53 protein-coding genes and 1 riboswitch (2 of these 54 only partly in view) are annotated in these 55,568 nt (G+C 73.1%); of the genes, 27 read left to right on the plus strand and 26 right to left on the minus strand.

The window, feature by feature from the left end:
- From ACFQPP_RS10040 to ACFQPP_RS10050, 3 genes are all read left to right on the plus strand, one after another.
- Positions 1-797: the 3' portion of an acyl-CoA carboxylase subunit beta gene (locus ACFQPP_RS10040; RefSeq protein WP_376916444.1), read on the plus strand. Its footprint begins 787 nt before the window's first position; only the last 797 of its 1,584 coding nucleotides appear in the window; the start codon falls outside the window, past its left edge; its stop codon occupies positions 795-797.
- Between the two features lie 76 nt (positions 798-873).
- Entirely contained in the window at positions 874-1,095 is a 222-nt protein-coding gene (locus ACFQPP_RS10045; RefSeq protein ID WP_376916445.1) for a hypothetical protein, read from the plus strand.
- A 22-nt stretch (positions 1,096-1,117) separates the two neighbouring features.
- A complete protein-coding gene (locus ACFQPP_RS10050) occupies positions 1,118-2,077 on the plus strand; it encodes a DNA topoisomerase IB (protein WP_376916446.1) in 960 nt (319 codons plus the stop codon).
- A 50-nt stretch (positions 2,078-2,127) separates the two neighbouring features.
- Here the strand turns inward: ACFQPP_RS10050 and ACFQPP_RS10055 are convergent, their stop codons facing one another.
- The 3 genes from ACFQPP_RS10055 to ACFQPP_RS10065 all read right to left on the minus strand — a co-directional run bounded on the left by ACFQPP_RS10055 (position 2,128) and on the right by ACFQPP_RS10065 (position 5,744).
- A complete protein-coding gene (locus ACFQPP_RS10055; RefSeq protein WP_376916447.1) occupies positions 2,128-2,961 on the minus strand; it encodes a transposase in 834 nt (277 codons plus the stop codon).
- Between the two features lie 73 nt (positions 2,962-3,034).
- Positions 3,035-4,282 (minus strand): class I SAM-dependent RNA methyltransferase, encoded by a 1,248-nt coding sequence (locus tag ACFQPP_RS10060; RefSeq protein ID WP_376916448.1) that lies wholly within the window; start codon positions 4,280-4,282, stop codon positions 3,035-3,037.
- Between the two features lie 40 nt (positions 4,283-4,322).
- Entirely contained in the window at positions 4,323-5,744 is a 1,422-nt protein-coding gene (locus ACFQPP_RS10065) for a dihydrolipoyl dehydrogenase family protein (protein ID WP_376916450.1), read from the minus strand.
- A 65-nt stretch (positions 5,745-5,809) separates the two neighbouring features.
- Between ACFQPP_RS10065 and ACFQPP_RS10070 the strand changes: the two genes are divergently transcribed.
- Positions 5,810-6,445, plus strand: coding sequence for a Maf family protein (locus ACFQPP_RS10070; RefSeq protein WP_376916452.1), 636 nt, complete (start codon positions 5,810-5,812; stop codon positions 6,443-6,445).
- Positions 6,446-6,509: 64 nt separating this feature from the next.
- Here ACFQPP_RS10070 and ACFQPP_RS10075 read toward each other — a convergent pair whose 3' ends face one another.
- The 3 genes from ACFQPP_RS10075 to ACFQPP_RS10085 are packed head-to-tail and all read right to left on the minus strand — an operon-like array spanning position 6,510 to position 10,875.
- Positions 6,510-8,558: an ABC transporter ATP-binding protein gene (locus ACFQPP_RS10075; protein WP_376916453.1), complete on the minus strand. Its 2,049-nt coding sequence runs from the start codon at positions 8,556-8,558 to the stop codon at positions 6,510-6,512.
- A gap of 11 nt (positions 8,559-8,569) precedes the next feature.
- Positions 8,570-10,300: an ABC transporter ATP-binding protein gene (locus tag ACFQPP_RS10080; RefSeq protein ID WP_376916455.1), complete on the minus strand. Its 1,731-nt coding sequence runs from the start codon at positions 10,298-10,300 to the stop codon at positions 8,570-8,572.
- The gene (locus ACFQPP_RS10085; protein ID WP_376916456.1) at positions 10,297-10,875 is read right to left on the minus strand and encodes a TetR/AcrR family transcriptional regulator; all 579 of its coding nucleotides are present in this window, start codon (positions 10,873-10,875) and stop codon (positions 10,297-10,299) included. The genes ACFQPP_RS10080 and ACFQPP_RS10085 overlap by 4 nt, the downstream gene beginning before the upstream one ends.
- Positions 10,876-11,024: 149 nt before the next feature.
- Here ACFQPP_RS10085 and ACFQPP_RS10090 point away from each other — a divergent pair, with 149 nt between their 5' ends.
- A complete protein-coding gene (locus tag ACFQPP_RS10090; protein ID WP_376916457.1) occupies positions 11,025-12,791 on the plus strand; it encodes an acetyl/propionyl/methylcrotonyl-CoA carboxylase subunit alpha in 1,767 nt (588 codons plus the stop codon).
- A 100-nt stretch (positions 12,792-12,891) separates the two neighbouring features.
- On the opposite strand, the gene ACFQPP_RS10095 is transcribed toward ACFQPP_RS10090, so the two are convergent.
- Positions 12,892-13,434: an endonuclease domain-containing protein gene (locus tag ACFQPP_RS10095; RefSeq protein WP_376916458.1), complete on the minus strand. Its 543-nt coding sequence runs from the start codon at positions 13,432-13,434 to the stop codon at positions 12,892-12,894.
- A 317-nt stretch (positions 13,435-13,751) separates the two neighbouring features.
- Between ACFQPP_RS10095 and ACFQPP_RS10100 the strand changes: the two genes are divergently transcribed.
- Positions 13,752-13,907 carry a hypothetical protein gene (locus ACFQPP_RS10100; protein WP_376916459.1) on the plus strand — a complete coding sequence of 52 codons (156 nt, stop codon included), beginning with the start codon at positions 13,752-13,754 and terminating at the stop codon, positions 13,905-13,907.
- 16 nt (positions 13,908-13,923) lie between these two features.
- Here ACFQPP_RS10100 and ACFQPP_RS10105 read toward each other — a convergent pair whose 3' ends face one another.
- Positions 13,924-14,253 carry a hypothetical protein gene (locus ACFQPP_RS10105; protein WP_376916460.1) on the minus strand — a complete coding sequence of 110 codons (330 nt, stop codon included), beginning with the start codon at positions 14,251-14,253 and terminating at the stop codon, positions 13,924-13,926.
- Entirely contained in the window at positions 14,250-14,927 is a 678-nt protein-coding gene (locus tag ACFQPP_RS10110) for a M15 family metallopeptidase (RefSeq protein WP_376916461.1), read from the minus strand. Before ACFQPP_RS10110 ends, ACFQPP_RS10105 begins: the two co-directional genes overlap by 4 nt.
- Positions 14,928-15,014: 87 nt before the next feature.
- On the opposite strand from ACFQPP_RS10110, the gene ACFQPP_RS10115 reads away from it, so the two are divergent.
- The 3 genes from ACFQPP_RS10115 to ACFQPP_RS10125 are packed head-to-tail and all read left to right on the plus strand — an operon-like array spanning position 15,015 to position 17,356.
- Positions 15,015-15,704, plus strand: a complete 690-nt coding sequence (locus ACFQPP_RS10115) for a response regulator transcription factor (protein ID WP_376916462.1) — start codon at positions 15,015-15,017, stop codon at positions 15,702-15,704.
- A complete protein-coding gene (locus tag ACFQPP_RS10120; RefSeq protein WP_376916464.1) occupies positions 15,688-16,785 on the plus strand; it encodes a sensor histidine kinase in 1,098 nt (365 codons plus the stop codon). Before ACFQPP_RS10115 ends, ACFQPP_RS10120 begins: the two co-directional genes overlap by 17 nt.
- Positions 16,786-16,819: 34 nt before the next feature.
- A complete protein-coding gene (locus tag ACFQPP_RS10125) occupies positions 16,820-17,356 on the plus strand; it encodes an MOSC domain-containing protein (protein WP_376916465.1) in 537 nt (178 codons plus the stop codon).
- Positions 17,357-17,366: 10 nt separating this feature from the next.
- Here ACFQPP_RS10125 and ACFQPP_RS10130 read toward each other — a convergent pair whose 3' ends face one another.
- On the minus strand, positions 17,367-18,797 hold the full coding sequence (locus ACFQPP_RS10130; protein WP_376916466.1) for an NAD(P)H-quinone dehydrogenase: 1,431 nt from the start codon (positions 18,795-18,797) through the stop codon (positions 17,367-17,369).
- A gap of 85 nt (positions 18,798-18,882) precedes the next feature.
- Here ACFQPP_RS10130 and ACFQPP_RS10135 point away from each other — a divergent pair, with 85 nt between their 5' ends.
- Positions 18,883-19,716, plus strand: coding sequence for a purine-nucleoside phosphorylase (locus ACFQPP_RS10135; protein WP_376916467.1), 834 nt, complete (start codon positions 18,883-18,885; stop codon positions 19,714-19,716).
- On the plus strand, positions 19,713-21,362 hold the full coding sequence (locus ACFQPP_RS10140; RefSeq protein ID WP_376916468.1) for a phospho-sugar mutase: 1,650 nt from the start codon (positions 19,713-19,715) through the stop codon (positions 21,360-21,362). Before ACFQPP_RS10135 ends, ACFQPP_RS10140 begins: the two co-directional genes overlap by 4 nt.
- 99 nt (positions 21,363-21,461) lie before the next feature.
- On the opposite strand, the gene ACFQPP_RS10145 is transcribed toward ACFQPP_RS10140, so the two are convergent.
- From ACFQPP_RS10145 to ACFQPP_RS10155, 3 genes are read right to left on the minus strand one after another with little or no spacing between them, the layout of a single operon-like run.
- Complete coding sequence (locus ACFQPP_RS10145) at positions 21,462-21,737, minus strand: PTS ascorbate transporter subunit IIB (RefSeq protein ID WP_376916469.1); 276 nt, start codon at positions 21,735-21,737, stop codon at positions 21,462-21,464.
- Complete coding sequence (locus ACFQPP_RS10150; protein WP_376916470.1) at positions 21,734-22,195, minus strand: PTS sugar transporter subunit IIA; 462 nt, start codon at positions 22,193-22,195, stop codon at positions 21,734-21,736. Before ACFQPP_RS10150 ends, ACFQPP_RS10145 begins: the two co-directional genes overlap by 4 nt.
- A complete protein-coding gene (locus tag ACFQPP_RS10155; protein ID WP_376916471.1) occupies positions 22,192-23,295 on the minus strand; it encodes an adenosine deaminase in 1,104 nt (367 codons plus the stop codon). Before ACFQPP_RS10155 ends, ACFQPP_RS10150 begins: the two co-directional genes overlap by 4 nt.
- A 102-nt stretch (positions 23,296-23,397) precedes the next feature.
- Here ACFQPP_RS10155 and ACFQPP_RS10160 point away from each other — a divergent pair, with 102 nt between their 5' ends.
- Positions 23,398-24,330 (plus strand): nucleoside hydrolase, encoded by a 933-nt coding sequence (locus tag ACFQPP_RS10160; protein ID WP_376916472.1) that lies wholly within the window; start codon positions 23,398-23,400, stop codon positions 24,328-24,330.
- On the opposite strand, the gene ACFQPP_RS10165 is transcribed toward ACFQPP_RS10160, so the two are convergent.
- The 9 genes from ACFQPP_RS10165 to ACFQPP_RS10205 form a co-directional block, all read right to left on the minus strand.
- Entirely contained in the window at positions 24,327-24,602 is a 276-nt protein-coding gene (locus ACFQPP_RS10165) for a hypothetical protein (protein WP_376916473.1), read from the minus strand. The two genes, ACFQPP_RS10160 and ACFQPP_RS10165, sit on opposite strands and share 4 nt — an antisense overlap.
- Before the next feature lie 87 nt (positions 24,603-24,689).
- Positions 24,690-25,979, minus strand: a complete 1,290-nt coding sequence (locus ACFQPP_RS10170; protein ID WP_376916474.1) for a thymidine phosphorylase — start codon at positions 25,977-25,979, stop codon at positions 24,690-24,692.
- Positions 25,980-25,993: 14 nt separating this feature from the next.
- Positions 25,994-26,428 carry a cytidine deaminase gene (locus tag ACFQPP_RS10175; protein ID WP_376916475.1) on the minus strand — a complete coding sequence of 145 codons (435 nt, stop codon included), beginning with the start codon at positions 26,426-26,428 and terminating at the stop codon, positions 25,994-25,996.
- Positions 26,425-27,750 (minus strand): ABC transporter permease, encoded by a 1,326-nt coding sequence (locus ACFQPP_RS10180; RefSeq protein WP_376916476.1) that lies wholly within the window; start codon positions 27,748-27,750, stop codon positions 26,425-26,427. Before ACFQPP_RS10180 ends, ACFQPP_RS10175 begins: the two co-directional genes overlap by 4 nt.
- Complete coding sequence (locus tag ACFQPP_RS10185) at positions 27,747-29,126, minus strand: ABC transporter permease (RefSeq protein WP_376916477.1); 1,380 nt, start codon at positions 29,124-29,126, stop codon at positions 27,747-27,749. Before ACFQPP_RS10185 ends, ACFQPP_RS10180 begins: the two co-directional genes overlap by 4 nt.
- Entirely contained in the window at positions 29,123-30,625 is a 1,503-nt protein-coding gene (locus ACFQPP_RS10190; protein ID WP_376916478.1) for an ABC transporter ATP-binding protein, read from the minus strand. The genes ACFQPP_RS10185 and ACFQPP_RS10190 overlap by 4 nt, the downstream gene beginning before the upstream one ends.
- A 123-nt stretch (positions 30,626-30,748) precedes the next feature.
- The gene (locus ACFQPP_RS10195) at positions 30,749-31,840 is read right to left on the minus strand and encodes a BMP family protein (protein ID WP_376916479.1); all 1,092 of its coding nucleotides are present in this window, start codon (positions 31,838-31,840) and stop codon (positions 30,749-30,751) included.
- A gap of 143 nt (positions 31,841-31,983) precedes the next feature.
- A complete protein-coding gene (locus ACFQPP_RS10200) occupies positions 31,984-33,054 on the minus strand; it encodes a BMP family protein (protein WP_376916480.1) in 1,071 nt (356 codons plus the stop codon).
- A gap of 106 nt (positions 33,055-33,160) precedes the next feature.
- A complete protein-coding gene (locus ACFQPP_RS10205; protein ID WP_376916481.1) occupies positions 33,161-34,273 on the minus strand; it encodes a mannose-1-phosphate guanylyltransferase in 1,113 nt (370 codons plus the stop codon).
- A 114-nt stretch (positions 34,274-34,387) separates the two neighbouring features.
- Between ACFQPP_RS10205 and ACFQPP_RS10210 the strand changes: the two genes are divergently transcribed.
- Positions 34,388-35,542: a glycosyltransferase family 4 protein gene (locus ACFQPP_RS10210; RefSeq protein ID WP_376916482.1), complete on the plus strand. Its 1,155-nt coding sequence runs from the start codon at positions 34,388-34,390 to the stop codon at positions 35,540-35,542.
- Positions 35,543-35,569: 27 nt separating this feature from the next.
- Here ACFQPP_RS10210 and ACFQPP_RS10215 read toward each other — a convergent pair whose 3' ends face one another.
- A complete protein-coding gene (locus ACFQPP_RS10215) occupies positions 35,570-36,631 on the minus strand; it encodes a lipoyl synthase (protein ID WP_376916483.1) in 1,062 nt (353 codons plus the stop codon).
- A complete protein-coding gene (lipB, locus tag ACFQPP_RS10220; protein WP_376916484.1) occupies positions 36,628-37,320 on the minus strand; it encodes a lipoyl(octanoyl) transferase LipB in 693 nt (230 codons plus the stop codon). The genes ACFQPP_RS10215 and lipB overlap by 4 nt, the downstream gene beginning before the upstream one ends.
- A 176-nt stretch (positions 37,321-37,496) precedes the next feature.
- Here lipB and sdhC point away from each other — a divergent pair, with 176 nt between their 5' ends.
- From sdhC to ACFQPP_RS10260, 8 genes are all read left to right on the plus strand, one after another.
- Positions 37,497-37,919 carry a succinate dehydrogenase, cytochrome b556 subunit gene (gene sdhC, locus ACFQPP_RS10225; RefSeq protein WP_376916485.1) on the plus strand — a complete coding sequence of 141 codons (423 nt, stop codon included), beginning with the start codon at positions 37,497-37,499 and terminating at the stop codon, positions 37,917-37,919.
- Entirely contained in the window at positions 37,919-38,383 is a 465-nt protein-coding gene (sdhD, locus tag ACFQPP_RS10230) for a succinate dehydrogenase, hydrophobic membrane anchor protein (RefSeq protein WP_376916486.1), read from the plus strand. The genes sdhC and sdhD overlap by 1 nt, the downstream gene beginning before the upstream one ends.
- A gap of 20 nt (positions 38,384-38,403) precedes the next feature.
- Entirely contained in the window at positions 38,404-40,194 is a 1,791-nt protein-coding gene (gene sdhA / locus ACFQPP_RS10235) for a succinate dehydrogenase flavoprotein subunit (protein ID WP_376916487.1), read from the plus strand.
- Positions 40,194-41,153, plus strand: a complete 960-nt coding sequence (locus ACFQPP_RS10240) for a succinate dehydrogenase iron-sulfur subunit (RefSeq protein WP_376916488.1) — start codon at positions 40,194-40,196, stop codon at positions 41,151-41,153. The genes sdhA and ACFQPP_RS10240 overlap by 1 nt, the downstream gene beginning before the upstream one ends.
- Positions 41,154-41,268: 115 nt before the next feature.
- Positions 41,269-42,096, plus strand: coding sequence for a siderophore-interacting protein (locus tag ACFQPP_RS10245; RefSeq protein ID WP_376916489.1), 828 nt, complete (start codon positions 41,269-41,271; stop codon positions 42,094-42,096).
- Between the two features lie 87 nt (positions 42,097-42,183).
- A complete protein-coding gene (locus tag ACFQPP_RS10250) occupies positions 42,184-43,008 on the plus strand; it encodes a TspO/MBR family protein (protein WP_376916490.1) in 825 nt (274 codons plus the stop codon).
- A gap of 52 nt (positions 43,009-43,060) precedes the next feature.
- Complete coding sequence (locus tag ACFQPP_RS10255) at positions 43,061-44,821, plus strand: dynamin family protein (RefSeq protein WP_376916491.1); 1,761 nt, start codon at positions 43,061-43,063, stop codon at positions 44,819-44,821.
- Positions 44,818-46,401 (plus strand): GTPase family protein, encoded by a 1,584-nt coding sequence (locus tag ACFQPP_RS10260; protein WP_376916492.1) that lies wholly within the window; start codon positions 44,818-44,820, stop codon positions 46,399-46,401. The genes ACFQPP_RS10255 and ACFQPP_RS10260 overlap by 4 nt, the downstream gene beginning before the upstream one ends.
- Positions 46,402-46,417: 16 nt before the next feature.
- Here the strand turns inward: ACFQPP_RS10260 and ACFQPP_RS10265 are convergent, their stop codons facing one another.
- On the minus strand, positions 46,418-47,851 hold the full coding sequence (locus ACFQPP_RS10265; protein WP_376916493.1) for a hypothetical protein: 1,434 nt from the start codon (positions 47,849-47,851) through the stop codon (positions 46,418-46,420).
- Between the two features lie 454 nt (positions 47,852-48,305).
- Complete coding sequence (ptsP, locus tag ACFQPP_RS10270) at positions 48,306-49,955, minus strand: phosphoenolpyruvate--protein phosphotransferase (protein ID WP_376916494.1); 1,650 nt, start codon at positions 49,953-49,955, stop codon at positions 48,306-48,308.
- Between the two features lie 45 nt (positions 49,956-50,000).
- Between ptsP and ACFQPP_RS10275 the strand changes: the two genes are divergently transcribed.
- From ACFQPP_RS10275 to ribA, 6 genes are all read left to right on the plus strand, one after another.
- Positions 50,001-51,005 (plus strand): YihY/virulence factor BrkB family protein, encoded by a 1,005-nt coding sequence (locus ACFQPP_RS10275; protein WP_376916495.1) that lies wholly within the window; start codon positions 50,001-50,003, stop codon positions 51,003-51,005.
- Positions 51,006-51,048: 43 nt separating this feature from the next.
- Positions 51,049-51,882, plus strand: a complete 834-nt coding sequence (locus tag ACFQPP_RS10280) for an exodeoxyribonuclease III (protein WP_376916496.1) — start codon at positions 51,049-51,051, stop codon at positions 51,880-51,882.
- 38 nt (positions 51,883-51,920) lie between these two features.
- On the plus strand, positions 51,921-52,916 hold the full coding sequence (gene trpS, locus ACFQPP_RS10285) for a tryptophan--tRNA ligase (protein ID WP_376916497.1): 996 nt from the start codon (positions 51,921-51,923) through the stop codon (positions 52,914-52,916).
- Positions 52,917-52,998: 82 nt separating this feature from the next.
- Positions 52,999-53,120: riboswitch (FMN riboswitch) on the plus strand.
- A 62-nt stretch (positions 53,121-53,182) separates the two neighbouring features.
- Entirely contained in the window at positions 53,183-54,241 is a 1,059-nt protein-coding gene (gene ribD, locus ACFQPP_RS10290) for a bifunctional diaminohydroxyphosphoribosylaminopyrimidine deaminase/5-amino-6-(5-phosphoribosylamino)uracil reductase RibD (RefSeq protein WP_376916498.1), read from the plus strand.
- Positions 54,242-54,245: 4 nt separating this feature from the next.
- Positions 54,246-54,887, plus strand: coding sequence for a riboflavin synthase (locus ACFQPP_RS10295; protein WP_376916499.1), 642 nt, complete (start codon positions 54,246-54,248; stop codon positions 54,885-54,887).
- Positions 54,884-55,568 carry the 5' portion of a GTP cyclohydrolase II gene (gene ribA / locus ACFQPP_RS10300; protein ID WP_376916500.1) on the plus strand. 596 nt of this gene lie beyond the right edge of the window, so 685 of the gene's 1,281 nt are visible here — the first part of the coding sequence; the start codon lies at positions 54,884-54,886; its stop codon lies beyond the right edge, outside the window. The genes ACFQPP_RS10295 and ribA overlap by 4 nt, the downstream gene beginning before the upstream one ends.

Consider the following 55,568-nt stretch of genomic DNA (forward strand, 5'->3'; position numbering starts at 1 on the left):
ACGACCACCAGGCGCACCGCGTCGTCAACGACCTCGACCGCACGCTCGACCGCGTGATCCCCGACTCGCCGAACCAGCCGTACGACGTCATCGACATCATCGAGGTGCTCGTCGACGACCGCGAGTTCCTCGAGGTGCAGCCGCTGTACGCGCCGAACATCGTCATCGGCTTCGGGCGCCTCGAGGGCCGCACCATCGGCATCATCGCCAACCAGCCGAAGCAGATGGCGGGCACGCTCAACATCGAGGCGGGTGAGAAGGCCGCGCGCTTCGTGCGCTTCTGCGACTCGTTCTCGATCCCCATCCTCACGCTCGTCGACGTGCCCGGCTACCTGCCGGGCACCGACCAGGAGTGGACGGGCGTCATCCGCCGCGGCGCGAAGCTCATCTACGCGTACGCCGAGGCCACGGTGCCGATGGTGACCGTCATCACGCGCAAGGCCTACGGCGGCGCGTACATCGTCATGGGCTCGAAGCAGCTCGGCGCCGACATCAACATCGCGTGGCCCACCGCCGAGATCGCCGTCATGGGCGGCCAGGGCGCCGTGAACATCCTCTACCGCTCCGAGATCAAGCAGGCGGAGGAGGAGGGTCGCGACGTCGCGGCCGTGCGCCAGCAGCTCGCGAACGACTACACGTACAACGTCACGAGCCCCTTCCTCGCAGCCGAGCGCGGCGAGCTCGACGGCATCATCGAGCCCTCCGAGACGCGCGTCGCCATCACGAAGGCCTTCCGCGCGCTGCGCACGAAGAAGGTCGCGCGCCCCGAGCGCAAGCACGGCAACATCCCCCTGTGACCGGCGCACCCGTGCGGCCGGTCGCTCGCGACGCAACCCCTCGCGCCCCCCGCGCGACGATGAGGACGATGGACGCATGACCGAGACGTGGAAGCCGGAGCCCGGCGACGCCGACATGGTGGTGCTGCAGGGGTCGCCGACGGCCGAGGAGGCCGCGGCGGTGCGCGCCGTGCTCACCGAGCTCGGCACCGACTGGGCGCAGACCAAGCACCGCAAGGTGCTCGACGCCCCGTCCGGCTGGCTCGCGGGCACGCGGCCGGGCGACGGCTCCATCGCGTCGACCTCGTCGGGCGTCTGAGCGCGAGACGGCGGACGACGCCATGGTGAGGCTGCGACGCGCCCGCCCGACCGAGGACGCCGGCATCCGCAGGCGCCGCGCAGGCACCGGCTGGACGTTCGTGCACGACGACGGCAGCGCGGCGTCGCCCGAGGATCGGGAGCGCGCCTCGGCGCTCGTGCTGCCGCCCGCGTGGACCGACGTGTGGATCGCGGCCGACCCCCGCGCGCACATCCAGGCGACGGGCGTCGACGGCGCGGGCCGCACCCAGTACCGGTACCACGATGCCTGGTCCGAGAAGCGCGACCGCGTGAAGTTCGAGCGGGCGCTCGACCTCGCGGAGGCGCTGCCCGCCGCTCGCCGCCGCATCACGAGCGACCTCGGCACCGACGGGCTCACGCGCGAGCGCGTGCTCGCCGCCGCCATGCGCCTGCTCGACGCCGTCGCGATCCGAGCGGGCGGCGACGCCTACGCCGACGACAACGGCAGCCGAGGCCTCATGACGCTGCTCGTGCGCCATGCGACCGTCGAGGGCGACGCCGTGCGGCTCCGCTTCCCCGCGAAGTCGGGCCAGAAGTTCGACGTGACCGTCGAGGATGCGCCGCTCGCGGCGTGCGTCGGCGAGCTGTCGCGGCGCTCGGGCAGGTCGCGCCTGTTCGCCTGGGACGACGGCGGCACGCGCCGCGCCCTGCGCGACAGCGACCTGAACGCCGCGGTCAAGGAGGCGACGGGCGGCGAGTTCACGGCGAAGGACTTCCGCACGCTGCACGGCACGATCGTCGCCGCCGACTCGCTCGCCCGTGCACGCGACGTCGGCACGCAGCGCGAGCGTGCGAAGGCGGTGCGGCAGGCGGTCGTCGACGTGTCGGAGGCGCTCGGCAACACCCCGTCGGTGGCGAAGGCGTCGTACATCGACCCCGAGGTCTTCGAGCGCTTCGAGTCCGGCGAGGTCGTCGGGCTGCGCGGCTCCCGTGAGCGGGCGCTGCTGGCGCTGCTGCGCTGACGCGTGGCGGCGACGCCGGGTCGCAGCGGTGGCTCGCGGCGCCGCGGTCGTCAGTCGAGGGCGTCGCGCGCCTCCGCGGCGCGACGCTCGCGCTCGGCGACGCGGCGCGCTGCGGCCTCCCGGACGTCGACGGCGGCGCGCTCGTCGGCGCGTGCGGCATCGAGCTCGCGACGGAGGCGCGCGAGATCGCGGTGCAGCTCCGCTGCGCGCTGCTCGAGATGCTCGGCGCGCTCGCGCGCCGTCGTCTCGGCAGCCTCCGCGCGATGCAGCGCGCTCGCGGCGTCGCTCGCCTCCCGCTCGGCCTCGCGCACCGCGCGCTCCACCGCCTTCCGCGCCCGACGCTCCGCGACCTCGTCGCGACTCGCCCGCGGCACGGCGGGCGGAGGCGCGCCACCGGCGAGCGCACCCGTCAGGTCGACGCCCTCGAGCCCGACGGCCTCCAGCGCACGCACGAGCCTGCCGCTCGCGACGGCGCGGCCCGCAGCCTCGTCGAGCATGGCGGCCGTGAGCGTGCGCTCGACGTCCTCGCGCGCCGCAGCGCTCACCTGCACCCTGGCCGTCTCGGCGATGGCCACGGCATCCGCCGCGAGGCGCGAGACGAGCTGCCGCCGCTGCGCGGACAGCACCCGCAGCTCCGCGCCGTCGAGGTCGTCCTGCGCGTCACGAAGGGATGCGGCGAGCTCGAGCATGCGCGCCACCTCGCCGGGTCGCTCGCGAGCGAGCGCATCCACCGTCCACGCGGCGACCGTCGGGCGCCGCAGCGCGCGGATGCCGCGCGCGAGGTCGCGGTCGCCCTCTGCCTTGGCACGCGCATCCCGTGCGGCGGTGAACGCCGCGGGCTGCTCGCGCAGCAGCTCGGCGGCGATGGCGTCGAGATCGGTCACGACCCCATCCTCCCGTCGAGGCCACGACGGCGACAGGGTTCGGGCGCCGGCGCCGACGTGCCGGACCCGAGGCTCAGTCGGCGCGCACGAACCGCGCGACGCACTCGACGTGGTGCGTGTGCGGGAAGAGGTCGAACGCCTCGATCGGGCCGAGGTCGTAGCCGGCATCGACCAGCAGGCGCGCATCGCGCGCGAACGCGACGGGATCGCACGCGACGTAGACGACCTGCCTCGGCGCGAGCTCGACGAGCGACGCGATCGTCTCGCCACCCGCACCCGCGCGCGGCGGGTCGAGCACGACCGTCGCAGCGCGCAGCCGGTCGCGCTCCGCCGCGGATGCCTCCCGCGCGGTGTCGCGCAGGAAGCGATCGACCTTCGCGGTGATCGCGAGCGCCCCCACCCACTCCGACAGGTTCTCGGCCGTGTGATCGGTCGCGACCTCGTCGGACTCGACGCTCGTCATGCGAGCCTGCGGGCCCAGCACGTCGCCGAGCGCCGTCGCCAGCAGGCCGACGCCGCCGTACAGGTCGAGGTTCGCCGCCTTCGGGTCGACGAGCGCCGGGTCGATCGCGCGCCGCACGGCGCCGACGAGCACGCTCGGCGCCTCGCGGTGCACCTGCCAGAAGCCCGAGCGATCGACCTGCAGCTCGCGGTCGCCCACGCGCTCGACGATCGTGTCGGTGCGTCCGCGCACCGGATCGCCCTCGGTCGCGATGACGTCGACCGAGCCGTCGGAGCGCTGCACGTAGTCGACGCGCGTCGCCCCCGGCAGCCGCAGGTCGAGCTGCGCCTGATCCTGGATGCCCTCGGCGGCGAGCGGCAGGCTCGTCACCGGCACGACGGTGTGGCTGCGCGCCGCGAACGGCCCCTGGCGGCCGTCGTCGTCGACCTGCAGCGTCACGCGGGTGCGCCAGCCGCGTCCGCCGCGCACGTCGTCGCCCGGCGCCAGCTGCACCCGCACGGTGCGCTCGATGCGGCCCGTGCGGCGCAGCGCATCCTCGACGACGCGCTGCTTCAGCATGCGCTGCGCCGCGAGGCGCACGTGGCCGAGCTCGGCCCCGCCCGCACGACGCTCCGGCGATCGCTCGATGCCCGCCTCGGGCCACACGTGCGGCACGCGGTCCGGCGACGCCTCGAGCACCTCGAGCGCCTCGGCACGGCCGAACGACTTCTTGAGCTCGGTGACGCGCACGCGCACCGTCTCGCCGGGGAGGGTGTCCGGCACGAAGAGCACGCGGCCCTCGTGCCTGCCGACGAAGACGCCGCCGTGCGCGACGTTGTCGATCGTGAGTGCGAGCTCGTCTCCGCGCTGGATGGGCATCCCCCGATCCTCCCACGCCACCCGCGCCGCGCGCGTGCCGCTAGCCGCGCCGCTGCCTGCGCAGGGTCTCGACGACCCGCAGCCAGATCTCGCTCGCCGTCGGGTACGCGGGCACCGCGTGCCACAGGCGCGCCGTGGGCACGCTCGCCGCGACCGCGACGGTCGCCGCGTGCAGCAGCTCGGCGACGCCGTGACCCACGAGCGTCGCGCCCACGAGCACGTCGCGGTCGGCGTCGACGATCGCCACGACCGTGCCGCCCGCGTCGTCGCGGGCGAGCGCCGTGCCCGCGACCGCGAGGTCGATGGCGACGCGCTCGACGCGGATGCCCGCACCCTCCGCCTCGCGCTGCGTCATGCCGACGGCGGCGACCTCCGGGTCCGTGAACACCACCTGCGTCAACGGGTCGTCCGCGACGCCGACGACGTCGTCGGCGCTGCCGCCCTCCGCGACGCGTGCGACGACCTCGCCCGCGATGCGCGCCTCGTGCTTGCCCATGTGCGTCAGCTGCCACCTGCCCGCGACGTCGCCAGCCGCGTACAGCCAGCCCTCGGCGCCGGCGACCCGCTGCAGCCCGTCGACCTCGATGCCGTCGAGCCCGACCGCCTCGAGGCCGAGGTCGTCGGTCGCGGGGCGCCTGCCGGTCGCGACGAGGATCTCGTCGGTCACGATCTCCTCGCCGTCGATCGTCGTCGTCACGGCTCCGCCGTGCACGTGCCCCGTGCCGGTGTCGCGCGGATCGTCGCGTCGCACCGCCTGCACGTCGACGCCGAGGCGCACGTCGACGCCGGCGGCCCGCAGGCCCTCCTCCACCGCCGCGCCCGCCTCCGGCTCGAGGCGCGACAGCAGCCCGCCGCGCACCGCGAGGGTCACGCGCGCGCCGAGCGCCGCGAGCCACGTGGCCGCCTCGCACGCCACGACCCCGCCGCCGACGACGAGGATCGATCCGGGCACCTCGTGCATCGACGTCGCATCGCGCGAGCCCCACGGCAGCGCATGCTCGAGCCCCTCGATGGGCGGGGCGACCGGCACCGAGCCCGTCGCGATCACGACGGCGTGCCGTGCGACGAGCGTCGTGTCGCCCACGACGACCGTGCGCTCGCCGACGAGCCTGCCCCGACCGCGCACGACCTCGATGCCCGCGCCCTCGGCCCATTGCACCTGACCGCCGTCGTCCCATCCCGACGTGAACGCGTCGCGCCTCGCGAGCACCGCCTCGACGTCGAGCGGCGCCTGCGCGCCGAGCCCCGGCATGTGCTGCGCGAGCGAGCGCACCGATGCCGGCACGAGCAGCGCCTTCGACGGCATGCACGCCCAGTACGAGCACTCCCCGCCCACGAGCTCGGCCTCGACGAGCACCGCCGTGCGACTCGATCCCTCGATCGCGTACTGCGCGGCGTTCTCGCCGACCGGTCCGCCTCCGATCACGATGACGTCGTGCGTGGGCTCGTTCGCTGCTGGCATGCCCTCACGCTACGAGCACGCGGACGCCTCCGCCAGCGCTTGCGCCGCCGCTAGCCTGACGGACGATGCGCTTCCATCTCGCCTCCACCTCCCCCGCCCGCCTCATGCTCATGCGGCAGGCGGGCATCGAGCCCGTCCTCCTCGCGAGCGACGTCGACGAGGACCTCGCCGTGGAGGCGTTCGAGGCCGAGCACGGGCCGGCCACCACGGCGCAGGTGGTGCAGCTGCTCGCTCGCGCGAAGGCCGAGGCCGTGCTGGGCCGCGAGCCCGAGGGGCGGCCGATGGATGGGCTGCTGTTCGGCGGCGACTCGGCGCTCGAGCTCGACGGCGCGACGCTCGGCAAGCCGCACACGCCCGAGCGCGCACGACAGCGGTGGCTCGCGCAGCGCGGCCGCGAGGCCGTTCTGTACTCCGGCCACTGGCTCGTGCGCCTGGAGGAGGGCCGCGTCGTCGGCGCGGCAGGCGCGACCGTCGCGGCCCGGCTGCGCTTCGCCGACCTCGCCGACGACGAGATCGACGCCTACGTCGCGACGGGCGAGCCGCTCGAGGTCGCCGGTGCCTTCACGATCGACTCGCTCGGCTCGGCCTTCGTCGACGAGATCCACGGCGACCCGTCGACCGTCATCGGCATGAGCATCCCCACCGTGCGCCGTCTCGCTCGCGAGCTCGGCGTCGCCTGGCACGACCTCTGGAACCGCTGACCCGCCTTCATGCGCGGACGGCGGCCCGGCCGAGGCCGAGCCGCCGCCTGCGGGGGCGCATGCGTCAGGTCTGCGGCTGCGCCTCGACCGACGCCGCCGACGCCTGCCCCTCGTCGCCCCGCTCGATGTCGAGGTCGACCGCCGCCTGCTGGAACTGCGCGTCGTAGAGCCTGCGGTAGGCACCGTGGTGCTGCAGCAGCTCGTCGTGCGTGCCCTGCTCGACGATGTCGCCGTGCTCCATCACGAGGATGACGTCGGCGTCGCGGATGGTCGACAGGCGGTGCGCGATGACGAACGACGTGCGGTCCTGGCGCAGCGCCGCCATCGCCTGCTGCAGCAGCAGCTCGGTGCGCGTGTCGACCGATGACGTCGCCTCGTCGAGGATGAGCACCGACGGCCTCGCGAGGAACGCGCGCGCGATCGTGACGAGCTGCTTCTCGCCCGCCGAGAGGTTCGAGGCCTCCTCGTCGAGCACGGTGTCGTACCCGTCGGGCAGCGACTGCACGAAGCGGTCGACGAACGTCGCCCGCGCCGCCTCGAGGATGTCCTCCTCCGTCGCGGTGGGGCTGCCGTAGGCGATGTTGTCGCGGATCGTGCCGCCGAAGAGCCACGTGTCCTGCAGCACCATGCCCGTCTGCTCGCGCAGCGCGTCGCGCGTGAGCGTGCGCGTGTCGACGCCGTCGAGCGTGATGCGACCCGCATCGATCTCGTAGAACCGCATGAGCAGGTTCACGAGCGTCGTCTTGCCCGCGCCCGTCGGCCCGACGATCGCGACGGTCTGCCCCGGCTCGACCGACAGCGACAGGTCGCTGATGAGCGGCTGCGCAGGGTCGTACGCGAAGGCGACGTGCTCGAAGGCCACGGCACCCGTCGTCGCCTCGATCGTGCCGCCGTCGGCGTCCGACTCCTCGTCGTCGGCGTCGAGCAGCTCGAAGACGCGCTCGGCGCTCGCGGCGCCGGACTGCACCATCGTGAACGTCTGACCGAGCTGCCCCAGGTTCTGCGAGAACTGCTGCGAGTACTGGATGAAGGCCTGCACGTCGCCGATGCGGATCGACCCGTTCGCGACGAAGAGGCCGCCCGCGACGGCCACGAGCACGTAGCCGATGTTGCCGACGAACGTCATGAGCGGGAAGACGAGCCCCGAGAGGAACTGCGCCTTGAACGACGCCTGGAACACCGCCTCGTTCTCGGCCTGGAACTGCTCGCGCACCTCGCGCTCCTTGCCGAAGACCTTCACGAGCGCGTGACCCGTGAACGACTCCTCGACGAGGCCGTTGAGGCGGCCCGTGCGCCTCCACTGCTCGGCGAACAGCCCCTGGGCGCGGCCCATGACGAGACCCAGGATCACTCCCGTGAGCGGCACCGAGATGAGCGCGATGAGCGCGAGCCACACGTTGATCGTGAGCATCATGATGAGCACGCCGACGATCGTCAGCACGCCTGTCACGATCTGCGACAGCGTCTGGCTCATCGACTGCCCCACGTTGTCGAGGTCGTTCGTGACCCTCGAGAGCAGCTCGCCGCGCTGCATGCCGTCGTAGTAGCGCAGCGGCAGGCGGTGCACCTTGTCCTCCACGTCGGAGCGCAGACGCGCGACGGTGCGCTGCACGACGCGGTTGACGAAGTACCCCTGCACCCACTGGAAGACGCTCGCCATGACGTAGAGCGCGAGCACGAGCATGAGCGTCTGGCTGAGGGCCGTGAAGTCGATGCCCTGGCCGGGCTGCAGGTTCGGCATCGCCGCGACGATGTTGGCGAAGTCGTCCTGCCCCTGGTCGCGCAGGCCCTCGACGATCTGCTCCTGCGTGGCACCGGCGGGCAGCTGCTGCTGCACGAGGCCCTGCACGATGAGGTTCGTCGCCTCGGCGAGCACGCGCGGCGCGACGACGTTGAGCGCGATGCCCGCCGTGCCGACCACGAAGACCACGGCGAGCAGCGCCTTGAACGGCGCGAGCATCCCCAGCAGTCGCTTGAGCGTGGGCAGCAGCGCCTTCGCCTTGCCGGGAGGTGCCTCCCAGTCGTCGGCGCCGCGACGCGCGGCCTCCGCCAGCTCCGCCTCGAGCCGCTCCTCCTCGGTGAGCTCGCGCTCGACCCGGGGCTCCTCCTGCATGCGAGCCATCGTCAGACCTCCACGGCCATCTGCGAGTCGACGATCTCGCGGTACGTGTCGTTGGATGCGAGCAGCTCGTCGTGGGTGCCGAGGCCCACGACCCTGCCGTCGTCGAGCACGACGATGCGGTCGGCCTCGACGATCGTCGAGACGCGCTGCGCGACGACGAGCCTCGTCGTGCCCACGACGTCGGTGGCGAGCGCGGCGCGCAGGCGGGCGTCGGTGCCGAGGTCGAGCGCGCTGAACGAGTCGTCGAACACCAGGATGGGCGGCCGCTTCACGAGCGCCCGTGCGATCGCGAGCCGCTGACGCTGTCCACCGGAGACGTTCGTGCCGCCCTGCGAGATGGGGCTCTCGAGCCCCTTGTCCTTCGCGCGCACGAAGTCGGCGGCCTGCGCCGTCTCGAGCGCTGCCCACAGCTCGTCGTCGGTCGCGTCCTCCTTGCCGTACCGCAGGTTCGACGCGATCGTGCCCGAGAACAGGTACGGCTTCTGCGGCACGAGGCCGATCGAGGCCCACAGCGCCTGCTCGTCGGCGTCGCGCACGTCGAGCCCTCCCACGGACACCGAGCCGGTCGTGACGTCGAACAGGCGAGGGACGAGGTTCACGATCGTCGTCTTGCCCGCACCCGTCGACCCGATGATCGCGACGGTCTCGCCGGGCTCGACCCGGAACGAGACGCCCTCGAGCACCGGCGTCTCGGCGCCGGGGTAGGTGAAGGTGACGTCGTCGAAGACGATGCTGCCGGGCGTCGGCTGGTCGGCGCGCGCCGCGGTCGACGTCGCGACCGACGGCTGGGTCTCGAGCACCTCGGTGATGCGACGGGCACCCACCGCGGCCCTCGGGATCATCATCGTGAGGAACGTCGCCATCATGACGCCGAAGAGGATCTGCATCAGGTACTGCAGGAACGCCATCATCGTGCCGACCTCGAGCGTGCCCTGGTCGACGAGCTGCGCGCCGAACCAGATGACCGCGACGCTCGAGGCGTTGACGATGAGCATCACGAGCGGGAACGTGAGCACGAAGAGGTTGCCCGTGCGCAGCATCGCGTCGGTCACCCCGTCGTTCGCCTGCTGGAAGCGTGCGCGCTCGCGACGCTCCTGCACGAAGGCGCGCACGACGCGGATGCCGGTGAGCTGCTCGCGCATGACCTGGTTGATGCGGTCGATGCGCTCCTGCAGCAGCACGAAGATCGGCACGAGGCGCGAGACGATGACGCCCATCACCAGCACCATGAGCGGCACGATGATCCAGATGAGCCGCGAGAGCTCGGCATCGGCGCGCACGGCCATCACGACGCCTCCGATCGCGAGCATCGGCGCCGACATGAGCATGGTGCAGCCCATGAGCACGAGCATCTGCACCTGCTGCACGTCGTTCGTGTTGCGCGTGATGAGGCTCGCAGCGCCGAAGCGCTGCACGTCGCGCTCGGAGAACGAGGCCACGCGCCCGAAGATGCGGGCACGCAGGTCGCGACCGGCCGTCATGGCCAGTCGTGCCCCGAAGAGGATGGCGAGCGCGTTGGCGATCACCTGGCCGAGGCTCACGAGCAGCATCTCGCCGCCGAGCCTCCAGATCGTGTCGGTGTCGCCCTGCAGCACGCCCTCGTCGATGATGTCCGCGTTGATCGTGGGCAGCATGAGCGAGAGCAGCGCCTGCGTCATCTGGAAGACGACGACGAGGATGAACGCGACCCACGACGTGCGGATCGCGGCCGTGATGAGCCTCCACAGCTTCATGTGCGGCTCTCCTTCCGGTCGGTGCGGGAGATCCCGTGCAGCAGGATCCCGGTGACGTCTGACATGTCCATGGCCGCGCGGTCGCCCCAGCCGGTCGCGGCGGCGAACGTCAGGGTGCGCAGCGCGTCCGCCGCGACGAGCGGGGAGACGGCGAGCTCGTCGTGGTGCTCGGCGAGCAGCGACGCGATGCGGTCGCGCAGCTCGTCGAACCGCGGGTCGTCTCGACGGCCCTCGGCGAGCAGCACGGGGCCGAGCGCGATCGCCATCTGGAAGATGGTCGAGAAGCGCACCGTGAGCACGCCGGCGATCGCTCGGATGGTGGTCTCGAGCGACTCGTCGGCGAGGTCCTCGAGGTCGCGGAGGTCGTAGGCGACCTCGGCCGTGCGGTCGAACAGGGCGCGCAGCAGCGAGTCCTTGTCGCCGAACGATCGGAAGAGGGTGCCCTCGGCGACGCCCGCGGCGTCGGCGAGCTGCCTCGAGGTGATCGCGGCGCCGTGCTCGAGCACGACGGGGACGATCGCGTCGAGGATCTGCAGCTGCCGATCCTCGAGCGTCATGCGGGTGGGGGGCGCCATCGATCGACGATGCTACTGAGTGAGCACTCACTCCGCAACGCGCGCATCCCCCGGGCTCCCGTTCCTGTGGGGATCGGCAACGGATGCCGCCGCCGCGTTGTCGACGTCCGCCGAGAGCGCGCATCCGGGCTCGCGTAGGCTCGGTGCTCATGCCCCCCATCACGAAGGTCCTCGTCGCCAATCGCGGCGAGATCGCCGTCCGAGTCATCCGAGCCGCGAGGGACGCGGGGATCGGCAGCGTCGCCGTCTACGCGGAGCCCGATCGCGACGCGCAGCACGTGCAGCTCGCCGACGAGGCGTACTCGCTGCACGGCTCGACGAGCGCGGAGTCGTACCTCGTGATCGAGAAGATCCTGTCGGTCGCTCGCCGCTCGGGCGCCGACGCCGTGCACCCCGGCTACGGGTTCCTCGCCGAGAACGCCGAGTTCGCACGCGCCGTCATCGACGCGGGCATCACCTGGATCGGCCCGAGCCCCGACGCCATCGAGGCCCTGGGCGACAAGGTCTCGGCGCGCCACATCGCCGAGAAGGTCGGCGCTCCCCTCGCGCCCGGCACGCTCAACCCCGTCGCGACCGCCGACGAGGTCGTCGCCTTCGCCGACGAGGTGGGTCTCCCCGTCGCGATCAAGGCCGCGTTCGGCGGCGGCGGCCGCGGCCTCAAGGTCGCCCGCACCCGCGAGGAGATCCCCGAGCTCTTCGACTCCGCCACGCGCGAGGCCGTCGCGGCGTTCGGTCGCGGCGAGTGCTTCGTCGAGAAGTACCTCGACCGCCCGCGCCACGTCGAGACGCAGTGCCTCGCGGATGCGCACGGCAACGTGGTCGTCGTCTCCACGCGCGACTGCTCGCTGCAGCGTCGTCACCAGAAGCTCGTCGAGGAGGCGCCCGCGCCCTTCCTCTCCGACGAGCAGGTCGCACGGCTCTACGAGTCGTCGAAGGCCATCCTCAAGGAGGTCGGCTACGTCGGCGCAGGCACGTGCGAGTTCCTCGTCGGCCGCGACGGCACGATCTCCTTCCTCGAGGTGAACACGCGACTCCAGGTCGAGCACCCCGTGTCCGAGGAGGTCACGGGCATCGACCTCGTGCGCGAGCAGCTCCGCCTCGCCGAGGGCGGCGTGCTCGACTACCCCGACCCCGAGGTGCGCGGCCACTCGTTCGAGTTCCGCATCAACGGCGAGGACCCGGGCGCCGGCTTCATCCCCGCCCCGGGCCCCGTGCGCGCCTTCTCCCCTGCCACCGGCCCCGGCGTGCGCGTCGACTCCGGCGTCGTCTCCGGCGACGTGATCGGCGGCCAGTTCGACTCGCTGCTCGCGAAGCTCGTCGTCACGGGCGCCACGCGCGCCGAGGCGCTCGACCGCGCGCGCCGCGCCCTCGCCGAGTTCCGCGTCGAGGGCCTGCCGACGGTGCTGCCCTTCCACCGCGTCGTCGTCGACGACCCCGCCTTCGCACCCGAGGGCGACGAGCCCTTCTCGATCTACACCTCGTGGATCGAGACCGAGTTCGCGAACGACATCCCCCGCTGGGGCGGCGAGGCCGGCGAGATCGGCGGGCCCGAGGCCCGACGCGAGGTGGTGGTCGAGGCCGACGGCAAGCGCATCGCCGTGTCGATGCCCGCACGCCTCTTCCCCGAGACCGTCGCGACCAAGGGCCCCGCGCCCAAGCGCACCCGCATCGCCGCCGCAGGCGGGGCCACGGGCGGCACCATCGCATCCCCCATGCAGGCCACCGTCGTGAAGGTCGCCGTCGAGGAGGGCCAGCAGGTCGTCGCCGGCGACCTGCTCGTCGTGCTCGAGGCGATGAAGATGGAGCAGCCCATCCAGGCGCCGCGCGACGGCGTCGTGACGGCGCTCGACGCGACGATCGGCACGACGATCGCGAGCGGCCATCGCCTGCTGGTGATCGCCGACCCGGAGGCCTGACCCTCCCCCACCCTGCGCGTTCGCGTCTCGCAGGCGATCCCGGGTGGTCGAGGGAAGATGCCCCTCTGCGTCCCCGGATCGCCTGCGAAGCGCAAGCCGCTCAGCGTGCACCACGATGGCGGTGGCGGTCGGCGCGCACCATGCGCCGGATGTCGGCGAGCACGCGATCCCAGTCGTGGAGCACCTCGGCGTCGGTGAAGCGCAGCACGTCGTCGCCGCGCAGCTGCAGCTCGCGGTCGAGCCATCGGTCGCGCTGGAACCCCTCCACGAGCGCGTGGTGCTCGCGCCCGTCGATCTCGAGGATGAGGCGCTCGCCGAGGCGGAAGTCTCGGGGTCCGAGGCCTGGCACGCGACGCTGGGTCTCGACGCGGATGCCTGCCTGGCGCAGGCGCCACCGCACGATGCTCTCCCCGCCCGCACCGGCCCCGGGGTCGACGAGACGGGCGAGCATCCGCCCGTGCGCCGTGCCGTCGAGCACGCCGCGGAGCCAGGGCAGCCAGCATCGGCCCTGGTGGGTGGCGCTGTCGAGGACCGCGAGCGCGAGCTCGGCGGGTTGGCGCTCGACGACGTGCTGCAGCGATCCCTCCGAGCGATTCGAGCACCTGCACCACGTCCACGACGCGAAGCCTGCCGTCGCGGGCACGCTCGCACGGCCCGATGCTGGCCGCGTGTGGACGGTCGATCCTGCCGCTGCGCTGTGGAGACCCGCGCCGGGCACCCGTCGCGCATCGCGTCTCGCAGGTGATCCCGGGGGTCGGAGGGAAGATGCCCCTCGGCTGCCCGGATCGCCTGCGAGACGCATCTCCGCAGGGCGACGCGAACGAGGCCCGGTCGAGATCCGCGCCGCCCACGATGCCGTCGTCGGCCCGATCCGCCGCGGGAGGAGGCGTGACCCTCGATCGCGCGCGTCACGCGCGCATCCCCACCGCTCGCGTCGACAGGTCCGAGTAGGCTGGCACCATGCACCTCGTCGCCGAAGCATCGCACCTCGACGCCACCGTGTCGCCGACGGATCCGTTCACCGCGATCATCCTCGTGGCGTGCGGTCTCGGCGCCATCGCGATGGTCGCGCTCGTCGGCGTCGCCCTCGCGACGCTGTTCGGCCGCGCCGACTGAGGCCCGCGCGCACGCGTCACCCCATGGGGAGGACGCGGCGCCACTCGACGTGCCCTCCCGTGGGCACGTGCGCGGCGATGCGCCGCGCGACGGCCTCGTCGTCGACGTCGATGAGGGAGAAGCCGCTCACGACCTCGGTGCGCTCGGGGCACGCGCCGTCGGAGAAGACGGCGTCCTCCTCGCGGCGGCCCTCGCCGCCGGGCGTCGCGCGTCCGCCGCAGCGCGCGCTCTGCAGCGCCTGGCCGCCGACGATCGTGCCGCCGAGCTCGCGCACCCGCTCCTCGAAGGCACCGAGCTCGCCGAGCTCCACGGCCGCGCTGCCCCGGCGCGTCGCGTCCGCCGTCATGGCGCCTGCGTCGGGTCGTCGAGCATCGCGGGGCAGCCGTTCGCGATGGCTCCGGGCCGCAGCTCGAAGTGCCACGACTCGTTGGCGTACGTCTGGCAGAGCCCGAAGGCCCACCCCTCGGCGGCGAGCCACGCCGCCGCATCCCAGCCCCCGACGTCGACGGCGTCGCCCGTGACGTGCGACGAGCGCTCGGGCGTCGACACCCACCGCGCCGCCTCCTCCGCCGACCCGTAGGTCGTCACGGCGTCGTCGAGCATGCGCTGCTGCAGCGCCGCCGACCGCCATCCGGAGTTCACGACGAGCACGATGCCGCGCTCGGCGGCGGCGTCGGATGCGGCGCGCACGGCCGAGCGCAGGTCGGGGTCGAGGTTCGCGATGGCGGGCACGTCGTCCCACGCCGAGACCGGACCGCCCGGCAGCGCACCATCGTCGGCGCCCGGCGTCGGATCGACCACGTGGTCGACGGCGCGCTCGACGACGGCGAGCGCAGGGAGCGGTGGCGACGCGGCGCCGAGCGCCTCGAACGTCGCGACGGGCACCGCGACGCCGGCGACGGCGACGACGGCCGTGGCGAGCAGGGCGCGGCGGCGAGCGCGACTCGCGCGGCGCGCGGTCGCGGTGGCAGCGGCGGTGACGGCGGTGGCGGTGGCGGTGGCGGTGGCGGTGGCGTGCATGCATCCATCCCACGCGCCCGCATGTCGCGAGAGCGTCTCGAGATCCCGATACGCCGGCGATACGCGCCCCTCCGTACGATCGGGGTCATGCGCGTCCTGGTCCTCGAGGACGAGCCCTACCTCGCGGAGGCGATCCGCGACGGCCTACGGCTCGAGGCGATCGCGGCCGACCTCACCGGCGACGGCGACGCCGCCCTCGAGCTGCTCGCCCTCACCGACTACGACGCGGCGGTGCTCGATCGCGACGTGCCGGGACCCACGGGCGACGACGTGGCCCGCAGCATCGTCGCGAGCGGCACGGGCACGCCCATCCTCATGCTCACGGCCGCCGACCGACTGGGCGACAAGGCCTCGGGCTTCGAGCTCGGCGCCGACGACTACCTCACGAAGCCCTTCGCGATGCAGGAGCTGGTGCTGCGGCTGCGGGCCCTCGATCGTCGGCGCACGCGCCCGCGTCCGCCGGTGCGAGAGATCGCGGGACTGCGGCTCGACCCCTTCCGCCGCGAGGTGCACCGCGACGGGCGCCACGTGGCGCTCACGCGCAAGCAGTTCGCAGTGCTCGAGGTGCTCGTCGACGCGGGCGGAGGCGTCGTCAGCGCCGAGACGCTGCTCGAGCGCGCCTGGGACGAGCATGCCGACCCGTTCACGAACGCCGTGCGGATCACGGTCTCGACGCTGCGCAAGCGGCTCGGCGAGCCGTGGCTCGTGCGCACGGTGCCGGGCGTCGGCTACCGCATCGCCGCTCCCGAGGAGGATGCGGATGCCGCCGGCCGGTGAGCGCCGACGGCCCGGCGCGAGCGTGCGGCTGCGGCTGGCCGTCTCGTACGCCGCGGTCGTGGTGGTCGCGGGCGCGCTGCTGCTCGCGGTCGTGTGGGTGTTCCTGCTGCGCTACGTGCCCGCCGGTCCCATCGACGCCGCGGCGGGCTTCGTCCCGAGCCGCGGCGACCTGCTGCGCGCGTTCGTGCCCCCCGCGGCGCTCGCGATGGCCGGGCTCCTCGTCGTGGGGCTCGCGGGCGGCTGGCTGCTGGCAGGCAGGATGCTCGCTCCCCTCGCCCGCATCGGCGACGTCGCACGGCTCGCGGGGCAGGGCTCGCTGACGCACCGCATCCGCCTCGAGGGCCGCGGCGACGAGCTGCGGGAGCTCGCCGACGTGCTCGACGGCATGCTCGATCGACTCGAGGCGCATGTCGCCGAGCAGCAGCGATTCGCGGCGAACGCGTCGCACGAGCTGCGCACGCCGCTCGCCACGACGCGGGCGCTGCTCGACGTCGCACGCAGCACGCCGCCCGGCGACGTGCCCGCGCTGCTCGAGCGCCTCCACGACGTCAACGGCCGCGCGATCGACCTCACCGAGTCGCTCCTGCTCCTCGCACGCGCCGACGGCCGCGCGTTCGATCGCGAGCGCGTCGACCTGTCGCTCGCCGCCGAGGACGCCGTCGAGACCCTCCTGCCGCGTGCGGAGGCCCGCGGCATCGTGGTCGAGGCGGCGACGGAGGCCGCACCGGTCGTCGGCTCCCCCGCGCTGCTGCACCAGCTCGCCGCGAACCTCGTCGACAACGCCATCGTGCACAACCTCCCGGCGGGCGGGCGCATCCACGTCGCCACCGGCGTGCGGCACGGCGTCGCGGCGCTCGACGTCGAGAGCACGGGGCCGCTCGTGCCGCCCGACGTCGTGCACACCCTCACGGAGCCCTTCCGTCGCGCCACCGACCGCGTGCACGAGCGCGAGCGCCCGGGTGTGGGGCTCGGCCTCGCGATCGTGCGCAGCGTCGTCGCGGCGCACCACGGCACGCTCGTGCTGCGGGCGCGCGTCGACGGGGGCCTCCGGGTCTCCGTCGAGCTGCCCCTCGCATCCTGAGCGACGCACGGCGCTCCTCGGGCAGACTGGCCGCATGCGCACCGCCCGAGTCGTCTCCGTCAACCGCGACGACCGTCACCGCTTCTCGAAGCCGCCCCGCGACTCCATCACCCTGATCGCCGGCATCGGCGTCGAGGGCGACGCGCACGCGGGCGCCACCGTGCAGCATCGCTCGCGCCTACGTCGCGACGCCGCGCAGCCGAACCTGCGTCAGGTGCATCTCATCCATCGCGAGCTCTTCGACGAGGTCGAGGCGGAGGTCGCCTCCGGCGATCTCGGCGAGAACGTCACGACCGAGGGCATCGCGCTGCTCGAGCTGCCGCGCGGCACGCGCCTGCGGCTCGGCGCCGACGCGATCGTCGAGGTGACGGGCCTGCGCAACCCCTGCTCGCAGATCGATCGCTTCTCGCCGGGGCTGCTGCGCGAGGTCGTCGGTCGCGACGAGGACGGCGCCATCGTGCGCCGCACGGGCGTCATGGCCGTCGTCGCCGCGGGCGGCGTCGTGCGCCCGGGCGACGCGATCGTCGTCGAGCTGCCCGAGGGGGCTCGGGAGCCGCTGCAGCCCGTGTGAGGGCGGACGGTCAGTCGGTGACGCGGTGCATCGCGCGCGCTGCGTCGGCGATGGATCCCGTCAGCGACGGGTAGACGGGGAAGACGCGCGCGACCATGTCGACCGTGAGCCGGTGCTCGGCGGCCATCGCGATCGGGTAGATGAGCTCGGATGCCTTCGGCGCCACGACGACGCCGCCGATGACCGTGCCCGAGCCGGTGCGCGCGAACAGCTTCACGAAGCCGTCGTCGACGCCCATCATCTTCGCGCGCGGGTTCGTCGACAGGTGCACCGTGTGGATCTCGCCCTGCGCGATGCCCTCCTCGATCTCCTTCGACGTCCACCCGACGGTCGCGATCTCGGGCTGCGTGAAGATGTTCGACGCGACGGTGCGCATCGAGATGGGGTTCACGGCGTCGCCGAGCGCATGGAACATCGCCGTACGGCCCTGCATGGAGGCGACGGATGCGAGCGGCAGCGCGTTCGAGCAGTCGCCGACGGCGTAGACGCTCGGCAGGTTCGTGCGCGCGACGCGGTTCACGAGGATGTGGCCGGAGTCGGTCAGCTGCACGCCGGCCTCCTCGAGGCCGATGCCCGCCGTGTTGGGGATGGAGCCGACGGCCATGAGGCAGTGCGAGCCCTCGACGGTACGGCCGTCCGACAGCGTCACGACGACGCCGTCGTCGCTGCGCTCCACACGGTCGGCGCGCGACTTCGCGAGCAGCGTCATGCCCTGGCGGATGAAGACGTCCTCGATGACGGCCGCCGCGTCGGCGTCCTCGCCGGGCAGCACCTGGTCGCGGCTCGACACGAGCGTGACCTTCGAGCCGATGTTCGAGTACGCGCTCGCGAACTCGGCACCCGTGACGCCGGAGCCGACGACGATGAGGTGCTCGGGCACCTCCTCGAGGCCGTACAGCTGCGTCCACGTGAGGATGCGCTCGCCGTCGGGCATCGCCGTGGGCAGCATGCGGGGGCTCGCACCCACGGAGATGACGATCGTGTCGCCCTCGAGCTCGTCGAAGTCGGCACCCTTGCGCCCCGTCGAGACCGCGACGCGCGTCGGCGAGACGAGGCGACCCTCGCCCTGCACGATGTGCACGCCCGCGCGCTCGAGGTCGGCCGACATGTCGATCGACTGCTGCGCCGCGAGCGACAGCAGCCGGCGGTTCACGGCGCGGAGGTTGACGGCGACCTCTGGCTTCGAGGGCCTGCCCGACTCGCCGCGCGCGTAGAGCTGCACGCCGAGGCCCGACGCGGCACGGATGGCGGCGGCCGACTCGGCGGTCGCGATGAGCGACTTCGATGGCACGACGTCGGTCAGCACCGCCGAGCCGCCGACGCCGACGCGCTCGACGAGCGTGACGTCGGCACCGAGCTGCGCGCCCGCGAGCGCCGCCTCGTACCCGCCCGGTCCGCCGCCGACGATGACCACACGCTGCTGCCGCTCGAACACGCTCACCCGACGATTCTCGCAGCATCCGGCACCGGCCCGCTGCGCGCCCCGGCGCGGCGGGCGGGCTGCCGGCGCCGCCTAGAGTGGCTGCATGAGCCAGCACCCCCTCGACGCCGCGGGAGCCGACCCCATCGAGGTCGCCCGCGCAGCCGCCGCCGACATCGCCCGCATCACGGGCGTCGAGCGGCACGACATCGCTCTCACCCTGGGCTCCGGATGGGCGAAGGCCGCCGAGCTCCTCGGCGACACGACGCACACGATCGACGCCACCGAGGTGACGGGCTTCTCCCGCCCCGCGCTCGAGGGCCACTCGGGCACGATCCGCTCGGTGCTGCTCGCCGACGGTCGACGAGCCCTCGTCATCGGCGCCCGCACGCACTACTACGAGGGCCACGGCGTGCGACGCGTCGTGCACTCGGTGCGCACGGCCGCGCAGGCAGGCGCCTCGATCATGGTGCTGACGAACGGCGCGGGCGGCATCCGCGAGACGTGGACGCCGGGCCAGCCCGTGCTCATCTCCGACCACATCAACCTCACCGCCGACTCGCCGCTCGAGGGTGCGACGTTCGTCGACCTCACCGACCTCTACTCCGCGCGGCTGCGCGACGTGGCCCGGTCGGTCGACGCGAGCCTCGACGAGGGCGTCTACTGCCAGTTCCGCGGCCCCCACTACGAGACGCCCGCCGAGGTGCAGATGGCGAAGGCGATCGGCGGCCACATCGTGGGCATGTCGACGGCACTCGAGGCCATCGCGGCCCGCGAGGCGGGCATGGAGGTGCTGGGCCTCTCGCTCATCACGAACCTCGCCGCCGGCATCCAGCAGACCCCGCTGAGCCACGAGGAGGTCATCGAGGCGGGTCGCGCGGCCGAGCCCGTGATCTCGCGCCTGCTCGCCGACGTCGTCGCCGCGACGGGCCGCGCGTGAGCCTCGACGCGGCGCGCGCCTGGCTCGCGCAGGACCCCGACCCCGTCACGCGCGACGAGCTCTCGGCGCGCATCGCCGCCGCCGAGACCGGCGACGAGTCGGCGATCGCGGCGATCGCGGATGCCTTCGGCGGCCGCCTGCAGTTCGGCACCGCCGGGCTGCGCGGCGAGCTCGGCGCCGGTCCGAATCGCATGAATCGCGTGCTCGTCGCGCAGGCGACCGCGGGCTTCGCGCGCTTCCTCGTCGAGCGCGAGGCGGAGCCGTCGATCGTCATCGGCTACGACGGCCGCACCAGCTCCGACGTCTTCGCGAGCGACGCCGCCGCCATCATGGCCGGCGCCGGGGTGCGGGCCACGCTGCTGCCGCGCGCGCTGCCGACGCCGGTGCTCGCCTTCGCGGTGCGGCACCTGGGCGCGAGCGCCGGCGTGATGGTGACGGCGAGCCACAACCCGCCGCGCGACAACGGCTACAAGGTGTACCTCGGCGGCGACGACGCCGGCAGCCAGATCGTCGCGCCGGTCGACGCCGAGATCGCGGCCAGGATCGCCGACGTCGCGGCGTCGACGACGTTCGCCGATCTGCCGCGCGGCGACGTCGAGGTCGCGGGCGACGACGTCTGGCACGCCTACGTGCGTGCGACGGCCGCTCTCGCGGGCACCCCGGCGTCCGAGCCGCAGACCGTCGTGTACTCGGCGATGCACGGCGTCGGCAGCGCGACGGTGCGCGCCGTCGTCGAGGCCGCGGGCTACCCCGCGCTCGTCGAGGTTGCCGAGCAGGCCGAGCCCGACGGCGCGTTCCCGACGGTCGCGTTCCCGAACCCGGAGGAGCCGGGCGCCATGGATCTCGCGTACGCGACGGCCGACGCCGCGGGCGCCGACCTCGTGCTCGTGAACGACCCGGACGCCGACCGGCTGTCGGTCGCGATCCCCGACGCCGAGCGCGACGGCGGCTGGCGTCAGCTCACCGGCAACGAGGTGGGGCTGCTCCTCGGCTGGGATGCCGCGCGCTCGGCGCACGGCGAGGGCGTGCTCGCCGCATCCATCGTCTCCTCCCCGGGCCTGCAGGCGATCGCCGAGGCCCACGGCCTCGCCTTCGCGACCACCGCGACGGGCTTCAAGTGGATCTCGCGCGTGCCTGACCTCGTCTACGGCTACGAGGAGGCGCTCGGCTACCTCGTGAACCCCGGCACGGTGCGCGACAAGGACGGCATCTCGTCGCTCGTGCGGGTGCTGACGCTCGCGAACGACCTGCACGCGCGCGGCTCGTCGCTCGCCGACGAGCTCATCGCCCTCGCCGCCGAGTTCGGCGGCTTCGCGAGCGGCCAGGTGAGCCTGCGCGTCGCCGACCGCAGCCGCATCCCCGCGATCGTGCAGCGGCTGAAGGACTCGCCGCCCGCCGAGCTCGCGGGCAGCGCCGTCGTCGCCGCCGACGACCTGTCGACGCCCGAGCACGGTGCGATCGGCGACATCCTGCGTCTCACGCTGGCCGATGGCGCGCGCGTCATGATCCGCCCGTCCGGCACGGAGCCGAAGGTGAAGGTGTACGTGGATGCCGTGTCGACGCACGGATCGCCGCACGAGCGCCTGCACGCCGCCGAGCAGCGCGTCGCAGCGCTCGAGGAGGCGATGCGCCCGCTGCTCGGCTGAGCGCGGGCGCGGGGATGCGCGCTGAGCGACATCTCGCGTGCACCATGCACGTGCGGCGCCGCTCAGCGCGCATCCGTGCCACGAGGGCCCGCGGTGCCGCTAGAGCTCGCGCTCGAGCACCGCCTGCACCGCGTCGAGATCCATGATGCGGTCGACGACCGCCACGTGCGAGCGGCCGGCGGCCGCGCGGACGCGATCGGCCCACTCGGGCGTCGTCAGCACGAGCTGCGCGTCGGCGGCATCGACGCCGAGGTCGGCGGCGCTCGACGCCGCGACGTCGGCCTCGACGTCCATGCGCTGCAGCGCGCGTCGCACGGTCGTGGCGAGGATGGCGCTCGTGCCGACGCCCGCGCCGCACACGGCGACGATCCTCATGCCGACGCTCCGGGCGTCGCGCCCTCGATGGCGGCGATCGCATCCGCTCGCACCGTCGCCGCAGCGACCGCGTCGACGACGCCCGGCCGGTCGAGCTGCACCGCGAGCGCCGCGAGCGTGCGCACGTGGTCGGACTGCGTCGTCGAGGCGAGCGCGACCACGACCCGCACGGGGTCGTGATGCGGGTGACCGAAGGACACCGGCTCGCGCAACGTGACGATCGCCGCGCCCGCACGGCGCACGAGGGCGCTCGGCCGCGCGTGCGGCAGGGCGATGCCGGGCGCGACGACGCACCACGGGCCGTGGTCGTCGATGAGCTGCACCATCTCGTCGACGTACGCGGGGCCCACGGCGCGCGCGTGCACGAGATCGCGCCCGGCTGCGCGCACGGCGTCCGCCCAGGTCGCCGCGGCGACGCCGGGCGAGAACGTCGCGTCGGCGAGGACGGATGCGCTCATCGCAGCTGGTCGAAGACGTCGGCGATGTGCTCGACGAGGTCGTCGCGCTCCTCGACCGGCAGGAACGCCGACCGTGCAGCGTTCACCTGCAGCTGCTCGAGGTCGTCGAGGTCGTAGCCGAAGGTCTCGGCGAGCAGCGCGAGCTCGTCGGTGAGGCTCGTGTCGGACTGCAGGCGGTTGTCGGTGTTGACGGTGACGCGGAAGCCGAGCTGGTACAGCAGGTCGAAGGGGTGGTCGTCGATCTCCTCGCCGAACGCGGCGATCGCGCCCGTCTGCAGGTTCGACGACGGGCTCAGCTCGAGCGGGATCTGACGCGAGCGCACCCACTCGGCCGTCGAGCCCAGCTCGACGAGCAGGTCGTCGCCGCGGTCGTCGACGCGGATGTCCTCGGCGATGCGCACGCCGTGCCCGAGGCGGAGCGCGCGACCGGCGAAGAGCGCATCGTCGATCGATGCGACGCCGGCAGCCTCGCCGGCGTGCACCGTCACGGGCATGTGGGCGCGTGCGAGGAGGTCGAAGGCCTCCGAGTGGCGCGAGGGCGGGAAGCCGTCCTCCGGGCCCGCGATGTCGAAGCCCACGACGCCGCGGTCACGGTGGCGGATGGCGAGCTCGGCGATCTCGGTCCAGCGGTCGAGGTGCCGCATCGCCGAGACCAGTTGCCCCACCTGGATGCGGCGACCGTGCGAGCGCACGAGCGCGACGCCCTCGTCGAGGCCCGCCTGCACGGCCTCGACGGCCGCGTCGAGCGACAGCCCGCGCGTGAGGTGCTGCTCGGGCGCCCACCGGATCTCGCCGTGGACGACGCCGTCGTCGGCGAGGTCGAGCACGAACTCGCGTGCGACGCGCACGAGCGCGCCCTCGGTCTGCATCACGGCGGTCGTGACGTCGAAGGTCTTCAGGTAGTCGACGAGCGAACCCGAGTCGGCCGACTCGGCGAACCACTCGCCGAGCGCCTCGGCGCCCTGCGCCGGCAGCTCGAGGCCGATCTCGTCGGCGATCTCGACGATCGTCTGCGGTCGCAGGCCTCCGTCGAGGTGGTCGTGCAGGCTCACCTTCGGCAGTGCGCCGAGGTCCACGCCGTCGAGCAGGATGCGGTCCACGTCGTCCTCCAGATCCGTCGCCTCGATCCTACGGACTCCGCGGCGCGAGCGCGCCTGCGATCGCGTGTCCGGTCGCAGCGCTCCCCCGCCTACGCTGAGGGGATGCCTCGCCGCATCATCCTCGACTGCGACCCGGGCCACGACGACGCGATCGCCATGCTGCTCGCGGCGGGGTCGCCCGCGATCGACCTCGTGGCCGTCACGACCGTCGCAGGCAACCAGACGCTCGAGAAGGTGACGCGCAACGCGCTCGCCGTCGGCACCGTCGCAGGGCTCTCGGGCGTGCCGTTCGCCGCCGGCGCCGACCGCCCGCTGGTGCGCGAGGCCGTCGTCGCGCCGGAATACCACGGCGAGTCCGGCCTCGACGGGCCCGAGCTGCCCGAGCCGACCATCGCGCTCGACGAGCGCCACGCCGTCGACCTCATCGTCGAGATCGTCATGGCATCCGAGCCCGGCGACATCACGCTCGTGCCCACGGGTGCGCTCACGAACCTCGCGCTCGCCGCCCGTCGCGAGCCGCGCATCGTCGAGCGCGTGCGCGAGGTCGTGTGGATGGGCGGGGCGGCGGCCGGCGGCAACCTCACGCCCGTCGCCGAGTACAACGCCGCGATCGACCCGGAGGCGGCCGACGTCGTGCTCGGTGCGGGCTGGCCCGTCGTCATGGTGGGGCTCGACCTCACGCATCAGGCCCTCGCCGATCAGCCCGTGCTCGACGCCATCGGGTCGGTGCCCGGCCGGCCCGCGGCGTTCACGCTCGAGCTGCTCGAGTTCTTCCGCGGCACGTACCGGATGCAGGGCTTCGACTGGCCGCCCGTGCACGACGCGTGCGCCGTCGCCTACGTCGCCGACCCCGGATGCATGCGCGTGCGACGCGCTCCCATCGCGATCGAGCTGCACGGCGCGCTCACGACGGGGCAGACGGTCGTCGACCTGCGGCATGCGGCCCCGGAGGGGTGCACGACGTCGGTCGCGCTGGGCCTCGACGCGCCGCGCATGTGGCGCGGCGTCGTCGACGCCCTCGCGGCCCTCCGCTAGCTCGACGCGACGCCGAGGCCGACGGCTGCGAGCACGAGCCCGCCGAGCGCGACCCACAGCACGATGCCGAGCACGAGCGTCGCGATGTTGACGCCGATGCCCCAGTTCGCGATGGTGCGCGCGTGGGGCTCACGGCCCTTCGCCATCACGCCGACGACGATGCCGGCGATCGGGGCGAGGAACGTCCACCCCATGAAGATCGACACGATGCCGATCACGAGGCTCGAGATGCTCCACGCGCTCGACGTGCCCTGGACCTGGTTCTGGCTCATGGCACCATCCTCGCGCGCCGAGGCTGGATGCCGCGTCCGACCACGGCAGGATCGTTCCCCCGAGACGTCCCACCAGGGGACGACGCGTCAGACGATGCGGTCGCGCACGATCGGCAGCACGTCGACGCTCGTGCCCGTCGGCGCGATCTCCCACGCGCCCTCGAGCGACGCGAGCGCACGGTCGAAGCGGGAGGCGTCGTCGGCCGAGAGCGTCCACAGCGGCTGGCCCGCGCGCACGGCGTCGCCCGGCTTCACGTGCAGGTCGATGCCCGCGGCGTGCACGACCTCGTCGGTCGCGCGCGCCCGACCCGCGCCGAGCCGCCAGGCGGCCACGCCGAAGGGCAGCGCATCCTGGCGCGCGAGCACGCCGTCGGACGCGGCGACGACCGTGTGCGTCTCGTTCGCGGTCGGCAGCGCGGCATCCGGGTCGCCACTCTGCGCGACGACGAACCGGCGCCAGCGATCCATCGCGCGGCCGTCGGCGAGCGCCGCCTCGACGTCGGCGTCGGGCTGGCCGACGGCGGCGAGCATCTCGCGGGCGAGGGCGACCGTGAGCTCGACGACGTCCGCCGGACCACCGCCTGCGAGCACCTCGACCGACTCGCGTACCTCGTTGGCGTTGCCGATCGCGAGGCCGAGCGGCACGTCCATGCTCGTGAGCAGCGCCCGGGTGTCGACGCCGGCATCCGTGCCGAGCGCGACCATCGTCTCCGCGAGCTCGCGCGCTCGCCGCTCCTCCTGCATGAAGGCGCCCGAGCCGAACTTCACGTCGAGCACCAGCGCACCCGTGCCCTCGGCGATCTTCTTCGACATGATCGAGGATGCGATGAGCGGGATGGCCTCGACGGTGCCCGTGATGTCGCGCAGCGCGTAGAGCCGCTTGTCTGCGGGCGCGAGGCCGGACCCCGCGGCGCAGATCACGCCGCCGACGTCGGCGAGCTGGGCGAGCATCTCCTCGTTCGACAGCGCCGCGCGCCAGCCGGGGATCGACTCGAGCTTGTCGAGCGTGCCGCCCGTGTGCCCGAGCCCACGCCCCGACAGCTGCGGCACGGCGACGCCGAACGCCGCGACGAGGGGCATGAGCGGCAGCGTGATCTTGTCGCCGACGCCGCCCGTGGAGTGCTTGTCGACCGTCGGCATCGGCAGCGACGAGAAGTCCATGCGCTCCCCGGAGGCGATCATCGCCTGCGTGAGGTCGTGGATCTCGCGCCGCTCCATGCCGTTCAGCAGGATCGCCATCGCGAGGGCCGCCATCTGCGCATCCTCGACGTAGCCGCGCGTGTACGCGTCGACGAGCCAGTCGATCTCGGCGGTGGTGAGCACGCCGCGATCGCGCTTCGTGCGGATGAGGTCGACGACGTCGTGCGCCTCTGCCATGGGGGTCCCTCTCGTCATGGTCGAGGGCGGGTCGCCCTCTCGGAGTCGGATGCGCGGTACGCGTCGAGCGTCGTGGGCCCGAAGGCGTCCGGCAGCACCTCGTCGATCGTACGGACGCCCGAGAGCGTCTGCAGGAGCATGCCGGGCGCGGCGTGCTCGAAGAGCAGCTGCCGGCAGCGTCCGCACGGCATCAGCGTCGCGCCGTGGCCGTCGACGCACGTGAAGGCCACGAGCCTGCCCCCGCCGCCCATCACGAGCGCCGACACCATCGAGCACTCGGCGCACAGCGTGACGCCGTACGCGGCGTTCTCGACGTTCGCGCCCGAGACGACGCGGCCGTCCTCGGTGAGCGCCGCGCACCCGACCGCGAAGCCGGAGTACGGCGCGTAGGCCTTCGCGTTGGCCGCGACGGCCTCGGCGTGCAGCGCATCCCAGTCGACGGCGCTCATGCCTTGAGGTAGGGCTTGCCGCTCGCGGCGGGCGCACGCGACTGCCCGATGAAGCCCGCGACCGCGAGGATCGTGATGACGTACGGCAGCATGAGCATGAACTCGTTGGGCACGCCGGAGCCGATCGACTGCAGCACGTTCTGCAGCGCCTGCGCGAAGCCGAACAGCAGCGCCGCGAGCGTCGCCTTGATGGGGTGCCACTGCCCGAAGATGACGGCCGCGAGGGCGATGAACCCGAGGCCGCTCGTCATGTCGCGCTGGAACGAGCCGTTGGAGTCGAGCGTGAAGTACGCGCCGCCGATGCCGACGATCGCGCCCGCGAGCGTGACGTTCCAGAAGCGCCAGCGGTTCACGCGGATGCCCACGGTGTCGGCCGCGAGCGGGTGCTCGCCGAGCGCACGCAGGCGCAGACCCCACGTCGTGCGGAACAGCGCGATCGTCACGACGATGACGGCGACGTACATCGCGTAGACGATGACCGTCTGGTTGAAGAGCGCCGGGCCGACGATGGGGATGTCGGCGAGACCGGGGATGCGGATGCGGTCGAAGCGATCGGGGTCGTTCAGCTCGGGGCTGTCGGTGAGCACCGACGAGTACAGGAAGTTCGTCAGGCCCAGCACCAGCACGTTGAGCACGACGCCGACGATGACCTGGTCGACGTAGTACTTGATCGAGAACGCCGCGAGCACCATCGACACGAGCACGGCCGCGACCATGGCGGCGACGACGCCGCCGAGGCCCGCGAGGAGGATGCTCACGGAGCCCAGCTGGCCCAGCGGGCCCGAGGCGATCGCCGAGGAGGCGACGGCCGCGGCGAACGCGCCCGAGAGCAGCTGACCCTCGATCGCGATGTTCACGACGCCGACGCGCTCCGAGATGACCCCGCCGAGCGCGCCGAAGATGAGCGGCACCGCGAGGCCCACCGTGAGGACGAGGAGGCCGGGCAGCGGGATGGACTTCGTGGCGCCGGCCCACACGAGGAAGCCGACGACGGCGACGACGCCGTAGACGATCGGCAGCCACACGCCCACGCGGCGCCGCGTGACGTGCGCAGCGATGGCGACGCCCGTCGCGGCCGCGAGCAGCAGCGCGGCGACGATGCCCGTGATGCGCGCGGGGAGCACGGCGTCGGGCAGCTGCAGCAGGTCGGCGTTCGTCGACAGGCGCAGGGTCGTCTCGCCGTCGCGGCCGAGGCCGACGAGCACGAGGGCCGCGACGATCGTGAGCACCACGTAGGTGATGGGCACGCGGCGGCTGCGCGGACGCGCGGCCTCCGACGCCCCGGGCGCCTCTGCGAGCCCGCTGGTCTGCACGGCGCTCATCGCACGCCTCCCCTCGGCTTGGGCAGGCGGAAGATCGTGCGCACGAGCGGCGGAGCCGCGATGCACAGCACGATGACCGACTGCACGACGAGCACGATGTCGATCGGCACGCCCTCTGCGGCCTGCATGCGGAAGCCGCCGGCCTTGAAGGCCCCGAACAGCAGGCCGGCCGCGAGCACGCCCCACGGGTTCGAGCGGCCGAGCAGCGCCACGGTGATGGCGTCGAAGCCGATGCCCGCGTCGATGCCCGACGTGAAGCCCGTCGTGACCGTCGCCTGCACCTGCTGCGCGCCGGCGAGGCCCATGAAGGCGCCCGCGACGAGCATGGCCTGCACGTAGACGGCCTTGACGTCCATGCCGGCGTTGAGCGCCGCCTGCGGGTTGAGGCCGACCGCGCGGAAGCGGAAGCCGAGGCTCGAGCGCTCGATGAGCCACCACGCCACGACGACGGCCGCGACCGACAGCACGATGCCCCACGTGAGGTTGAAGCTCTCGCCGAGCAGCGGCGGCAGCACCGCCGTCTCGAGCATGCGGGGCGTGATCGGGTTGTTGCTGCCCGGCGCCTGCAGCAGCTCGGGCGTGCGGATGAGGTACGACAGCAGCCACAGCGCCACGAAGTTCAGCATGATCGTCGTGATGACCTCGTGCGCACCGGTGCGCGCCTTGAGGAGGCCTGCGATGCCGGCCCACAGGGCACCGGCGATCATGCCGGCGAGCAGCGCGACGATGACGTGGAGCACGGGCGGCAGCGGGAACGAGAACCCGACCCAGCCTGCCGCCGCCGCGGCGGCGAGCATCTGCCCGCGTCCGCCGATGTTGAACATGCCGACGCGGAACGCGACGGCGACGCCGAGCCCGGCCGCGATGAGGGGCGCCGCGAAGTGCAGCGTCTCGGTGAGCGGCCGCACGAGGGCGACGATGCCGCCCTCGGGCCGCGAGAAGTTGAGGATCGACCCCTGGAACAGCGCCCAGTAGGCGCCGCCCACCGCGGACGCGATGGCGGCGAACGTGTCGCCGGGGCGCGCGAAGAGGTAGGCGCTCGCCGCCTGGACCTGCTCGTCGGTCGCGGCGATGAGGATGCCGCCGACGACGAACGCGACGACGACCGCGAGCAGCGACACCATGGGCGTGCCGCCGAGGATCTCGCGTGCGACGCCGCCCCAGCGGTCCTCGTCCTGGTTCTGCTCGTGCGACTCGACCCGGGCGGCGTCGGCGACGACGGGCACCTCGACGACGGTCGGGGCGTGCACGACGTCGCGCTCGCCGTCGGCGGCGGGCGCGCCGCCGGAGCGGTGCTGCGCGGCCGCGTCGCTCGGTGCGATCGGCGTGTCCTGGTCGCCGGGCTCGCGGCCCGTGCGGTCCTGCTCGTCGGTCATGCTGCGAGTCCCTCCGGCAGCTCTCCGGCCATCATGATGCCGAGGTCGTCGCGCGACGTGTCCGCGGGCACGACGCCCACGACCCCGCCGCCGTACATGACCGCGATGCGGTCGGCGAGCCCGACGACCTCGTCGAGCTCGGTGGACACCACGATGACCGGGATGCCGGCATCCCGCGTCGCGATGACCTGCGCGTGCACGAACTCGATCGAGCCGACGTCGAGGCCGCGGGTGGGCTGCGACGCGACGAACAGCTGCAGCGGCCGCGAGAGCTCGCGCGCGAGGACGACCTTCTGCTGGTTGCCGCCCGACAGCGTGCCGACGGGCGTCTGGATCGACTGCGCGCGGATGTCGAACGCACCGAGCCGCTCCTGCGCGAACTCGTCGCGTGCGGCGCGCACGATGGTGCCGCGCTTGACGAAGGGCTCGCCGAGGTAGCGGTCGAGCATGAGGTTCTCGGCGATGGAGTACTCGCCGACGAGGCCATCGACCTTGCGGTCCTCGGGCACGAAGCCGACGCCCGAGTCGAGCACGTCGCGCACGCTGCGGCCGAGCAGCTCGACGCCGTTCAGGCGGATGCTGCCCGTCGCGCGACGCTGCAGGCCGAGGATGGCCTCCGTGAGCTCGGTCTGGCCGTTGCCCTGCACGCCCGCGATGCAGACGACCTCGCCGCCGTGCACCGTGAGCGACAGGTCGTCGACGACGGCGATGCCCTGCTCGTCGAGCACCGTGAGGTGCTCGATGACCAGCTCGTTGTCGGTGCGCACGGGCGCCTGCTTCTGCACGGTGAGCTCGACGGGGCGGCCCACCATGAGCGAGGCGAGCTCGACGCTCGTCGCGGTGGGCTCGGCGGTGCCGACGACCTGCCCGAGCCGGATGACGGTGATGCGGTCGGCGATGGCGCGCACCTCGCGCAGCTTGTGCGTGATGAACACGATCGCCGTGCCCTCGTCGCGCAGCTGCTGCATGATCGCCATGAGCTCGTCGGTCTCCTGCGGCGTGAGCACGGCGGTGGGCTCGTCGAAGACGAGCACCTTCGCGTCGAGCGAGAGGGCCTTGATGATCTCGACGCGCTGCTGCACGCCGACGGGGAGGTCCTCGATGCGCGCGTCGGGATCGATCTGGAAGCCGAAGCGGTCGGAGATCTCGACGACGCGGCGCTTGGCGCCCGCGAGCCCGCCGAGCTCCTTCTCGTGACCGAGCAGCACGTTCTCGGCGACGGTGAAGACGGGGATGAGCATGAAGTGCTGGTGCACCATGCCGATGCCGGCGCGCATGGCGTCGCCGGGTCCTGCGAAGCGCTGCTCTGCGCCGTCGAGCAGGATGACGCCCTCGTCGGCCTGGTAGAGGCCGTAGAGCACGTTCATGAGCGTGGACTTGCCCGCGCCGTTCTCGCCGAGCAGGCAGTGGATCTCGCCTGCCTCGACCGTGAGGTCGATGTGGTCGTTGGCCGTGAGCGAGCCGAAGCGCTTGGTGATGCCGCGCAGCTCGAGGGTCATCGCCGCTCCTGGGGGTGAGGGATGGGTCGAGGCGAGGCATGCCCGGTGGGGCGCCCCGCGTCATGACTGTAGTCGCACGCGTGGGGGCCGGCGCGATGCCGACCCCCACGTGCGCTGGACGCCTTACGGCGACGAGGGCGAGTCGACCTCGATGTCGCCGGCGATGATCGCCGTGCGGATCGTGTCGAGCTCGTCTGCGAGGCCCTCGGGGACCTGCGACTCCCACTCGTTGAAGCCGGCGATGCCGACGCCGTCGTTCTCGAGCGTGCCCACGTAGGGGTCGCTCGAGAAGTCGCCGGCCGCGTCCGCGAGGACGACGGTCTCGACGCCCGCCGCCATGCCCTTGAGCACGGAGGTGACGAAGAGGTCGGCGTACTCGGGCGACGTCTGCGTGAGGTCGGCGTCGACGCCGATCATGCCGTAGCGCACGTCGGGGTTCTCGGCCTGCGCCGTGCGGATGGCCTCGCCCGCCGAGAGGAAGATCGGGCCACCGACGGGCATGACGATGTCCGCGCCCTGCTGGAGGAAGGTCGTCGCCGTGGCGTTGGCTGCGGGGCCGGCCTCGAACGCGCCGACGAACGTGCCGTCCTGCGCCTCGACGTCCCAGCCGAGCACCTGCACGTCGGCGCCGTTCTCCTCGTTGTAGTACTGCGCGCCGAGCACGAAGCCGTCCATGAAGATCGTCACCGGCGGGATGTTGATGCCGCCCCAGGTGGCGATGGTGCCGGTCTGGCTCGACGCCGCCGCCGCGTAGCCGGCGAGGAACGCGGCCTGCGCGGTGTCGAACGTGATGGGCTGCACGTTGTCGGCCTCGATCGACGCGTCGTCGATGATGGCGAAGTTGACGTCGGGGTTGGCCTCCGCGGCGGCCGACGTGGCCTCCGCGAGCAGGAAGCCGACCGTGACCATCATGTCGCAGCCGCCGTCGATGAGGTTCGTGATGTTCGACTGGTAGTCGGTCTCGGCCTGCGACTCGGCCTGGTTGATCTCGACGCCGAGCTCGTCGGCAGCCGACTGCAGGCCCTCGAGGCCGAGCTGGTTGAACGACTGGTCGTTGAAGCCGCCGGCGTCCGAGACGATGCAGGGCGAGATGTCCGCCGTCGCGTCGCCGGACTCGGCGGGGCCCTCCTCGGGGGCCGACGCGCAGCCGGCGAGCAGAGCCGCGACGCCGAGCGTCGCGAGGCCGCCGAGCGCGGCCTTCCGAATGGTCCTCACAGGGATTCCTCCAGTGCATGGGGTGGCCGTATGCAGCGGCCGGGTACGCGGAAGCCTAGCCACGAGCGGCGAGCCGGATCGCTGGATGAGGCGAGTCGAAACGCGATCGTTGCAAAGGTGACGCCGACTCAGCCGGTGGGCCGCTACGGCGCGCTGGGGCTCTCGACCGAGACCTCGCCCGAGACGACCTGCTCGCGCAGGGCGTCGAGCTCGGCCTGCAGCTCGGGGCTCACCCGGTCGGCGAGGTCGTGGTACTCGGCGAGGCCGACGCCGCCGTTCTCGAGGGTGCCGACGAGCGGCTCGTCGGTGACGGCGCCGTCGTCGACGAGGTCGCCGATCGCCTGGACGACGAAGTCCTGCGTGTTCTTCTCGACGGTGGTGAGCAGCAGCGGGTGGTACTCGGCCGGCAGGGTGTCGTAGCCGTCGGAGTCGACCCAGATGACGAGCGCCGACGAGCCGGAGTCGAGCGACGCGAGGAACGCGCCCTCGCCGACCTGGCCTGCGACGGGGAGGATGACGTCGGCGCCCTGCGCGATGAGCGACTGCGACGTCGCCTGACCGAGTTGCACGTTCTCGAAGTCGCCGGTGAAGATGCCGTCCTGCGCCTCGACGTCCCATCCGAGCACCTGCACGCTCGTGCCGTGCGCGGCGTTGTACGCCTCGACGCCCTGCACGTAGCCGTCCATGAAGAGGGTGACGGGCGGCTGGTTGCCGCCGCCGAACGTCGCGACGACGCCCGTCTGCGTCACGCCCGCCGCGAGGTAGCCGGCCAGGTACGACGCCTGCGCGGTGTCGAAGACGATGGGGCGCACGTTCGGCGCCTCGACGACCTCGTCGACGATCGCGAACTGCACCTCCGGGTTGGCCTCGGCCTCCTCGGCGGTCGCGGCGGCGAGCTCGTAGCCGACGGTGAGCACGAAGTCGCACCCCGTGGCCACGGCGTTCTCGACGTTCGGTGCGAGGTCCGACTCGCTCGTCGACACGAGCACGTTCACGTCGACGCCGTGCTCCTCCCCCGCCTCCTCCATGCCTGCCCACGAGGCCTGGTTGAACGAGCGGTCCTCGAGGCCGCCGGAGTTCGTCACCATCTGCGCGCACAGCTCGGAGGCACCTGCGTCGCCGCCGCCCGAGCCCTCGGGTGCGGCCTGGCATGCGGTGAGCGCGAGCGCGACGAGCGCGGCGGGCGCGAGGAGACGGAGGGCGGTGCGGGACATCGGTGCTCCAGGGTGCTGCGGTGCGGGTGGTGTCACCCTAGCCCGCACGCCCGCCCGCGTCGCGGTCGAGCGCTCGCCCGGCGGGACGCGTCGGGGGACGCCCGCGCTAGAGGACCGTCTCGTTGCCCGAGCGGCGGATGGCGTCGACGACCTGCTTCACGCGCTGCGCATGCTCGGTCGTCGTCACGAGCAGCGCATCCCCCGTGTCGACCACGACGATGTCCCGCACGCCCACGAGGGAGATGACGCGGTCGGTGGTGGAGACGACGATGCCGGAGGCGCTGTCGGACAGCACCGTCGAGCGGCCGGAGAGGATCGCGAGGCGATCGGCGCCGAGCGCGCCGTTGTGCAGCTTCGCGACCGCCGAGAAGTCGCCCACGTCGTCCCAGTCGAAGTCGCCGGGCACGACGACCATGCGGCCCTTCGCCGCCGCGGGCTCCGCGACGGAGTAGTCGATCGCGATCTTCTTGAGCCGCGGCCAGATGCGGTCGACGGCGGGACCTCGCGTGGCCTGGTCGTCCCAGGCGGCGGCGAGCTCGTCGATCTGGGCCGCGAGCTCGGGCTCGGTCGCGGCGAGCTCCGCGAGGAGCACGTCGGCGCGCGCGATGAACATGCCGGCGTTCCAGAGGAAGTCGCCGGAGTCGACGTACGTGCGCGCATCCTCCGCGTTCGGCTTCTCGACGAAGCGCGCGACGTCGGCGACGCGCGGCGCGCCCTCGATGCCGGCCGAGCCACCCGCCTGGATGTAGCCGAAGCCGATGGCCGGCTCGCTCGGCGTGATGCCGATCGTCGCGATCTTGCCGGCGCGCGCCGCCGCGACGGCGTCGACGACCGCGCGGCGGAAGCCGCGCTCGTCGGCGATGACGTGATCGGCGGCGAACGAGCCGACGATCACCCCGGGCTCGCGACGCTGCAGGATCGCGGCCGCGAGCGCGATGGCCACGGTCGACTCGCGCGGGTCGGCCTCGAGGACGATGCTCTCCGGCGCGAGCGACGGCAGCTGCTCCTCGACCGCGGATCGGTGCGCGCGGCCCGTGACGACCATGACGCGCTGCTCGCCCGCGAGCGGCGCGAGGCGGGCGAAGGTCGACTGCAGCAGCGTGCGGCCGGAGCCCGTGAGGTCGTGGAGGAACTTCGGGGCGTCCGCGCGCGACAGCGGCCAGAGCCTGGAGCCGACGCCGCCGGCGGGGATGATCGCGGTGAAGCCCTCGATGGTCATGGTGGACGACGCTACCGGTCGCGCGCACGCAGCCCCTGACCGTCGAGCGCCGTTCACGCGCCATTCACGGCCGCCGCCCCTGGCGCGCCACCTGGCGTGCCTAGCGTCGGCACCGTGGAGATCGCACGCGTCGCCATCGTCACCGAGAGCTTCCTGCCCACGGTCAACGGAGTCACGTCGTCCGTCGTCCGGGTGCTCGAGCATCTGCAGGCCACGGGCAGGCAGGCCATGGTCGTCGCGCCTCGATGCGGGGCGCCGACGCAGCTGCACGGTGCGCCCGTGTTCGAGGTGCCGTCGATCGCGTACCGCGAGTTCCCCGTCGGCATGCCGAGCCCGCAGATGCACGGCCTGCTGCAGCGGTTCCGGCCCGACGTCGTGCACGCAGCGTCGCCCTTCCTGCTGGGTGGCCAGGCGATCGCGGAGGCGCGGCGCATGGGGGTGCCGTCGGTCGCGATCTACCAGACCGACATCGCGGGCTTCGCGCGGCGCAACCGCCTCTCGGCAGGGGCTCCCGTCGCGTGGAAGGTGCTGCGCCGCATCCACAACCAGGCGGACGCGACGCTCGCACCGTCGTCGTCGGCCATCGCCGACCTGGCCGCCGCAGGCGTCGAGCGCGTCGGCCGCTGGGCGCGCGGCGTCGACCTCGACGCCTTCCACCCCGACCACCGCGTCGGCCCGGCAGCCCTCGCGCTGCGCGAGCGGCTCGCCCCGCGCGGCGAGACGATCGTCGGCTACGTCGGCCGCGTGGCGCCGGAGAAGGGCCTCGAGCGGCTGCGCGCGCTGCAGGGCATGCAGGGCATCTCCGTCGTCGTCGTGGGCGACGGGCCCGGCATGGCCGCCGCACGGCGGGCGCTCGCACCGCTCGGCGCCACCTTCCTCGGCCAGCGCACGGGCGCCGCGCTCGCGGCCGCGTACGCGGCGCTCGACGTCTTCGTGCACACGGGCGCGGAGGAGACGTTCGGGCAGACGCTGCAGGAGGCCGCTGCGGCAGGACTCCCCGTCGTCGCGCCGCGCGCCGGCGGCCCCATCGACCTCGTCGACCACGGCATCACGGGCTTCCTCTACGCGCCCGACTCCGCACGGGCGCTGCGCGACGCCGTCCGCACGCTCGTCGAGGCGCCGGCCATGCGCGCGCGGATGGGCGAGGCGGGCCGCCGTCGCGTGCTGCAGCGCACGTGGCCGCGCGTGTGCGACGAGCTGCTCGGCCACTACGCCGCAGCGCAGCGGCACGCGCTGCGCGGCGCCGCGCCGGCGCCGGCCGTCGTCTGACGCATCCGGGCGCGGCCTGCGCCGCGGTCAGGCGACGCGCCTGCCTCCGTTCGTGATGCCGACGGGCGCGGATGCGGGGGCGCCCGCACCCATGCCCGTCACGATCGCTGCCGTCTCGCCCGTCCCGCGCGCCGCGAGCGCCTGCCGATAGAGCGTGCCGGCCCGATACGACGACCGCACGAGCGGCCCCGACATGACGCCTGCGAAGCCGATCTCGGTCGCGGCCTCCGCGAGGTCGGCGAAGGCCGCCGGCTCGACCCAGCGGTCGACGGGGTGGTGGCGCGGCGACGGCCGGAGGTACTGCGTGATCGTGATGAGGTCGCAGCCCGCGTCGTGCAGCCGCTCGAGCGTCTCGAGCACCTCGCCGTCGGTCTCGCCCATGCCGAGGATGAGGTTCGACTTCGTCACGAGGCCCGCGTCGCGGCTCCATCGCAGCACGTCGAGCGACCGTTCGAAGCGGAAGCCGGGGCGGATGCGGCGGAAGATGCGCGGCACGGTCTCGACGTTGTGCGCGAAGACCTCGGGTCGCGTCGAGAACAGCTCGTCGAGCAGGTGGCGGTCGCCGCTGAAGTCGGGTGCGAGCATCTCGACGCCGACGCCGGGGTTCACGGCGTGGATCTGCCGCACGGTCTCGGCGTAGAGCCAGATGCCCTCGTCCTCGAGGTCGTCGCGGCACACGCCCGTCACGGTGGCGTAGCGCAGCCCCATCTCCCGCACCGACGCTGCGACGCGTCCGGGCTCGAGCCGGTCGAGCAGCGCGGGCTTGCCGGTGTCGATCTGGCAGAAGTCGCAGCGGCGGGTGCACTGGTCGCCGCCGATGAGGAAGGTCGCCTCGCGGTCCTCCCAGCACTCGTAGATGTTCGGGCAGCCCGCCGACTGGCACACGGTGTGCAGCTCCTGCGCCTCGACGAGCTCGGTGAGCGCCGTGTACTCCGGGCCCATGCGAGCGCGCGTCCTGATCCACGGGGGCTTCCGCTCGATGGGCGTCTGCGCGTTGCGCACCTCGAGGCGCAGCAGCCTGCGGCCCTCGGGGGCCTGCGCGGGTGCGCCGGCGTCGAGCACGGCGCCGTTCGGTCCTGCGCAGCTCATGCCGCGACCTCCTCGATGGATGCGGTGGATGCGGTGGCGACGGCGACCGGCTGCGCGGGCTGCGGCTCGGCGACGCCGAGCGCGAGCAGGGCGGCCGCGAACGCCTCGCCCACCTCCTCGACGCTCGGGGCGGCGCCGAGCTCGGCCGCGATCGACGTGACCCCTGCGTCGGCGATGCCGCACGGCACGATGCGGTCGAACGCCGACAGGTCGGGGTCGACGTTGATCGCGATCCCGTGGGTCGAGACGCCGCCTGCCACGCGGACCCCGACCTGGGCGATCTTGCGGTCGGTCGAGGCGGGCGAGCCGTCCGGGCGCAGCCACACGCCCGCGCGACCGCGCACGCGCTCGACGTCGAGGCCGAGCGGGCGCAGCGTGCGGATGATCGCCTCCTCGAGCCTGCGCACCCAGTCGACGACGCCGAGGTCGCCGAGCGCGACGATCGGGTAGGCGACGAGCTGGCCGGGGCCGTGCCACGTGATGCGACCGCCGCGGTCGACGTGCACGACGCGCGAGCCGTCGGTGGGCAGGTCGCTCTCGTGCGTGCTGGTGCCCGCCGTGTAGACGGGGTCGTGCTCCAGCAGCAGCAGGACGTCCTCCCCGCCCGTCGCCACCTCGTCGTGGAGGCGTCGCTGCAGCGCCCACGCCTCGTCGTAGTCGACCCCTCGGCCGAGCATCGTCACTCGCATGCCGCGAGGCTACCGCTTTCTGGACCCGGTGCGGGAATTCCTTCGCGCGTCGCGCGCTGCCATGGGAGGCTGAGAAGAACCGCCGTTCTTGCCATGCCCGTGGTCGGCTCCACCCCGGCGCAGGCATAGGATGAGAGACGGCATCCGCTCGAACGATTCTCGTGAGGAGGGAACGCGTGGCAAGCTCCCGCACCCAGACCCTCGCCGATCCCAAGCCGTCGCGTCTCCGCATCGCGGGCACGCTCTATCGCGGCAACGAGGGCATGTGGTCGTGGGTCCTCCACCGCATCTCGGGCATCGGCATCTACTTCTTCCTCCTGGTGCACGTGCTCGACACGTCGCTCATCCGCGTGAGCCCGGAGGCCTACAACGCCGTCATCGCGACGTACAAGAACCCGATCATGGGCCTCGGCGAGCTCGCGCTCGTCGGAGCCGTCGTGTTCCACGCGATGAACGGCCTGCGCATCATCGCCGTCGACGCCTTCCCGGTCGCGACGCGCATCCAGCGCATCCTGTTCTGGGTCGTGATCGGCCTCGTGCTCGTGCTGATGGCCGGATTCGCGCCGACGCACCTCGCGAACGTCTTCGGGGAGCACTGATGACCGCCACCGTCGAGAGCCCCCGCACGCCCTACGCGTACCCCGCGCGCTCGAAGGGCCGTCGCGGCCCCAACCTCGAGAAGGCCGGCTGGATCTTCATGCGCGCATCGGGCGTCGTGCTCGTCGTGCTGATCTTCGGCCACCTCTCGTACAACCTCATCTTCACGCCCGGCGGCATCCAGGCCATCGACTTCGGGTTCATCGGCGGCAAGTTCGCCAACCCGCTGTGGCAGTGGTGGGACGTCGTGATGCTGTGGCTCGCGATCCTGCACGGCTCGAACGGCATGCGCACGATCGTCAACGACTACGTGCATCGCGAAGGCCTCCGCCGCATCGCCCTCGGCGCCATCCTCGCGAGCGCCGTCATCCTCATCGCGCTCGGCACGCTCATCACCTTTACGTTCGACCCCTGCCCCCCGGGTGCAGACCTCGAGCTGCTGCCGTCGTTCTGCGCAGACCGCTGATCCAGGAGTCCCATCACCCCATGACCGAGTCGACCGTGTCCGACGGCATCCACTACCACCAGTTCGACGTCGTCATCGTCGGCGCAGGCGGTGCCGGCATGCGAGCCGCGATCGAGGCAGCACCCAATGCCTCGACCGCCGTGATCACGAAGCTCTACCCGACGCGATCCCACACGGGAGCGGCGCAGGGCGGCATGGCCGCAGCGCTCGCGAACGTCGAGGACGACAACGCCGAGTGGCACACCTACGACACCGTCAAGGGCGGCGACTACCTCGTCGACCAGGACGCGGCCGAGATCCTCACGCGCGAGGCCATCGACGCGGTGCTCGACCTCGAGAACATGGGCCTGCCGTTCAACCGCACGGCCGACGGCAAGATCGACCAGCGCCGCTTCGGCGGGCACACGCGGGACCACGGCAAGGCGCCCGTGCGCCGTGCCTGCTACGCCGCGGACCGCACGGGCCACATGATCCTGCAGACGCTGTACCAGAACTGCGTCAAGCACGGCGTGAACTTCTTCAACGAGTTCTACGCGCTCGACCTCGTCATGGCCGAGGTCGACGGCGTGCAGCGCGTCGCCGGCGTCGTCGCGTACGAGCTCGCGACCGGCGAGATCCACGTGTTCCAGGGCAAGTCGGTGGTCTTCGCGACCGGTGGCTTCGGCAAGATCTTCAAGACGACGTCGAACGCCCACACCCTCACGGGCGACGGCGTCGGCATCATCTGGCGCAAGGGCCTGCCGCTGGAGGACATGGAGTTCTACCAGTTCCACCCGACGGGCCTCGCGGGCCTCGGCATCCTCCTCACCGAGGGTGCGCGCGGCGAGGGCGCCATCCTGCGCAACGCATCCGGCGAGCGCTTCATGGAGCGGTACGCCCCCACGATCAAGGACCTCGCACCGCGCGACATCGTCGCGCGCTCCATGGTGCAGGAGGTGCTCGACGGTCGCGGTGCCGGCCCGCACAAGGACTACGTGTACCTCGACTGCACCCACCTGGGCGCCGAGGTGCTCGAGACCAAGCTCCCCGACATCACCGAGTTCGCTCGCACCTACCTCGGCGTCGACCCGGTCGTCGAGCGCGTGCCGGTGTACCCGACGGCGCACTACGCCATGGGCGGCATCCCGACGAACAACGACGCCGAGGTGCTGAGCGACAACGACACCGTCGTGCCCGGCCTCTACGCCGCGGGCGAGTGCGCGTGCGTCTCGGTGCACGGCTCGAACCGCCTCGGCACGAACTCGCTGCTCGACATCAACGTCTTCGGCAAGCGCGCCGGCAACAACGCCGTGACGTACGCGAAGACGGCCGACTTCGTGCCGCTGCCCGACGATGCGGCATCCGGCGTCGTCGGCATGCTCTCGCAGCTGCGGGCGTCGACGGGCACCGAGTCGGTCGCGCAGATCCGCAAGGAGCTGCAGGAGACCATGGACCGCAACGCGCAGGTCTTCCGCACCGAGGAGACGCTGCAGGCGGCTGCCGACGAGGTGCGCGCGCTGCGCACGCGCTACCTGGGCGTCGCGGTGCGCGACAAGGGCAAGCGCTTCAACACCGACCTCCTCGAGGCCGTCGAGCTGGGCTTCCTGCTCGACCTCGCCGAGGTCCTCGTCGTCTGCGCGCTGAACCGCAAGGAGTCGCGCGGCGGTCACATGCGCGACGACTACCCGAAGCGCGACGACGACAACTACATGCAGCACACGATGGCGTACCTGTCCGGCGACCCGCACTCGGCCGACTCGACCGACCACATCCGGCTCGACTGGAAGCCCGTGCGCAAGACGATCTACGAGCCCACCGAGCGGAAGTACTGATGGCGACGCACGAGAGCGAGAAGAACACCCCCGTCACGCCGCAGGAGGCTGCGGTCGAGGCCGGCGACCCCGAGGCGCAGGCCGACGAGGCCGCGGCGGCGACGACCGCCGACAGCCAGTCGGTCTCCCCCTCCGAGCCGGGCACGGCCATCGGCGGCGAGGTCGCCGCGGGTCCCGAGACGACGGGTGGTGCACCCATCGAGGATCCCGCCCCCGCAGCGGAGGCCGCCGAGGAGATCGAGGAGCCCAAGTCGTTCACGGTGACCGTGAACGTGCGCCGCTTCGACCCCGAGGTCGACGACGAGCCGCGCTGGGTCGACTACGACGTCGAGATGTACCCGACCGAGCGCATCCTCGACGCGCTGCACCGCATCAAGTGGGAGCAGGACTCGACGCTCGCCTTCCGTCGCTCGTGCGCGCACGGCGTCTGCGGCTCGGACGCCATGCGCATCAACGGCCGCAACCGCCTGGCGTGCAAGGCGCTCATCAAGGACTTCGACATCTCGAAGCCCATCTACGTCGAGGCGATCAAGGGCCTGCCGCTCGAGAAGGACCTCATCGTCGACATGGAGCCGTTCTTCGACTCCTTCCGCGAGATCCAGCCCTTCCTGCAGGCCACCGGCAAGCCCGAGAAGGAGCGCCACCAGACGATCGCGCAGCGCGAGCGCTTCGACGACACCACGAAGTGCATCCTGTGCGCCGCGTGCACCACGTCGTGCCCCGTGTTCTGGACCGACGGCCAGTACTTCGGCCCGGCCGCCATCGTCAACGCGCACCGCTTCATCTTCGACAGCCGCGACGAGGCGTCGCAGGTGCGCCTCGACATCCTCAACGACAAGGAGGGCGTGTGGCGCTGCCGCACGACCTTCAACTGCACCGACGCATGCCCGCGCGGCATCGAGGTGACGAAGGCGATCGCCGAGGTCAAGGCGGCGCTCACGTCGGGTCGCGTGTCCTGACGCGCGACACAGGTCGACGGACGGCCCGGGGCCTCGGCTCCGGGCCGTCCGTCGTCCCGCCCCACCGGGCGCACGCTTGTAGGCTCGTGAGGTTGCCCTGACCTCGAGGAGTCGCATGTCCGCGCCCGCCCGCCGCAGCCGCCCGACGCACGTGCTGGAGGTGCTGGAGGTCGAGCGGCGCAGCCCGCATCTCGTGCGCGTCTGGGCAGGCGGACCCGGCCTCGTCGCGTTCGACGGCTCGGAGGCGACGGACCGCTACGTGAAGCTGTGGTTCACGCAGCCGGGCCACGAGCTCGACGCGCCGTGGGACGTCGAGGAGCTGCGTGCGACGCTCGCACCCGAGCACCTGCCGGTCTCGCGCACGTACTCGGTGCCCGTGGTGGCCCACGACCGCGTCGCGATCGACTTCGTCGTGCACGGCGACGAGGGCCTCGCGGGCCCGTGGGCAGCGGCCGCGCAGCCGGGCGACCGCATCGTCTTCTCGGGCCCCGGTGGCGGCTACGTGCCCGACGTCGAGGCCGACGCGCACCTCCTCGCGGGCGACGAGGCGGCGATCCCCGCGATCGGCGCCGCCCTCGCATGGATGGCCGCGCACGCGCCCGCTGCGAGGGGCACGGCATACGTCGAGGTGCACGGCGCCGCCGACGAGCTGCCGCTCGTCTCCCCCGCCGGCATCGACGTCGTGTGGCTGCACCGCGGCGACGACGTGGTGGCGGGCACCTCGAGCGTGCTCGCCGACGCCGTCGCGCGGCACGCGTTCGACGAGGGCCGCACGCAGGTCTTCGCGCACGGCGAGCGCGAGTCGATGAAGGCGATCCGCGACGTCGTGCGTCGCGCCGGCATCCCTCGGGAGGACCTCTCGCTCTCGGGCTACTGGGCGCTCGGCCGCACCGAGGACCGCTTCCAGGCCGAGAAGCGCGAGCCCATCGGGCAGATCCTCTGACCTCGCCGCGGCTCGTCGCGCTGGCAAGTAGTCAGCCGGCTGTCAACCCCGCGCGGCCTCGGTGCGTGCCTGGATAGCGTCGGCGGCATGACCGCCGACGACCGCACCGCATCCGCCCCGACGACCCGTGATCGCGTGCGCGCGATCCTCGTGCTCGTCGCCGTGCCCGCCACGCTGCTCGGCGCGGCCGTCGGCTCCGGCCTGCTGGGCGGCGGCACCGCCGAGGGCGTCGGCGAGGGCGCCTTCGCCTCGGATGCGACGCCGCTCGCACCCGCCGGCACGGCGTTCTCGATCTGGTCGGTCATCTACCTCGGCCTCGCCGTGTACGGCATCTGGCAGGTGCTGCCGCGCAACCAGGCCGACCCGCGGCAGCGGTGGATGGGCTGGCTCGCCCTCGCGTCGATGGTGCTGAACGCGGCGTGGATCACGGCGAGCCTCGCGACCGCCGTCGCGCTCACGGTCGTCATCATCGTGGCGCTGCTGCTCACCCTCATCGCCATCTTCGAGACGCTGCGCCGCATCCGCGCCCGGTCGCTCGTCGAGACCGTCGTCGTCGACGGCACCTTCGGCCTCTATCTCGGCTGGGTGTGCGTCGCGACGGTCGCGAACGTCGCGGCGTGGCTCGCCGACATGGGACTGCGCCCCGAGGCGTTCGCGATACCCGCGAGCATCGTGCTCGTGGTCGTCGCGGGCATCGGCATCGCGCTCGCGCTCCGCGGCCACGGGCGACTCGGTCCCATGCTCGCCATCGTGTGGGGCGTCGCCTGGATCGGCGTCGCTCGGGCGACGGGCGAGCCGTCGTCGACCGTCATCCCCGTCGTCGCCGCCATCGTGTGCGTCGTGGTGGCGGCCGCGACCGTCGCCGCACGCCTGCGGGCGCACCGCCGCCCGCAGCGCGCGGTCGCACGCTGACGCGCACGGCAAGGGCCGCGCGCCGCCCAGCCCGCTCGTGCATGCTGGTGGCGTGACCGAAGCAACGATCGCCGCGCTCGAGCGCCTCGCGTCGCTGCGCGGCGCGCTCGACGCCACGCGACTCCCCCTCGCCGTCGAGGGCGTCGACGCCGCCCGGGATCTGCGCTCGCGCGTGCTGCGGCAGATCGACGACTACGTCGAGCCGCGGCTCGCGAACCTCGACGCTCCCCTGCTCGCGGTCGTCGGAGGGTCGACCGGTGCAGGCAAGTCGACGCTCGTCAACGCCCTCGTCGGCCTGCCCGTCACGCGCACGGGCGTCATCCGCCCCACCACGCGGCAGCCCATCCTGCTGCATGCGCCGAGCGACCGCGGCTGGTTCGCGTCGACGCGGATCCTGCCGGAGCTGGCCCGCGTCTCGGGCGAGGTGCGCGCCGACCCGCTGCCGGCGTCGACGGCGGGTGACGAGCCGGATGCGACGCGCATCGGCTCGGTCGTGCTCGTCGGCCACGAGCGCGTGCCCGCCGACCTCGCGATCGTCGACGCACCCGACCTCGACTCCGTCGCGGACGAGAACCGCGCGCTCGCCGGCCAGCTGCTCGCCGCCGCCGACCTGTGGCTGTTCGTGACGACCGCCAACCGCTACGCCGACGCCGTGCCGTGGGCCGCACTCGAGGACGCCGCGGGCCGAGACGTCACGGTCGGCGTCGTGCTGAACCGCGTGCCCCGGGGCGCCGCCGACGAGGTCGAGCACGACCTGCGCCGCATGCTCGGCGAGCGCGGCCTGGGCGCCGCTCCCGTGTTCACCGTCGTCGAGGCTCCCCTCGACGACCTCGGCATGCTGCCCGCGGATGCCGTCGCCGACATCCGCGGCTGGCTCACGGGCATCGCGGGCGACCGGGCCGAGCGCGCACGCATCGCGGGGCGCACGCTCGGCGGCGCCGCGACGCGGCTCGCCGCGTCGACGCGCGAGGTGGCGGCGGCGCGCGCGCTGCAGGTCGGCGCCGCCGACGAGCTCGACCGCGTCGTGCAGGCGCGCTACGCCGACGCCGCCGACCGCATCCACGCCGCGACGAGCGACGGCGCCCTGCTGCGCGGCGAGGTGCTCGCGCGCTGGCAGGACTTCGTCGGCACGTCCGACGTGTTCCGCACGATCGAGGGCTGGTTCTCGCGCACGCGCGACCGCATCGGCGCCTTCCTGCAGGGTCGCCCCGCGCCGGTCGTGCAGGTCGAGACCGCGATCGAGCACGGGCTGCACGCCGTCGTCGTCGACGAGGCCGGAGGCGCGGCAGGTGACGCATGGCAGCGCGTGCGCGCGACGCAGGCCGGCAGGCAGCTGACGGCCGGGGTCGACCTCTCCCGCGAGGGCGACGACCTCGCCGGTCGCACGTCGCGGCTCGTGCGCGAGTGGCAGGCGGCGCTCGTGCAGCGCATCTCCGACCAGGCGGGCGACAAGCGCGTGAAGGCGCGCATCCTCTCCCTCGGGCTCAACGCCGTCACCGTGACGCTCATGGTCATCGTGTTCGCCTCGACGGGTGGCCTCACGGGCGGCGAGCTCGCGATCGCCGGCGGCTCGGCCGTGGTCGGGCAGAAGCTGCTCGAGACGGTGTTCGGCGAGGACGCCGTGCGCCGCATGGCGCAGGAGGCGCGCGCCGACCTCGACGAGCGCGTGACGGCGCTGCTCGCCGAGGAGTCGGACCGCTACGCGCCGCTCCTCGACCCCGTGCGCGAGGGCACGTCGCCCGCGCAGCTCGAGGACGCATCCCACGACCTCGAGCGTGCGATGGGCGCGGTCGCGTCCGAGGGCGCCGCATGAGCCTCGACGCGGCGCTCGACGCCCTCGAGGACGCAGCCGAGCTGGGTGCCGGCCGCATCGACGACGACGCCGTCGCCGCCATCCGCGGCGTGCTCGACCGTGCGGCATCGCGCCGCGCGCTGTCGAGCGAGCACACGGTCGTCGGGCTCTTCGGCGCGACGGGATCCGGCAAGTCGTCGCTGCTCAACGCGCTCGTCGGACAGGAGGTCGCGAGGGCGCACGTGCGCAGGCCCACGACGTCCGAGCCGCTCGCCGCGGTGTGGGGCGCGCCCGGCTCGGACGCGCTGCTCGACTGGCTGCAGGTCGCCGACCGTCGGCCGATCGGCGCGCCCTTCGCCGGCGATGCCGAGGCGTCGGTCATCCTGCTCGACCTCCCCGACTTCGACTCCGTCGAGCCCGAGCATCGCGCCGTCGCCGAGCGGCTCGCAGGCAAGGTCGACGTGCTCGTGTGGGTCGTGGATCCGCAGAAGTACGCCGACGCCGTGCTGCACCGTGCGTTCGTCGCGCCGCTCGCGACGCACGGCGCGGTCACGGCCGTCGTGCTGAACCAGGTCGACCTGCTGCCGCCCGGCTCGGTGCCCGACGTCGTCGCGTCGCTGCGCAGCCTGCTCGCGGCCGACGGCCTCGCCGACGCTCGCGTGCTGCCCGCGAGCGCCGCGACCGGCGACGGCATCGACGCGGTCCGGGCCGTCATCGCCCGCTTCGCCCGCGAGCGCGCCGCGCAGTCCGAGCGGCTCGCAGCCGACGTCGCTGCCGCCGCGCGGCGCCTCGACGCACCGGACATCGCGCCCGAGGTCGCGGCGCCCGTGCGCGAGCGGCTCGTCGACGGACTCGCCGTCGCGGCACGCGTCGAGACGGTGGCGCGCGCGACCGGGGCCTCGTACCGCAAGCGCGCGGGGCAGACGACGGGATGGATCCCCACGGCCTGGCTGCTGCGGCTGCGACCCGATCCGCTGCGGAGGCTGCACCTGGTCGCGGGCCGCGACCGTCGCGATCGCGACGCCGACGTGCACCGCACGGCGCTGCCCGCGCAGTCGTCGGCGGAGCGGGCGCAGGCATCGCTCGCGGTCCGTGCCTACGGCGACGCCGCCGCCTCCGGGCTCGACGGGGGCTGGCGCGCCGCCGTGCGCGAGGCCGCGAACGAGGCGCTCGGCGTCGTGCCCGACGCCCTCGATCGCGCCGTCGCCGGCACGGACCTCGGCGCCCGCGGCTCGTGGTGGTGGGCCGTGCTCGCCATCGTGCAGTGGCTCGCGCTCGGCGTCGCGCTCGTCGGCATCGGCTGGCTGCTCGCGGCGGCGCTGCTGCCCGTGTGGGGGCTGCCCGCCCCCGACGTGCCGGTCGAGCGAGGATGGCCCGTGCCGACGCTGCTCATCGCGGCGGGCGTGCTGCTCGGCATCCTCGTCGGCCTGCTGGGCGCGGGGCTCGGCGGGGCGATCGGCGCCGCCCGCCGCGCGCGTGCACGCAGGCGACTGCGACGCGCGGTCGCGGAGGTGGCGCGCTCCGAGGTCGTCGAGCCCATCGAGCTCGAACGCGACCGTGCCGAGGCCTTCGGCGACGCCGTGCGGCGCGCTCGCGCCTGACGACGTCGCCGAGGCGTCAGCGCCTGGCGAGGCGGGCGCCGGCGCCCGCGACCACGAGGATCGCGCCCACCAGCAGCGCGAGCAGCACCGAGTCGGCGCCGGTGCGCGGCAGCGTCGATCCTGCGCTCGGCGACGCACCCACGGCCTCTGCATCGGATGCCGTCGGCGATGCGACGGGCTGCTGCTCGCCGCTCGCAGGCGTGCCGACCTCGGCGGGGAGCTCGCCCTGCTCGGGCAGCACGACGGGCACGTCGGTCTCTCCGGGGATCTCCGACTCGACCGGCGTCTCCGGGTTCGTCGGCGTCTCCGGGTTCGTCGGCGTCTCCGGGTTCGTCGGCGTCTCGGGGTTCGTCGGCGTCTCGGGGTTCGTCGGCGCATCCGTCTCGCCCGGCGCCTCGGGGGTCGTGGGGATCTCGGGCTCCGTGGGCGGCTCGACCGCCGGCACGTCCACGCCGGGCTCCGAGGGGGTGGGCTCGGACGGGGCGGGCTCGGACGGGGCAGGCTCGCTCGGCGTCGGCTCGGACGGGGCAGGCTCGCTCGGCGTCGGCTCGGACGGGGCAGGCTGGCTCGGCATCGGCTCGGACGGGGCAGGCTCGCTCGGGGCGGGCGTCGCGACCTGGCACGAGCGCGCCGGGAACGTCCACGTACGACCCGCGTCGGTCGTGATGACGTAGCGACCGTCGATCGGCTGGATGCGCGTGCCGTCGGCGTCGGTGTGCAGGCCGGAGCCGGCGGGCACGACGAAGACGATGCCGTTGATCTCGTACGTCACGGCGACGGTCGACGAGCGGTTGTCGAGCACGAACGCTGCGTCGCACTCCCCGACGTAGTCCTGGATCTCCGGGTGCGCGACGACGGGAGCGGTCGGGCTCGGCACGGGCTCGGCAGGCGCGGGCTCGCTCGGCACCGGCGCGGACGGGATGGGCTCGCTCGGGGTGGGCTCGCTCGGCGCGGGCTCGCTCGGGGTGGGCTCGCTCGGCGCGGGCTCCGCGGGCGTCGCGGTGCGGCACACGGGCTGCTGCCGGCCCTCGCCGAAGTGCTCGTTGAAGGCAGACATCTGCACCCACGTGATGCACGCATCCTGCGGGATGCCCATCGCGTCCCACGACAGGAACCGCTCGCCGATCCGCTGCGCGAGCTCGTGCCGTGCGCCGGCGCACTCGGCGTCGGAGCGCGTGACGCACTTGGCCTCGAAGTGGGCGTGTGCCGGGCGCTGGCGGCCGTCGACGACGTAGCGCACGTTCACGTGCCCGTTGTCGGCGAACGTCGAGCCCGCGGGCAGCGTGAGGCCCTCGGCGCTCACGGCGTAGGGCGTCGGTGCGTCCGAGCCACCCGCGAGCGCGGGCGCTGCTGCGGCCAGCGCGGCCGCCGGCACGAGGACGGCGGCGGCGAGGGCGAGGATCGCGACGCCGAGGCGACGTGTGCGGGCGTGCAGGGCAGGACGGGGCATGAGCGCTCTTCTCGGGCGATGCGCTCGAGCCGTGAACGCGGACGGTCATGGCGCTCGCTCGTTCGCGTGGCCCATGCGGCCGTCGTCCACTGTGCTACGAATTCGAACGTTTCGTGGCCAAAAGATGAGGAATGCACGACACCTACAAGATCACGACGAGGTAACGACGAACCGGCTTGGAGGTTTCCGCAATCCGTTGTCCCCCGCCGAGTCCGCCGCGGAATCCGAAGGCGCAAACCCTCATCGACGACGGATTCCGCACAGCATCCAGGAGACATTCAGGGATCACGCTCGGAGCGCGCCGGCCTCCGAGCGCACGGCAGAGCGTCGCCGCGTGCGCGGCTCCGTCATCGCCGTCGACGCGAGATGAGCGTGAGCGGCGCGTCGAGGGTGCATTCCACCTCGCGTTCCACTCACGCTCATCCGGTGCGGGCGCGAAGGGGCTCGACCGAGATCAGGCGGCTGCAGCTGCGTCTCGCGCGCCCGCAGCCGTCGAGGCCCGCAGCGCTGCGGCTGCCTTCGCCTTCGCCTGCTCGAGCGTGACCTCGAGCAGCTCGGCGCGCACGTCGGCGAACGCGGCAGGGCTCATCGACAGCGTCGAGACGCCGAGGCCCACGAGCACGACCGCGAGCGCGGGGTCGGCCGCAGCCTCGCCGCACACGCCGACGGGCTTGCCCGCCTCGGCGCCCGCATCGCCCAGCACCTTGATGAGCCGCAGCACGGCGGGGTGCCACGGGTCCTGGAACGACGCGACGGTGCCCAGCATGCGGTCGGCGGCGAACGTGTACTGCGTGAGGTCGTTCGTGCCGATCGACACGAAGTCGGCCGCCTCCATCACCTGGTCGGCGAGCACCGCGATCGAGGGCACCTCGGCCATCGCGCCCACGGTCTTGAGGCCGTGCTCGCGCCCGAGGGCGACGAAGTACTCGGTCTCCTCCTTGTTCGCGATCATCGGCGCCATGACCCACAGGTCGGCGTTCGTCGCGGCGTCGGCCGCCGCGAGCGCCTCGAGCTGGTCGCGCAGGATCTGCTCGCTCGCGCGCAGCGCTCGGATGCCGCGCAGGCCGAGGGCGGGGTTCTCCTCGTGGGCGTCGTTGAGGAACGCGAGCGGCTTGTCGGCGCCGGCGTCGAGCACGCGCACGACGACCTTCTTGCCCTCGAACGCCTGCAGCATGCGCGTGTACGAGTCGGTCTGCGAGGCGACCGACGGGGCCTGCTTCGCGTCGAGGAAGAGGAACTCGGTGCGGAAGAGGCCCACGCCCTCTGCGCCGAGCTCGAGCGCCTTCGCGGCGTCCTCCGGGCGGCCGACGTTGGCGAGCAGCGGCACCTTCGTGCCGTCGGCGAGCGCGCCGTCGGTGATGGGGGCGCCGGCGCGCTGCGCCCGCGTCTCGGCCTCGGCGTTCGCTGCGTCGACCTCGGCGTCCGAGGGGTCGAGCGTCACGGCCCCGGTCTTCGCGTCGACGACGACGCGCGTGCCGTCGGAGACCGCGGCGAGGAGGCCCTCGACGCCGACGACGGCCGTGATCGACTTCGAGCGGGCGAGGATGGCCGTGTGGCTCGTGGGGCCGCCGTCCTGCGTCACGAGCGCGAGGGTGCGCTCGAGGTCGAGGGTCGCGGTGTCGGCGGGCGCGAGGTCGCGCGCGACGAGGATGAAGGGGGTGTCCGACTCGGGCACGCCCGGCGCGGGCACGCCGCGCAGGCGTGCGACCACGCGCTGCGACACGTCGTCCAGATCGGTGGCGCGCTCCGCCATGTAGCCGCCGAGCGCGATGAGCATGGTCTTGAACTGCTCGAACGCGTCGTGCACCGCACGCTCGCCGTTCGTGCCCTGCGCGATGCGGCCCGCGATGTCCTCGGCGAGCGCCGGATCCTGCGCCATGAGCGATGCGGCCTCGAGCACCTCCTGCGCCTCGCCGCCCGCCGTGCGGCCACGCTCGGAGAGCTCGGCCGCCACCTCGGAGAGCGCGGCCTGCACGCGCGTCGTCTCCGCGGCCGCGTCGCCCTGCAGGGGTTCCGTCGTCGGCGGGGCGAGGGGCTCCGGCATCCGCAGTACCACTCCCGCCGCGATCCCGCGACCGACACCGACTCCACGCAGCTCTGCCATGCCGCAAGACTACGCTGTCGGCACGCCATCAGATGGGGGTACACCGTGGCGCAGACCGCCTTCCAGCGCATCCTGGGCTCGCGTCCCGTGCGCGCGCTCCAGCACTACGGCCAGGCGAAGGGGCCGATCTTCGCGCAGGGGATGACGCTGAGCGCGTTCCTCTCGCTCTTCGCGGCGCTCTTCATCGGATTCGCGATCTTCGCGGCCGTGCTCGGTGGCGACTCCGCGCTGCGCGACCGCGTCATCGACGCCGTCGCGGGCAGCGTGCCCGGCCTGCTCTCGACGGGCGACGACTCCTCCGGGCTCATCCAGGTCGACGACCTGCTCTCGTCGAGCGTGCTCGGCTGGGGCTCCGCCATCGCCGCGGTCGGCATCCTCATCACGGCCATCGGATGGATCGGCGCGAGCCGCGAGGGCTTCCGCACCGTCTTCCACCTCCCCGACGTGCGCTCGAACCCGGTGCTCCTGAAGCTCGGCGACCTGGGCGTCGCATTCGGCATCGGCATGCTCGTGCTCGCCTCGGCCGCGCTGCTCGTCATCACGAGCGCCATCGCCGACGCGCTGGGCATCGGCGGCGTCGGGCAGGTCGTCGGCATCGTGGCGCAGCTCGCGCTCGACGCCGCGATCGTCGCGCTCCTCTACCGCTTCGCGGGGCGGCTGCGGCTGCCCGCGAAGCAGCTGCTCGGCGCATCCCTCGCGTGCGCCGTCGCCTTCTTCGTGCTCAAGCAGTTCGCGGCGCTGCTGCTCACGGGCGGCTCGAACCCGCTCGTCGCGTCGTTCGCAGCCGTGCTGGGCATCCTCGTGTGGCTCGGGCTCGTGAACCAGATCCTGCTCGTCGCGCTCGCCTGGGTCGCGACGGGCTCGACGGGCAAGGCCTACGTGCGGCTCGTCGACCTGCGCAACGACCGCGAGGATGCGATCGCCGCCGCACGCGCAGACCGCGCCTCGATCAAGGCCGAGATCGCCGAGCGCGAGAAGGACGACCCGAAGCAGGGCATCGTCATGCGCACCATCCACAAGCGCCTCGCGAAGCAGGCCCGCAGGCGGTGACGCCGCCCGGCCGTGTCGGTGGCGCGCCGATAGGCTCGAGCCCATGCGCATCGTCTCGGTGAACGTCAACGGCATCCGTGCCGCGGCCGGCAAGGGCATGCTCGAGTGGCTCGACGAGGCGAGGCCCGACGTCGTGTGCCTGCAGGAGGTCCGCGCACAGGACGAGGACGTGCTGCGCATCCTCGAGGGCTGGCACGTGCTGCACGACCCGGCGACCGCGAAGGGCCGCGCCGGCGTCGCCATCGCCTCGCGCATGCCATCGATCGAGCACCGCACCGACATCGGGCTCAAGACGTTCGACACGAAGGGCCGCTGGCTCGAGGCCGACCTCCTCCTGCCCGACGAGCGCGTGCTCACGGTCATCTCCGCCTACGTCCACTCGGGCGAGGTGGGCACCCCCAAGCAGGACGACAAGATGCGCTTCCTCGGCTCGATGCTGAAGCGCCTGCCGCAGGTGCGTGCGCACACCGAGCTCGCCGTCGTCATGGGCGACCTCAACGTCGGCCACACCGAGCGCGACATCCGCAACTGGAAGGGCAACCGCAGGAACGCGGGCTTCCTCCCGGAGGAGCGCTCGCACCTCGACCGCATCCTCGGGCCCGAGGGCAGGATCGTCACGGGTGCCGACGGCGTGCGCGGCAAGGGCCAGGGATGGGTCGACGTCGGTCGCGCGCAGTCGGGCGACGTCGACGGCCCGTACACGTGGTGGTCGCAGCGCGGCCGCGCCTTCGACACCGACACCGGCTGGCGCATCGACTACCAGCTCGCGACCCCCGCGCTCGCGCAGACCGTCACGCACTACGAGGTGGCGAAGGCGAGCGCGTGGGACACGCGATGGTCCGACCACGCCCCCGTCGTCGTCGACTACGCGCTCTGAGCGCCTCCGCGCTCGCGCTCGAGAACCAAGGAACCCCCATGACCAAGCCCCGCCTCTACTCGGGCATGCAGCCCTCGTCCGGCTCGCTGCACATCGGCAACTACATCGGCGCCATCCGTCAGTGGCAGACGATGCAGCAGGAGTACGACGCGTACTTCTCGATCGTCGACCTGCACGCCATCACGGTGCCGCAGGACCCCAAGGCGCTGCGCGAGCACGTGCGCACGCTCGCCGCGCAGTACATCGCCGCCGGCATCGACCCGTCGCGGTCATGCCTCTACGTGCAGTCGCACGTGCCTGCGCATGCGCAGCTCGCATGGGTGCTCTCGACGATCACGGGCTTCGGCGAGGCCGGCCGCATGACGCAGTTCAAGGACAAGTCGGCGAAGCAGGGAGCCGACGCGACGTCGGTGGGCCTCTTCACGTACCCCGTGCTCATGGCGGCCGACATCCTGCTCTTCGACACCGAGGTCGTGCCCGTCGGCGACGACCAGAAGCAGCACATCGAGCTCACGCGCGACCTCGCGACGCGGTTCAACCAGCGCTTCGGCGAGACGTTCACCCTCCCGAAGCCCGTCATCCAGGGCGACGCTGCGCGCATCTACGATCTGCAGGAGCCCACGTCGAAGATGTCGAAGTCGGGCGACTCGCCCAAGGGCATCCTGTGGCTGCTCGACGAGCCGACGGCGCTCGCGAAGAAGATCCGCTCGGCCGTGACCGACATGGAGGGCGTGGTGCGCGCCGACCGAGCGCAGAAGCCGGGCGTGACGAACCTCCTGGCGATCCTCTCGAGCGTCACGCGGCGCCCCGTCGCCGACCTCGAGGCCGAGTTCGCGGGGCAGCAGTACGGGGCGTTCAAGGCCGCGGTCGCCGATGCCGTCGTCGCCGAGGTCGAGCCCATCCGCACGCGAGCGCTCGAGCTGCTCGCCGACCCCGCCGAGCTCGACCGCATCCTCGCGGGCAACGCCGCTCGCGCGTCCGAGGTCGCCGAGGCGACGCTCGACCGCGCGTACCGCGCCGTCGGCCTGCGGTAGCCGGTCTCCCTCGCGCGCGGCGCGAGGGGTGCCTCGGGAATGCCGGGCGTCGGAGGCGAGTTGTAGGCTTCCGATACACGTCGAGTGCTCACGGGGTCGGTGCAAGTCCGAACCGGCGGTCAGAGTCCGCGAACCACCCACCCGGGTGGCCGAGCAGGTGGAACTCCTGCACCGACGGTGAGAGTCCGGATGGAAGTGGCACCTCGAGTGGGTTGCCCCTGCGCGCCCGCGGCCTCGACACCGGAGGACGAGTGGCGACACCACAGGTGGCGGGATCCGCACCGACGCAGGCCGAGCGCGCCGCGCTCGAGCGCGCGCTCGCCCTCGCGCCCCGGGGCCCCCGCGGCCAGAACCCGCAGGTGGCGTGCGTGCTGCTCTCGCCCGCCGGCGACGTGCTCGCCGAGGGCTGGCATCACGGCGCGGGCACCCCGCATGCGGAGGTCGAGGCGCTCGCGCAGGCTGCGCCCGCATCCGTGCGCGGCGCGACGGCCGTCGTGACCCTCGAGCCCTGCAACCACACGGGGCGTACCGGCCCCTGCGCCGAGGCGCTGCTCGCCGCCGGCGTCTCGCGCATCGTGTACGCCGTCGCCGACCCTGGCGACGCCTCCGCGGGCGGCGCGCAGCGGCTCGCGGCCGCCGGCGTCGACGTCGTGCACGCACCCGACGATCGCGCCGAGGCGCTCGTCGACGACTGGCGCTTCGCGATCACGCACGGCCGCCCGCGCGTCACGGTGAAGTGGGCGCAGTCGCTCGACGGCCGCGCAGCCGCCGCAGACGGCACGAGCCAGTGGATCACGGGGCCCGAGGCGCGGGCGCACGTGCACGCGCAGCGCTCCCTGCACGACGCCATCGCCGTCGGCACCGGCACGGTCCTCGCCGACGACCCGCGCCTCACCGCCCGCGTCGCACGGCCCGACGGCACCGACGACGCCGAGGCGCCCCAGCCGCTCCCCGTCGTCGTCGGCACCCGGCCGGTGCCGAGCGGTGCGAGGCTCGAGGCGCATCCGCGGGCCTTCGTGCAGGTCGACGGCCCACCCGCCGAGTGGCTCGCGGCGCTCTGGCGCGACCGCGGCATCCAGACCGTGTACGTCGAGGGCGGGCCGACGCTCGCCTCCGCGATCGTCGCCGCCGGGCTCTGCGACCGCATCCACTGCTACGTCGCACCGACGCTGCTCGGCGGCGCGCGCACCGCCGTCGGCGACGTCGGCGTCGCGTCGATCGCCGAGCAGCTGCTGCTCGACGACGTGCAGGTCGAGGCCCTCGGGCGCGACCTGCTCGTCACCGCCACCATCCGACCGGCCGCGACCGCGGCGAAGGAGGGCTGAAGCCATGTTCACCGGACTCATCGAGGAGATCGGCGAGGTCGTCGCGCTCGACCGCGCCGGCGACTCCGCCAGGCTCACCATCCGCGGGCCGCTCGCGGTCTCCGACGCCGCGCACGGCGCATCGATCGCCGTGAACGGCCTGTGCCTCACGGTCGTCGAGCAGACCGCCGACGCGTTCACCGCCGACGTCATGGAGGTGTCGTTGCGCATGTCGCAGCTCGGCGACCTCGTCGTCGGCGATCGCGTGAACCTCGAGCGCGCCGCGCAGGTGGGCGACCGCCTCGGCGGCCACATCGTGCAGGGCCACGTCGACGGCACCGCGACCGTCGTCGAGACCGAGGACGGCGACGCATGGCGTCGCATGCGCCTCGCGCTCGACGACGAGCTCGCACCGTACGTCGCCCGCAAGGGATCCATCACGCTGCAGGGCGTGAGCCTCACCGTCTCGGGCCTGAGCGACGAGCACGAGCCGCAGCAGTGGCTCGAGGTCTCGCTCATCCCCGAGACGCTCGAGGCGACGACGCTCGGCGCCCTCGCCCCCGGCGACCGCGTCAACGTCGAGACCGACATCGTCGCGAGGCACGTGGCACGGATGCTGCGCCTCGAGCAGGCAGGGCGCCTGGCGCCGCAGGGAGGACACTCATGATCGGCACCATCGAGCAGGCGGTGCGCGCGCTGCGCGCGGGCCGCCCCGTCATCGTCGTCGACGACGAGGGTCGCGAGAACGAGGGCGACCTCGTGCTCTCGGCCGAGCTCGCGACGCCGACCGAGATCGCGTTCCTCGTGCGGCACTCGTCTGGCTTCCTGTGCGCGCCGCTCACGGGCGAGATCGCCGACCGGCTGCGCCTGCCCCTCATGGTCGAGGCCAACGAGGACGTCCGGCAGACGGCCTACACCGTGACGGTCGACGCGGCCGAGGGCGTGACGACCGGCATCTCGGCAGCCGATCGCGCGCACACGCTGCGCGTGCTCGCCGACCCCGCCTCCGCGCCCGCCGACCTCCGCCGCCCCGGGCACGTCGTGCCGCTGCGCGCCGTCGACGGCGGCGTGCGCGTGCGCCCCGGCCACACCGAGGCCACCGTCGAGCTGCTCGCCCTCGCAGGTCTGCAGCCCGTGGGCGTCATCGGCGAGATCGTCGAGGACTCCGGCGAGATGCGACGCCTGCCGTCGCTCATCGCGTTCGGCGATGCGCACGACCTGGTCGTCGTGACGATCGCCGACCTCGTCGACCACCTCGAGGCCGGTGCGGTCGCCACGATCGCGCCCGTCGACCCGACGCTCGCGCCGCGCGTGCGCTACGAGGTGTGCACGAACGTGCCCACCGTCC

It is taken from the genome of Agrococcus sp. GCM10030265, assembly GCF_042666675.1.
Taxonomy (GTDB): Bacteria; Actinomycetota; Actinomycetes; order Actinomycetales; family Microbacteriaceae; genus Agrococcus.

What these genes read in the sequence shown, in the direction of transcription:
- ACFQPP_RS10100 (WP_376916459.1), top strand. Translation starts at nt 13,752, where the DNA reads ATGCACCTCGTCGCCGAAGCATCGCACCTCGACGCCACCGTGTCGCCG.
- ACFQPP_RS10150 (WP_376916470.1), bottom strand. Translation starts at nt 22,195, where the DNA reads ATGAGCGCATCCGTCCTCGCCGACGCGACGTTCTCGCCCGGCGTCGCC.
- ACFQPP_RS10170 (WP_376916474.1), bottom strand. Translation starts at nt 25,979, where the DNA reads ATGGCAGAGGCGCACGACGTCGTCGACCTCATCCGCACGAAGCGCGAT.
- ACFQPP_RS10065 (WP_376916450.1), bottom strand. Translation starts at nt 5,744, where the DNA reads ATGCCAGCAGCGAACGAGCCCACGCACGACGTCATCGTGATCGGAGGC.
- trpS (WP_376916497.1), top strand. Translation starts at nt 51,921, where the DNA reads ATGACCAAGCCCCGCCTCTACTCGGGCATGCAGCCCTCGTCCGGCTCG.
- ACFQPP_RS10070 (WP_376916452.1), top strand. Translation starts at nt 5,810, where the DNA reads ATGCGCTTCCATCTCGCCTCCACCTCCCCCGCCCGCCTCATGCTCATG.
- ACFQPP_RS10185 (WP_376916477.1), bottom strand. Translation starts at nt 29,126, where the DNA reads ATGACCGACGAGCAGGACCGCACGGGCCGCGAGCCCGGCGACCAGGAC.
- ACFQPP_RS10160 (WP_376916472.1), top strand. Translation starts at nt 23,398, where the DNA reads ATGCCTCGCCGCATCATCCTCGACTGCGACCCGGGCCACGACGACGCG.
- ACFQPP_RS10105 (WP_376916460.1), bottom strand. Translation starts at nt 14,253, where the DNA reads ATGACGGCGGACGCGACGCGCCGGGGCAGCGCGGCCGTGGAGCTCGGC.
- ACFQPP_RS10085 (WP_376916456.1), bottom strand. Translation starts at nt 10,875, where the DNA reads ATGGCGCCCCCCACCCGCATGACGCTCGAGGATCGGCAGCTGCAGATC.
- ACFQPP_RS10080 (WP_376916455.1), bottom strand. Translation starts at nt 10,300, where the DNA reads ATGAAGCTGTGGAGGCTCATCACGGCCGCGATCCGCACGTCGTGGGTC.
- ACFQPP_RS10200 (WP_376916480.1), bottom strand. Translation starts at nt 33,054, where the DNA reads ATGTCCCGCACCGCCCTCCGTCTCCTCGCGCCCGCCGCGCTCGTCGCG.
- ACFQPP_RS10075 (WP_376916453.1), bottom strand. Translation starts at nt 8,558, where the DNA reads ATGCAGGAGGAGCCCCGGGTCGAGCGCGAGCTCACCGAGGAGGAGCGG.
- ACFQPP_RS10265 (WP_376916493.1), bottom strand. Translation starts at nt 47,851, where the DNA reads ATGCCCCGTCCTGCCCTGCACGCCCGCACACGTCGCCTCGGCGTCGCG.
- ACFQPP_RS10090 (WP_376916457.1), top strand. Translation starts at nt 11,025, where the DNA reads ATGCCCCCCATCACGAAGGTCCTCGTCGCCAATCGCGGCGAGATCGCC.
- ACFQPP_RS10205 (WP_376916481.1), bottom strand. Translation starts at nt 34,273, where the DNA reads ATGACCATCGAGGGCTTCACCGCGATCATCCCCGCCGGCGGCGTCGGC.
- ACFQPP_RS10120 (WP_376916464.1), top strand. Translation starts at nt 15,688, where the DNA reads ATGCCGCCGGCCGGTGAGCGCCGACGGCCCGGCGCGAGCGTGCGGCTG.
- ACFQPP_RS10050 (WP_376916446.1), top strand. Translation starts at nt 1,118, where the DNA reads ATGGTGAGGCTGCGACGCGCCCGCCCGACCGAGGACGCCGGCATCCGC.
- sdhA (WP_376916487.1), top strand. Translation starts at nt 38,404, where the DNA reads ATGACCGAGTCGACCGTGTCCGACGGCATCCACTACCACCAGTTCGAC.
- ACFQPP_RS10260 (WP_376916492.1), top strand. Translation starts at nt 44,818, where the DNA reads ATGAGCCTCGACGCGGCGCTCGACGCCCTCGAGGACGCAGCCGAGCTG.
- ACFQPP_RS10295 (WP_376916499.1), top strand. Translation starts at nt 54,246, where the DNA reads ATGTTCACCGGACTCATCGAGGAGATCGGCGAGGTCGTCGCGCTCGAC.
- ACFQPP_RS10115 (WP_376916462.1), top strand. Translation starts at nt 15,015, where the DNA reads ATGCGCGTCCTGGTCCTCGAGGACGAGCCCTACCTCGCGGAGGCGATC.
- sdhD (WP_376916486.1), top strand. Translation starts at nt 37,919, where the DNA reads ATGACCGCCACCGTCGAGAGCCCCCGCACGCCCTACGCGTACCCCGCG.
- ACFQPP_RS10145 (WP_376916469.1), bottom strand. Translation starts at nt 21,737, where the DNA reads ATGAGGATCGTCGCCGTGTGCGGCGCGGGCGTCGGCACGAGCGCCATC.
- ACFQPP_RS10190 (WP_376916478.1), bottom strand. Translation starts at nt 30,625, where the DNA reads ATGACCCTCGAGCTGCGCGGCATCACCAAGCGCTTCGGCTCGCTCACG.
- ACFQPP_RS10135 (WP_376916467.1), top strand. Translation starts at nt 18,883, where the DNA reads ATGAGCCAGCACCCCCTCGACGCCGCGGGAGCCGACCCCATCGAGGTC.
- ptsP (WP_376916494.1), bottom strand. Translation starts at nt 49,955, where the DNA reads ATGGCAGAGCTGCGTGGAGTCGGTGTCGGTCGCGGGATCGCGGCGGGA.
- ACFQPP_RS10175 (WP_376916475.1), bottom strand. Translation starts at nt 26,428, where the DNA reads ATGAGCGCCGTCGACTGGGATGCGCTGCACGCCGAGGCCGTCGCGGCC.
- lipB (WP_376916484.1), bottom strand. Translation starts at nt 37,320, where the DNA reads ATGCGAGTGACGATGCTCGGCCGAGGGGTCGACTACGACGAGGCGTGG.
- ACFQPP_RS10165 (WP_376916473.1), bottom strand. Translation starts at nt 24,602, where the DNA reads ATGAGCCAGAACCAGGTCCAGGGCACGTCGAGCGCGTGGAGCATCTCG.
- ACFQPP_RS10045 (WP_376916445.1), top strand. Translation starts at nt 874, where the DNA reads ATGACCGAGACGTGGAAGCCGGAGCCCGGCGACGCCGACATGGTGGTG.
- ACFQPP_RS10240 (WP_376916488.1), top strand. Translation starts at nt 40,194, where the DNA reads ATGGCGACGCACGAGAGCGAGAAGAACACCCCCGTCACGCCGCAGGAG.
- ACFQPP_RS10250 (WP_376916490.1), top strand. Translation starts at nt 42,184, where the DNA reads ATGACCGCCGACGACCGCACCGCATCCGCCCCGACGACCCGTGATCGC.
- ACFQPP_RS10110 (WP_376916461.1), bottom strand. Translation starts at nt 14,927, where the DNA reads ATGCACGCCACCGCCACCGCCACCGCCACCGCCACCGCCGTCACCGCC.
- ACFQPP_RS10245 (WP_376916489.1), top strand. Translation starts at nt 41,269, where the DNA reads ATGTCCGCGCCCGCCCGCCGCAGCCGCCCGACGCACGTGCTGGAGGTG.
- ACFQPP_RS10280 (WP_376916496.1), top strand. Translation starts at nt 51,049, where the DNA reads ATGCGCATCGTCTCGGTGAACGTCAACGGCATCCGTGCCGCGGCCGGC.
- ACFQPP_RS10060 (WP_376916448.1), bottom strand. Translation starts at nt 4,282, where the DNA reads ATGCCCATCCAGCGCGGAGACGAGCTCGCACTCACGATCGACAACGTC.
- ACFQPP_RS10215 (WP_376916483.1), bottom strand. Translation starts at nt 36,631, where the DNA reads ATGAGCTGCGCAGGACCGAACGGCGCCGTGCTCGACGCCGGCGCACCC.
- ACFQPP_RS10180 (WP_376916476.1), bottom strand. Translation starts at nt 27,750, where the DNA reads ATGAGCGCCGTGCAGACCAGCGGGCTCGCAGAGGCGCCCGGGGCGTCG.
- ACFQPP_RS10125 (WP_376916465.1), top strand. Translation starts at nt 16,820, where the DNA reads ATGCGCACCGCCCGAGTCGTCTCCGTCAACCGCGACGACCGTCACCGC.